The sequence below is a fragment of the Kitasatospora sp. NPDC001539 genome, from assembly GCF_040298565.1.
GTDB lineage: Bacteria > Actinomycetota > Actinomycetes > Streptomycetales > Streptomycetaceae > Kitasatospora.
The window spans coordinates 56,953-114,214 of the sequence record NZ_JBEPAK010000002.1; the positions used below are offsets into that span (position 1 = coordinate 56,953).

The following is a 57,262-nucleotide window of genomic DNA, read 5'->3' on the forward strand; positions in this document are numbered from 1 at the left end:
GGTCATCGTCGGCGACTGCCCGATGGACGAGCGGATCGCGGCACAGATGCAGGCCGCGAGGGAGGCGACCGTCAACGCGGCCAAGTACGGTGGCGGGGGACCGGTCCAGGTCTACGCCGAGGTGGAGGGGAGGACGGTGTCGGTGTTCGTGCGCGACCACGGCCCCGGCTTCGACCCCGACACGGTGCCCGAGGACCGGATGGGCGTACGGGAGTCGATCATCGGCCGGATGAAGCGCAACGGCGGCACCGCCCGGGTGCGGCCGGCGGCGGGCGGCGGCACCGAGGTCGAGCTGGAGATGGAGAGAACGAATGACTGAGGCAGCGCCGGCCGGGGTCCCCCCGACCGAAGGCGGGGGGCGCACGGCCAGGGTCGTCCTGGTGGACGACCACCGGATGTTCCGGACGGGGGTCAGGGCCGAGATCGGCCGTACCGAGGCGACCGGCATCGACGTGGTCGGCGAGGCCGACGACGTCGACTCGGCGGTCCGGGTGGTCGCCGAGACCAGGCCGGACGTGGTGCTGCTCGACGTGCACCTGCCCGGCGGCGGCGGCGTCGAGGTGCTGCGCCGCTCGGCCGGACTGATGGGCGAGCAGGGCGGGGTGAAGTTCCTGGCGCTGTCCGTCTCGGACGCGGCCGAGGACGTCATCGGCGTCATCCGGGGCGGGGCGCGCGGCTACGTCACCAAGACGATCACCGGCACCGACCTGGTCGACGCGATCTTCCGGATCGCCGACGGCGACGCCGTCTTCTCGCCCCGGCTGGCCGGCTTCGTCCTGGACGCCTTCGCCGCCACCGACACCCCGCCGGTGGACGAGGACCTCGACCGCCTCACCCAGCGCGAGCGCGAGGTGCTGCGGCTGATCGCCCGCGGCTACGCCTACAAGGAGATCGCCAAGCAGCTCTTCATCTCGGTGAAGACCGTCGAGAGCCACGTCTCCGCCGTCCTGCGCAAGCTCCAGCTCAGCAACCGCCACGAGCTCACCCGCTGGGCCACCGCGCGGCGCCTGGTCTGAGCCCGCCGCGGGCACCGGGGCGAGCCCGTCCGGCCGTTTTCCACGGACCGGGCGGGCTTGTCCGTGGGTGGCCATAGACTCGTCAGTGCCATGAGTAGCCTCTTTGACGACCTCCCGCTCCCCGGTTTCGAGGCACCCGCCGCCGGGTCGAAGCAGCCCGCCGCCCCGCTCGACGAGGAGCCCCCGCCGTACGAGGACGACGCGCCGTACGACGCGTACGAGGAGGCCATCCCGGAGGGGCTGTTCCGGTCCACCGCCTTCAAGGAGCCGGGCGGCGCCGCCGAGGCCGAGCGGGACGCCTGGTACCGCAACGGAGCCGCCCGGACGGTGGTGGACCCGGCGCAGCTGCTCGAGGGGATGAACGACCCGCAGCGCGAGGCGGTGCTGCACGCGGGCTCGCCGCTGCTGATCGTGGCCGGCGCCGGCTCCGGCAAGACCCGGGTGCTGACCCACCGGATCGCGTACCTGCTGGGCGCGCGCGGGGTGCAGCCGGGGGAGATCCTGGCGATCACCTTCACCAACAAGGCGGCCGGCGAGATGCGCGAGCGCGTCGAGGCGCTGGTCGGCCCGCGCGCCCGGGCGATGTGGGTGTCCACCTTCCACAGCGCCTGCGTGCGGATCCTGCGCCGCGAGTCCAAGCAGCTGGGCTTCACCTCCAGCTTCTCGATCTACGACTCGGCCGACTCGCAGCGGCTGATGTCGCTGGTCTGCCGCGACCTCGACCTGGACCCGAAGCAGTTCCCGCCGAAGTCCTTCATGGCGAAGATCAGCAACCTGAAGAACGAGCTGATCGACGAGGAGACCTTCGCCGACCAGGCCGCCAACCCGATGGAGAAGAAGCTCGCCGAGGCGTACGCGCTGTACCAGCGGCGGCTGCGCGAGGCGAACGCGCTGGACTTCGACGACATCATCATGACGACGGTGAACCTGCTGCAGGCCTTCCCCGACGTCGCCGAGCACTACCGCCGCCGGTTCCGGCACATCCTGGTCGACGAGTACCAGGACACCAACCACGCCCAGTACATGCTGGTGCGGGAGCTGAGCGGAGGGTCCGTCGCGGCCGCGCCCAAGCGCACCGCCGACGGCGACCTCGTGAACCCCGCCGCCGGCCGGCTCGCCGAGGTGCCCCCGGCCGAGCTGTGCGTGGTCGGTGACGCGGACCAGTCGATCTACGCCTTCCGCGGCGCGACCATCCGCAACATCCTCCAGTTCGAGGAGGACTACCCGAACGCGACCACGATCCTGCTGGAGCAGAACTACCGCTCCACCCAGACCATCCTGAGCGCCGCCAACGCCGTCATCGAGCGCAACGCCAACCGGCGCGAGAAGAAGCTCTGGACGGCCGGGGACCACGGCGAGAAGGTGATCGGCTACGTCGCCGACGACGAGCACGGCGAGGCCCAGTTCATCGCCGACGAGATCGACCGGCTCACCGACAAGGGCGAGGCCAAGCCCGGCGACGTCGCGATCTTCTACCGCACCAACGCCCAGTCCCGGGTGTTCGAGGAGGTGTTCATCCGGGTCGGCCTGCCGTACAAGGTGGTCGGCGGGGTGCGCTTCTACGAGCGCAAGGAGGTCCGGGACGTCCTGGCGTACCTGCGGGTGCTCTCCAACCCGGAGGACACCGTGCCGCTGCGCCGGATCCTCAACGTGCCCAAGCGCGGCATCGGCGAGCGGGCCGAGGCGATGATCGACGCGCTGGCCGCGCGGGAGCGGATCTCCTTCGCCCAGGCGCTGGTCCGGGTGGACGAGGCGTACGGGATGGCCGCGCGGTCGGCCAACGCGGTCAAGAAGTTCAACACCCTGATGGCCGGGCTGCGCCAGGTCGTCGAGTCGGGCGCGGGCCCGGCGGCGGTGCTGGAGGCCGTCCTGGAGGAGACCGGCTACCTGGCCGAGCTCCAGGCCTCCACCGACCCCCAGGACGAGACCCGGGTGGAGAACCTGCAGGAACTCGCCTCCGTCGCCCTGGAGTACGAGCAGGACCCGGGCGAGCGACCGGACGCCGGGGAGGAGGGCGCGCCGCCGGTCGGCTCGCTGGCCGACTTCCTGGAGCGGGTCGCGCTGGTCGCCGACTCGGACCAGATCCCCGACGAGGACGAGGAGGGGCAGGGCGTCATCACGATGATGACCCTGCACACCGCCAAGGGCCTCGAGTTCCCCGTCGTCTTCCTGACCGGCATGGAGGACGGGATCTTCCCGCACATGCGGGCGCTCAACCAGGTCAAGGAGCTGGAGGAGGAACGCCGGCTCGCCTACGTGGGGCTCACCCGGGCGCGGGAGCGGCTCTACCTGACCCGCTCGGTGCTGCGCAGCGCGTGGGGGCAGCCGGCCTACAACCCGGCCTCGCGGTTCCTGGAGGAGATCCCGGACACGCTGGTCGAGTGGAAGCGGACGGGCGCCGCGCAGGCGCCGGCCGGCCGCGGCTTCTCCTCGGGCTCGTCCTGGGGCAAGTCCTCCTCGGGCGGGTCGCGCTCCGCCGGGACCTCCTCGGCGGCCGCCTCGCCGAAGGCGGGCTGGGGCCAGTCGGCGCGGCGCGGCGGCAAGGTCGTCGAGCGCGAGGTCGTCTCGCTCGCGGTCGGGGACAGGGTCACCCACGACACCTTCGGCCTGGGCACGGTGGTGGGCGTCACCGGCGTCGGTGACCGGGCGCAGGCCACGGTCGACTTCGGCTCGGAGGGGCGCAAGCAGCTGCTGCTGCGCTACGCCCCGGTGGAGAAGCTCTAGCGGGTATGTCCTAGCGGGGGTCGAGCCCGTTCGCGAGGAACCAGGGCAGCGGGTCGACCGGCCCGCCGCCCTGCGGCCGCACCTCGAAGTGCAGGTGCGGTCCGGTGCTGTTGCCGCTGCTGCCGACAAAGGCGATCACGTCGCCCTGCTTCACCGGGCCCTTGCGCACCTTGTAGGCGCGCAGGTGGCAGTACCAGGCCTCGGTGCCGTCGCTCGTCTTCAGGATCGACATGTAGCCGTAGAACGGGTTCCACTGGGTGCGGATGGTGCCGTCGGTGACGGCGTAGACCTCGGAGCCGCCGTCCACCGGGAAGTCGATGCCGGTGTGCCGCCGGGCCCAGTGGGTGCCGGCCGCGCCGAACAACTCGCCGAGGCCGTGCTGGGCGACGGGCATGACCACCTTGGGCTTGGCCGGTTCCGGGGTCGGCTGGGCCGTCGGGGCGCCGGCCGCCGGGGCGTCGACCGGCTGGGTGCCGGCCAGCGGTTGACGGGCGTCGCCGCGCGAGGCCTGGGTCTGGTCGGTGGCGTCCACGGCCTGCCGGGCCGTCTGCCGGGCGGCCGCGGCGTCCGGGGCGTCGGCTGCCGCCGCCTGCGGGGGCACCCGGTCGGCCTGCTCCTGCACCACCGTGACGGCCGCGGCCCCGGCGACCCCGAGCGCGGCGACCGAGGGGACCGCGACCCGGAACAGTGCGGCCCGGGTGGCCGCCTTGGCGGCGCCGCGGCGCTGGGCGCGGGACTGCTCGCGGGCGGCGAGGCGCAGCTCCGCACGGGTCGGGCGGGCGGCTGCTTCGGGAGCCATCAGGGGCTGCCTCCTCGGTGGGCCTCGGGCACGTCGTCGGGCGCGGGGTGAACAGCCGTGACTGTAGTCCCAAGGCCGACGCCCCGGAAAAACCTCCGGTTGTCAAGGGGTCGCCCGGGGCACCCGGGGCCGCGGCGCGCCCGAGACCGCTCTACCCGCGGGTAGCAAGTCCTGAAGCTGTGACTTTGCCCTCCTCTTGGGAGGCGGCGCGGCCAACCGGGCCGGGTGGCGCTAATCTCCCCTCAGGTTGGTTGGTTATCGAGCGTTAACCGCGTCAACCGCGCCCGTGGGCCCACGAGGTCCGGTCGGAAAGTGGACGACGAGGTCCAGGAGGCAGTGATGAGTGTGTCGGGGCCGATCCGTGTGGTGGTCGCCAAGCCGGGGCTGGACGGTCACGACCGTGGCGCCAAGGTCATCGCACGCGCCCTGCGCGACGCCGGCATGGAGGTCATCTACACCGGGCTGCACCAGACGCCCGAGCAGGTGGTCGACACCGCGATCCAGGAGGACGCGGACGGCATCGGGCTGTCGATCCTCTCCGGCGCCCACATGACGCTGTGCGCGCGGGTGCTGGAACTGCTGAAGGAGCGCGACGCGGAGGACATCAAGGTCTTCTGCGGCGGCATCATCCCGGACGAGGACATCGCCGAGCTCAAGGCGATGGGCGTCGCCGACATCTTCACCCCGGGCACGCCCACCCGGGACGTGGTGGCCTGGGTCGAGGCCAACCTGCGCGCCGTCGGCTGACGTCCCGCGCGGCGGGCGGCTGAGCTCGGGCGCGGCGAGCGGGCCGGTCACCTGTGCGGACCGGCCCGCTCGGCCGTTCACCGCGCCGGTCGGGCCGTCAGCTCGCCCAGCATCGCCGCCCGGAAGCGCAGCGTCCAGGCCAGTTGGGCGAAGGTCTCCGACCAGGCGGTGTCGGGCGCGGCCCCGGCGGCCAGCTCCTCCACCGCGTCGGCCGTCTCGGGGGCGAGCGCGCGCTCCGTCATCCCGAGCACCCCGCTGTGGCTCCACGGGTACGCGCCGGAGGCGGCGGCGCGGGCCAGCGCCGTCACCACCGCGAGGGACAGCGGCGGTGTCCACGGGGTGGCGCAGGCGCCGAGCAGTTGGAAGGCCTCGCCCAGGCCGTGCACCTCGATGAAGGCGGCCGTCCAGGCGGCCCGCTCCTCCGGCGGGAGGACGGCCAGCAGCTTGGCCGGCGCCCCGGTGACCCGCTGGGCCCTGGCCCGCCCGGTGCCGCGGGACGCCGGCGGTGCGGGCGCGGGCCCGAGCAGGGCGCGGGCCCACTCGGCGTCCTGCTGGCGGACGGCGGCGCGGGCCCAGGCCTCGCGCAGGTCGTCGGCCCAGCTGCTGCTGGTCTCGTCCACGCTGTCGCCGACCCGCAGCGCGAGCAACTGCTCGGGCCTCAGGCCGGTGCTCCGCGCCCAGGTCGCGAGCGGGGCGGCGGCCACCACCTCGCCGAACCACCAGGCCCGTTCGCCGCGCCCGGTGGGCGAGGTCGGCGCGATCCCGTCGCGCTGCATCCGCTCGTCGCACTCGGCGGGCGGGGTGACCACCAGATGGGTGCCGCCCTCCGCCAGGCGGACGGCGGCCAGCGCCCGCTCGGCCATCCGCTGCGCGAGCGCGGACCCGGGCAGGGTGGAGAGCAGCTCGGCGGCGGTGGTCCGGACGTTCTTGCTGCGGTCGGAGAGCGCGGCCTCCAGGAACGGTTCGTCGGCGGGGGAGAGCCCGTCCTGCAGGGCGTCCAGGAAGAGCACCCGGTCCTCGGCGCGCTCGGTGGACCAGGTGCTCCGCAGCAGCTCCAGCCCGGCGGCCGGGTCGCTGCGGCGCAGCAGGGTGAGGTGGGTGACCCGCTCGGCGAACAGGCCCTCGTGCCAGATCCGGTGGTCGCCGGCCCCCTCCGGCTGCCGGGTCGGCTCGGGCGGGGCGGTGCGCAGCACGAACCGCCAGTCGGGGTTCTGCTCGGCCAGCCAGCGGCCCAGCGGACCGGCCAACGCGACGGCGTCGGGGCGCAGTTCACTGCGTGCGCGGGCGGCGTCGAGCAGACCGGGTATCAGCGCGGCGGGCGGCCGGAGTCCCTGGGCGCGGGCGGCGGTGAGCCATTGCGGCAGCAGGTTGGCCAGGGTGCCGCCGCTGCCGGAGCGTCCGGCGAGCAGCACGGCCAGCCGGTGGGCGGCGGCCTCGGGCAGTTCGGGGCGGGTGTCCGGGGGCGCGGGCGGGCCGGGCGGTTCGACGGCCGGTACGGGCAGTGCCCCGGCCCGGCGGCGGACGGTGGCCAGCGCGGCCAGCTCCAGCAGCGCGGTGGCCGGGTCGTCCGGGTCCACGGCCTCCGCGAACGGCAGGGCGGTGGCCGGGACGGGCCGGCGGTCGGTGCCGAGCAGGGCGCTGGTCCGCAAGGTCTCCCACGGGTCCTGGATGGTCGTCATGTTGCGTCGTCCTCCTACGGGTTGGTGAGGCCGACCGGGCGGTGGTCGGCGGGCCAGGCCGTGACCGGGGCGAAGCCCTGGTGGCCGTACTCGCCGAAGACGGTCAGCGGGCGGCCGGTGGAGACCGCGGCCAGCCGCCACAGCGCCGCCTCCGGGACGGCCGAGGTGCGGACCGCGACGGTGTGGTGGCCGTCGGTCAGGCACCAGCCGTCCGGGGTGCGGACCGGGACGACTCCGGCGAGGACGGTCGGCCAGCCGTCCAGCCACGGGTCGTCGGCCACCGCGGTGCCGTACCCGGCCACCGCCTCGGCGACGGTGAGCCCGGCCGGTGCGGCGGCCGGGCCGGGTTCGGGGGCGCCGTAGCGGGTGCCGAGTGCGGCGCGCAGCGGGCGGGCGCCGGGGTGGTAGGCCAGCTCGGCCTCCAGCAGGTGGCCGGTGGGCAGGGCGAGGTCGGGGGCCTGGCCGGGGCGGCCGAAGGCGAGCACCAGGGCGTGGCGGCCGGTCTTGGCGCCGCGCAGCCACACCCGGCGGGTGGTGAGCCGCTCGTCGGCCGTGTCCCGACTGCCGAGCACCTGCCAGCGGTCCCGGACGGTGGGCCCGGCCAGCACCTCGGCGGCGTCCAGGGTGTAGCCGACCCGGGCGCGGACGGTGGCGGCCAGCTCGGGCGGCAGTTCGTCGACCCGGGTGGCGGCGGTCGCGAGCAGGTGCAGCATGGCGTACTCCTCCAACATCCGTTCCTCCGGCAGGTCGTCCAACTCGCGTATGCGGGTGGCGAGTCCGGGGGCCTGGGCGTCGACCATCCGGGCGGCGACCTCCTCCCAGGGCCCGGCGGTGGACTGGTCGGCCAGGCCGTGCCGGACCCGGTCGGCCAGGCGCAGCCGCAGCTCGGCCGCGCCGGCCGCGACCCGGGCGCCGCGCCGTTCGGCCCGGCGGCGCGCCGCCTCCGGGTCCGCCGGGGCCGCCGGAGGCGCCGCGCGCTTCGCGGCGCGCTCCTGCCGGGCGGCGAGCCATTCGGCCGCCCACCCGGCGGGCTCGCCGACCGGTACGGCCTCGGCGGCGCTGCTCCACAGCAGGAGGAGCCCGAGCGCGTGCTTGCACGGGAACTTCCGGCTGGGGCAGCTGCACTGGTAGGCGGGCGTGGCGAGTTCGACCACCGTGCGGTACGGCGTCCGGCCGCTGCCCTGGCACTCGCCCCACAGTGCGGCGCCGTCGGTGCCCGTCCCGGACCACGGCGCGGGCGACGAGAGCTTGCCCGCGGCCTTCCGCGACGGGGCGTCAGGTGCCAGGGACAGGACGTGTTCGGTGCTCCAGCGTTCCTCCATGCGACCGACGGTAGGCGGCGGCACTGACAGCGGCTGACTGACCGTCCGGTGCGCGGCCCGACACCCCACCGGCCGTCCGCCGGCCGCCCCTCCGCGCTCCGCCGGCCGTCGCCTCCGCGCTCCGCCGGCCACCGCCCGGGCGTTGTCAGTGGCACGTTGCAGGGTGGTTCCCACAGGCCGGGACGCCGACCTGGCTCCCCCCGATCACCCCGTCGCCGGGCCACCCGTGTGCCCGGCGCCGACCCGAAGGAGCCCTCATGACCGACGTTCTGCGGCAACACGCCGAGGACGCCTTCGCCGGCGAACTGGCCGCACTGGCCGCGCAGGACGACCGGCCGCGCCCCGAGCGCTGGAAGCTCTCCCCGTGGGCCGTGGCGACCTACCTGCTCGGCGGCGAGCTGCCCGACGGCACCGCGATCACCCCCAAGTACATCGGCCCGCGCCGGGTGGTGGAGGTCGCCGTCACCACCCTGGCGACGGACCGCGCGCTGCTGCTGCTCGGTGTGCCCGGCACCGCCAAGACCTGGGTGTCCGAGCACCTGGCCGCGGCGATCAGCGGCGACTCCACCCTGCTGGTGCAGGGCACCGCCGGCACCCCCGAGGAGGCCGTCCGGTACGGCTGGAACTACGCCCAGCTGCTCACCCACGGCCCCAGCCGGGACGCCCTGGTGCCCTCGCCGCTGATGCGGGCGATGGCCGACGGCAGGATCGCCCGGGTCGAGGAGCTGACCCGCATCCCCGCCGACGTGCAGGACAGCCTGATCACCATCCTGTCCGAGAAGACCCTTCCGGTACCGGAACTGGGCACCGAGACCCAGGCCGTGCGCGGCTTCAACGTGATCGCCACCGCCAACGACCGGGACCGCGGCGTCAACGAGCTGTCCAGCGCGCTGCGCCGCCGCTTCAACACCGTGGTGCTGCCGCTGCCCGGCTCGCTGGAGGAGGAGGTCGACATCGTCACCCGCCGGGTCAACCAGCTCGGCCGCTCGCTCGAGCTGCCCGAACTGCCCGGCGGCGCCGAGGAGATCCGGCGGGTGGTCACCGTCTTCCGCGAGCTGCGGGCCGGGGTCACGGTGGACGGCCGGACGAAGGTGAAGACCCCGAGCAGCACCCTCTCCACCGCCGAGGCGATCTCGGTGGTCACCAACGGCCTGGCCCTGGCCGCCCACTTCGGCGACGGCGTGCTGCGCGCCGGGGACGTGACGGACGGCGTCGTCGGCGCCGTCGTCCGCGACCCGGTCGCCGACCGGGCGGTGTGGCGCGAGTACGTCGAAGGGGTGGTGCGCGAGCGCGACGGCTGGAAGGACTTCTACCGCGCCGCCCGCGAGGTGACGGCATGACCGAGGTCGCCCTGCTGGGCATCCGGCACCACGGACCGGGCTCGGCCCGGGCGGTGGCCGCCGCGCTGACGCAGTGGCAGCCGGACGCGGTGCTGATCGAAGGACCGCCGGAGGCCGACGACATCGTCCACCTCGCCGCCGGGAAGGACCTCGTCCCGCCGGTCGCCCTGCTCGCCCACGCCGTGGACGACCCGGCGCGGGCCGCCTTCTGGCCGTACGCCGAGTTCTCCCCCGAGTGGGTGGCGATCCGCCACGGCGTCGAGCACGGCCTGCCGGTCCACTTCATCGACCTGCCCGCCGGCTACGGCTTCGAGCCGCTCACCGGTGCCGACGGCACCGGCGGCGCCGGCGGACCGGCCGCCGACCCGCTGGCCCTGCTCGCCGAAGCCGCCGGGTACGACGACCCGGAGCGCTGGTGGGAGGACGTCATCGAGCACCGCGCCCCGGGCGAGGACGCGCTGGCGCCGTTCGCCGCCGTCGCCGAGGCGATGGGCGCGCTGCGCGCCGAGGGGCTCGGCGAGTCCCGCCGGGACCGGCTGCGCGAGGCGCACATGCGCCAGCGGATCCGCGCCGCCCGCCGGGCCGGCCACCGCCGGATCGCCGTGGTCTGCGGGGCCTTCCACGTCCCCGCGCTGGCGGCGATGCCCACCGTCGCCCACGACCGGGCGCTGCTCGCCGAGCTGCCGAAGAAGGTACGGGCGGACATCACCTGGATCCCGTGGACGCACCGCCGGCTCTCCCAGTCCACCGGCTACGGCGCGGGCGTCCAGTCGCCCGGCTGGTACCACCACCTGTTCACCACCACCGGCGACCCGGTGCCGCGCTGGCTCACCCGGGCCGCCGAGCTGCTGCGCGCCGAGGACCACCCGGTCTCCTCCGCGCACGTCATCGAGGCGGTCCGGCTCGCCGAGACCCTCGCGGTGCTGCGCGGCCGTCCGCTCGCCGGGCTGACCGAGACCCTGGACGCCGTCCGCGCGGTGCTCTGCGAGGGCTCGGAGGTCGCCCTGGAGCTCGTCCGGGACCGCCTGGTGGTCGGCGACGAACTCGGCGAGGTCCCCGACGCCGCACCGACGGTGCCGCTGCAGCGCGACCTCGCCCGGCTGCAGCGCTCGCTGCGCCTCAAGCCCGCGGCCGCGCCGCGGGACCTCGACCTGGACCTGCGCCAGGACACCGACGCCGCCCGGTCCCGGCTGCTGCACCGGCTGCGGCTGCTCGGCATCGAGTGGGGCGTGCCCGCCCGCTCCTCGGTCGCCTCCACCGGCACCTTCCGGGAGAGCTGGCGGCTGTGCTGGCAGCCCGAGTTCTCGGTCCGGATCGCCGAGGCCGCCCAGTGGGGCACCACGGTCGAGGAGGCCGCCGGCAACAAGGCGGTCGGCACCGCCCGCGCCGCCGGCGAACTCGCCGAGCTGACCGGGCTGGTGGAGACCTGCCTGCTGGCCGGGCTGTCCGACGCGCTGCCCGCCGTGATGCGGGTGCTCACCGACTGCGCGGCCCTGGACACCGACGTCGCTCACCTGGCCGGCGCGCTGCCCGCGCTGGTCCGCGCGCTGCGCTACGGCGACGTGCGCGGCACCGACCACGGCGCGCTCGCCGAGGCGGCGGCGGGCCTGGCCGAGCGGGTCTGCGTCGGACTGCCACCCGCCTGCGTCGGCCTGGACGCGGAGAGCGCGGCGGCGATGCGCGTGCGGATCGACGAGGTGCACGGCGCGATCGGCCTGCTGGCCTCCGCCGGGGGCGGGACCGCCGACCCGGCGGCGGACGCGGACGGTCCGGGGACGCCGGGCGGCCCGGAGGCCGCCGAGGGGGCACCGGACCGGGTCGGCCCGGCCGGCCTGGCCGACCGCTGGGCCGCCGCCCTGCGCTCGCTGGCCGCCCGCGAGCCGTCCGGCGGACCGGCCACCGGCGCCCCCGGTCTGCTGCGCGGCCGGGCCGTCCGGCTGCTGCTGGACGACGGCCGGCTCGACTCGGAGCAGGCCGGCCGCCGACTGCGGCTGGTGCTGTCCGTCGCCAGCGCCCCGGCCGACGCGGCCGGCTGGGTCGAGGGCTTCCTCACCGGCGGCGGCGCCCTGCTGCTGCACGACCCCCGGCTGCTCGCCCTGCTGGACGAGTGGCTGACGGGGGTGAGCGGCGAGGTCTTCACCGACGTCCTGCCGCTGCTGCGCCGCACCTTCGCCGGCCTCGAGGCGGGCGTGCGCACCACCATCGGCGGCCGGGTCGCGGCCGGCCCGCTGGGCGCGCCCCCGGCGGCGTCCGAGACGGCCGGCGAACTGGACCGGGAACGCGCCGAAGCCGCCGTCCCCGTGGTGGCCCTGCTGCTCGGCGTCCGCCCGAGGATCCCCCGGCAGACCACCGGCCGCGACACCTGACGCCGGTGGCACCTGATGCCGGCCGCACCGGACCCCGGCCGCACCGGACCCCGGCCGCACCGGACCGGCCGCGGCTGACCCGGACGAACGGGACCGCCGCACCACCCCGCCACCGCACCACCGCAGCACCCGGCGGCCGCACCGCTCACCCGCACCACCCGGCCACCGCACCACCCCGCCACCGCAGCACCCGGCGGCCGCACCGCCCACCCGCACCACCCCACCGCAACACCCGACCACCGCGTTACCGCTGAAGCAGGAGGCCGAGATGGCAGCGCCCACGACCGACGAACGGCTGCGCCGCTGGCGCCTGGTGCTCGGCGGCGAGGCCGACGGCACCGGCTGCACCCTGCGCGGCCGCGACGCCGCGATGGACGGCGCCCTGGCCGCGCTCTACCGGAGCGCCCCCGAGGAGGGCGGCCGGGTCCCGCGCGGCGGTCGCCGCAGCGCCGGTCTCGGCGGCTCGGCCCCGCAGGTGGCCCGCTGGCTGGGCGACATCCGCGAGTACTTCCCGTCGACCGTCGTCCAGCTGATGCAGCAGGACGCGATCAGCCGGCTCGGCCTGGACCGGCTGCTGCTGGAGCCGGAGATGCTGGAGGCCGTCGAACCGGACGTGCACCTGGTCGGCACCCTGCTCTCGCTCAAGCACGCGCTGCCCGAGACCACCCGGGAGACCGCCCGCGCCGTGGTCGGCAAGGTGGTCGCCGACCTGGAGCGCCGGCTCGCCGACCGGACCAGGGCCACCCTGGGCGGCGCCCTCGACCGCAGCGCGAAGGTGAACCGGCCGCGTCAGCGGGACATCGACTGGGACCGGACGATCCGGGCCAACCTGAAGAACTACCTGCCGGAGCACGGCACCGTCGTCCCCGAGCGGCTGGTCGGCTACGCCCGCGCCCAGCGCGCGGTGAAGAAGGAGGTCATCCTCTGCGTCGACCAGTCCGGCTCGATGGCGCCGTCGGTGGTGCACTCGGCGGTGTTCGGCGCGGTGCTCTCCTCGATGCGCACCCTGGACACCCGGCTGGTCGTCTTCGACACCTCGGTGGTCGACCTCACCGAGCAGCTCACCGACCCGGTCGACGTCCTGTTCGCCACCCAGCTCGGCGGCGGCACGGACATCAACCGCGCGCTCGCCTACTGCCAGTCGAGGATCACCCGGCCCTCCGAGACCGTCGTGGTGCTGATCAGCGACCTCTACGAGGGAGGCATCCGGGACGGCATGCTCAAGCGGGTCGCCGCGATGAAGGCGGCCGGCGTCCAGTTCATCGCCCTGCTCGCGCTGTCCGACGAGGGCGCACCGTCGTACGACCACGCCCACGCGGCCGCGCTGGCCGCCCTCGGCGCCCCGGCCTTCGCCTGCACCCCGGATGTCTTCCCCGAGATCATGGCGGCGGCGATCGAGAAGCGCCCGCTCCCGTGGCACCTGGTCAAGGGGGCGGAACGGGGGGTGTGACGGCCTCACCCGGGCGGGTGAACCCGCCCGATCGGCGGACCGGGCGTCCGGGCTGATCTGTGACGGTTCTCACCCAAGCCGGACAGGCCCCGGGCGGAACAGGCCCGTCCCACGGGGATAACCTGCCAGACGGACGTGACGCGCGTGTTGATTGACGTGTGCGCCCGTGGCTGTGTGGGCCGCAAGGCCGTACCTCTGCGTACCCGCACCGCCCCGACGACCCGCAGCGAAGATCCTGCCGTGGCACGCTCGTAGAGACACAATCCGCGACCACGAACAAGGACAAACACGTGGACCTGTTCGAGTACCAGGCGAGGGACCTCTTCGCCAAGCACGGCGTGCCCGTGCTTGACGGCGATGTCATCGAGACCGCCGCAGACGCTGCCGCCATCGCGGAGCGCTTCGGCGGCCGCGCCGTCGTCAAGGCTCAGGTGAAGGTGGGTGGCCGAGGCAAGGCCGGTGGCGTCAAGCTCGCCGCCGACCCGGCGGACGCCGTCGCCAAGGCCGAGCAGATCCTCGGCATGGACATCAAGGGCCACACCGTGCACAAGGTGATGCTGGCCCAGACCGCGGACATCCAGGAGGAGTACTACGTCTCCTACCTGCTGGACCGCGCCAACCGCACCTTCCTGGCCATGGCCAGCGTCGAGGGCGGCATGGACATCGAGGAGGTCGCGGCCACCAAGCCCGAGGCCCTCGCGAAGATCCCGGTGGACGCGAACGAGGGCGTGACCGCGGAGAAGGCCGCCGAGATCGTGGCCGCCGCGAAGTTCCCGGCCGACGTCGCCCCGCAGATCGCCGAGGTCCTGCAGACCCTGTGGACCGTCTTCGTCAAGGAGGACGCCCTCCTGGTCGAGGTCAACCCGCTGATCAAGTCGGGTGACGGCCGGATCATCGCCCTCGACGGCAAGGTCTCGCTGGACGCGAACGCCGACTTCCGCCAGCCCGAGCACGAGGCGCTGGAGGACAAGGCCGCGGCCAACCCGCTCGAGGCCGCCGCCAAGGCCAAGGGCCTGAACTACGTCAAGCTCGACGGCCAGGTCGGCATCATCGGCAACGGCGCGGGCCTCGTCATGAGCACCCTCGACGTGGTCGCCTACGCCGGTGAGAAGCACGGCGGCGTCAAGCCCGCCAACTTCCTCGACATCGGCGGCGGCGCCTCGGCCGAGGTCATGGCGAACGGCCTGGAGATCATCCTGGGCGACCCGGACGTCAAGTCGGTCTTCGTCAACGTCTTCGGTGGCATCACCGCCTGTGACGCGGTCGCCAACGGCATCGTGCAGGCCCTGGCCCTCCTCGAGGAGAAGGGCGAGGAGGTCACCAAGCCGCTGGTCGTCCGTCTGGACGGCAACAACGCCGAGCTGGGTCGCAAGATCCTGACCGACGCCAACCACCCGCTGGTCCAGCAGGTGGACACCATGGACGGCGCCGCGGACCGCGCCGCCGAGCTGGCCAACAAGTAAGGAAGGGGACTTTCACACCATGGCTATCTTCCTTACCAAGGACAGCAAGGTCATCGTCCAGGGCATGACCGGCTCCGAGGGCATGAAGCACACCCGCCGCATGCTCGCCTCCGGCACCCAGATCGTCGGCGGTGTCAACCCGCGCAAGGCCGGCACCACGGTCGACGTCGACGGCACCGAGATCCCGGTGTTCGGCTCGGTCGCCGAGGCGATGGAGAAGACCGGTGCCGACGTCACCGTCGTCTTCGTCCCGCCGGCGTTCACCAAGGCCGCCGTCGTCGAGGCCATCGACGCCGAGATCGGTCTGGCCGTCGTGATCACCGAGGGCGTCCCGGTGCACGACACCGCCGCCTTCTGGGCCCACGCCGGCGCCAAGGGCAACAAGACCCGGATCATCGGTCCGAACTGCCCCGGCCTGATCAGCCCCGGACAGTCGAACGCCGGCATCATCCCGGCCGACATCACCAGCGCCGGCAAGATCGGCCTGGTCTCGAAGTCCGGCACCCTGACCTACCAGCTCATGTACGAGCTGCGCGACATCGGCTTCTCCTCGGCCGTGGGCATCGGCGGTGACCCGGTCATCGGCACCACCCACATCGACGCCCTCAAGGCGTTCCAGGAGGACCCGGAGACCGAGATCATCGTCATGATCGGTGAGATCGGTGGCGACGCCGAGGAGCGCGCCGCGGCCTTCATCAAGGAGAACGTGACCAAGCCGGTCGTCGGCTACGTCGCGGGCTTCACCGCCCCCGAGGGCAAGACCATGGGCCACGCCGGCGCCATCGTCTCCGGTTCCTCGGGCACCGCCCAGGCGAAGAAGGAGGCCCTCGAGGCCGCCGGTGTCAAGGTCGGCAAGACGCCGTCCGAGACCGCCCGCCTGGCCCGCGAGATCATCGCCGCCCAGGCCTGATCCCGCTCCGGCGCAGTGAGCGCCCCCGCCCTCCCGGGCGGGGGCGCTCGCCGTTTCGGCGCCGGAGCTCCGGTCCTCGCGGTTCCGGTCCTCGCGGTTCCGGTGCCCGCGGTGTCAGTGCCTGGGGCCCGTCGTGCAGGGCAGCGGGGACCACAGCGGACAGGCCGCCGGGCCCTGCTGCGGCGGCGGCGCCTGGACCACCGAGGGCGGCAGCTCCCAGCGCGCCACCGCCTGCGGCTGCCGGTCCACCACCACCGCCTCCAGGCCGGCCGCCGGGCTGCACCACAGACTGGCGATGCCGTTCGGCGCCCCGCCCGGCAGCAGCGGCACTCCGGGCGGCTCGACCTCCGCGGTGGGGGCCGGCACGCACAGCGCGGGCGTCGGCTGCACCCTCGGCTGGAACAGCGCCGCCGGCCGCAGCCCGGCCAGGGTCGCCACCGTCGCCCCGCCCACCGCGACCGTCAGCAGCGCCGCCGCGCCCGTCCGGCTCGCCGTCGACAACCGGTGCCGGGCCCGCAGCACCGGCACCGGCGAGCGGTGCGGCTCCGGGCACCCCCGTACCGCCGCCCGGTGCAGCAGCCCGCTCAGCCCGTCCGCGAAGCCGGGGGCCGTCGGGTCCGGCCCGACCAGGTCCGGCACCGACTGCGCCAACGCCGCCCGGGCCGCCCAGACCCGGCCCTCGGCGGCCGCCAGGGTGGACTCCACCTCCACCGCGATCGCCGCCGCGGGCAGCCCCAGCCCGTCGTGCAGCACCAGCGCCCGCCGCTGCGGCCGGGACAGCCGGCGCAGGGCCTTCAGCAGGGCCTTGTCCCGGTCGGTCAGCCGGTCGTGGTCCGGCAGGACCGCCTGGGCTTCGTTCGCCGGCCGTACCCTGATCCGCCGGTGCGGCAGCGTCCACGCGTGTGCCCGTCGCGGCCCGCCCCGGTGCCACGGCGACAGCGCCAGCTCGGACGCCCGCACCCGGACCCAGCCCTCCGGGTCGCCGGAGCGGATCACCTCGTCCCAGCCGCGCCGCGCCTGCCCGAACGCCCGTCGCACGCAGTGCACCGCCCGGTGCCGGCACGCGGTGAGCAGGAACACCTGCTGCACCAGCCGGGTGTACGTCTGCTCGTAGAGGTCGTCGAAGCTCGGCGCGGGTTCGTCCGAGAGGTCCCGCCCGCTCCCGGCCTCGGTGAGCGCCAGCTCGATGCGCTCCCTGCGGTCGGCGGAGGGCGCCGGGGCGCCCCGGAGGGCCGGTGCCGGCGTCGCCGTCCGCGGCGCGGGCGCGTGCCGCTCCGGGGCGGCGGCCCGGCCGGGCGCGGGGTGGACGGCGGGTGCGTCCTGCCCGGCGGTCGGCTGCGGCCGCCCGTCGCGGGCGGTGGGGGCGCCGGGAGCGCCGGGGTCGGCCGAGTGCGGCGTGTGCCGTGGTACGGCCGCGTGCTGTCGCGCGGCCGTGCCGGTCCCCGCTTCCGTGACCGCGGCCGCGGCCGCGGCCGTCCCGGTGCCCAGGGGCGCCTTGACTGTCTCGGGCGTCTCGGGCGGCGCACCGGCCCGGGCGGCCGTCCGGGTGTCCTGGGTCCGTTCCTGCGTGGGCGCGCCGCCGGCCCGGCCCTCGCGGCCGGGGGAGCGGCGGTGCCGCCCCTTCCCGCCGGGCCGGGGGGCGGACGGGTCGCGGGCCGCGGCCGGGTCGGCCGTCACGCCGCCGTGTTCCCCGGTGGTCGCCGGGGACGCGTTCGGCCGGGCGGGTGCGTCCGGTGATCGTCGGCCGGGCCCGGTGGGGGGCGCGGTCCTGATGAGGGCGACGGCGGCGGACTCGGTGGGGCAGCCGAGCTTCCGCATGGCGCGGTGGAGGTAGTTGCGCGCGGTGCCGGGGGTGACCCCGAGGGCCGAGGCGGTGTGCTGGAGGTCGTGGCCGGCGGCGAGGTGGGCGATGGCCTGGGCCTCACGGGGTGTCAGCTTCCGCAGCGGGTCGGTGGCGCGGGTGGGGGGCGTGGTCATCAGACGCTCCGGGCCGGGGCTCCGGCGGCTTGGGGGCAGGGTCTGAAAAGGCGCATAAGCCAATAATCTGGGACACGGCGGCGGTTTGCCGCTTCACGGAGCATGGCGAGTCGCCTTGGCAGCATGAGCCCCATGACACAGCTGATGGGCCGTCCGATCCTGGAAGTGCCCGGCGAATTGGGCGGACGCCCTGTGCTGGCCGACCTGTTGACGGGAGTGCGGACGGCGCTGGTCGGCCTCGCGGTGGTCACCGTACCGGTGGTCGGACTCTGGATCGTGACACCGTACGCCGACTCGGGCGCGGCGGGCGCCACCCGGTTGGCGGGCGCCCTCTGGTTGCTGGGGCACGGCGCGCCGGTGCTGCGCGGTGGCGGGGACGCCCCGCTGACCGTCACCCCGCTGCTGCTCGCCGCCCTGGCGGCGGTGCGGCTGTACCGGGCGGCCGCCGGGGTGGTGTCCCGGCGTGCGCTGCGCTCCTCCCGGAGCGGTCCGCTGGCGCTGTGGTCGGGCTACTGCGCGGTGGCGGTCGCGGTGGCACTGCACTGCGCGGGCGGCGGCCCGTTCCGCAGCCGGGTGCTGCCGGACCTCCTGGCGGTCGGCCTGTTCGCCGCCCTGGCGGTGGCCGCGGGTGTCCGCTCGGCCCGACCCGGCCCGGCCGAGGGCCTGCCGCTGTCCCTGCTCGACCGGCTGCCCCCGGGCTGGCGGCCGACCGGCGGCTCGGCCGCGGTGCGGCGGGCGGCCGGAGCGGCGGGTGCGGGGCTGGTCGCGGCGGGCGGAGCGCTGGTCGCGGTGGCGGCGGTGGTGGACGCGATGACCGGCGGCGGGCGCGGGATGTCCCTGCTCAGGGGCGGTCCCGCCGCGCTGCTCGGGCTGCTGCTGCTCACCGTGCTGCTGCTGCCGAACGCGGTGCTGTGGGGTTCTGCGTACGCGCTGGGCCCCGGTTTCGTGGTCGGCGCGGGCACCCAGGTGTCGCCGGGCGGAACGGAGCTCGGGCCGGTGCCGGAGTTCCCCCTGTTCGCCCTGCTGCCCGAGGAGGGCCCGGGCGGCTGGCGGCTCGCGGCGCTGGCCCTGCCGCTGCTGGCGGGAGCGGTGCCGGCCGTCCTGCTGGGCCGTGCGGCGGCCGGTCGGCCCTCCCCGCAGGCACGCGGCGCCGGGCCCGGCGAGACGCACGGCACCGGGGACGGCGACGAGTGGGGTGACGGGTACGGCGACGGACCGGGCGGCGAGCGCGTCGACGGGCAGGGCGCGCCCTGGCCGCCCGCCGCGACCGTGGCGGCGGCGCTGGCGGCCGCGCTGCTGCTCGGCGCCGGTGCGGCGGTGCTGGGCCGGCTGTCGGGCGGCGCGCTGGCGGGCGGGCGGATGGCCTGGCTGGGGCCGGTGCCGTGGTGGACGGGCCCGGCGGCGGCCGGCTGGCTCGCCCTGGTCGCCGTTCCGGGAGCCCTGCTGGTGCGCCACCGCGCGCTCGCTCCGGGAGCCCCTCGGGCCAGGGCGGCCACCGTGGGCGCCTGCGCCCGGCTCTCGGCGCCCGCGCGCCGGAGCGCACTGCGGCTGCGCGCCCGTACGTTCGCCCTCGTGCGGCGCCTGGCGGGCGGGGACCCCACCGGCTGAGCCCGTCGCCCGCGCGGCCTGCCACCTCCCCGGCCTGATGCCCCCTCAGTCCGGCGCCGCTCAGCCGACGCCCACTCCGACCGGCGCCCGCGCCCCTGCGGCCCGACGCCCGGTCGGCGAGCCGCCTACTCGGCGTTGCCGGTGAAGTCCACGTACCACTGCGGCGCGTACCGGTCGCAGTTCTCGGTGCCGACGGTGGTCAGCGAATCCTGGACGCAGGTCACGTAGTCCTGGTAGTAGACCCCGAGCCCGATCATCAGCCCGACCATCGCGACGGTCATCGCACCGGTCAGGATCCCGGCGAGCGCGGCCGGGGTGAGGGGGTTCGGCGCCCGGGTGAGCGGGTTCGGGGCGGGGGCCCCGGAGGCCGCCGCCCCGGCCGCAGTGGCGCCGGTCGGGCCGGCGCCGGCCGTCGGCCGCTTGGTCCGCAGCGCGCTGACCCCCCAGTAGATGGCGAGCAGGGCGACCAGCAGCGCGACCCAGTGGAACTCCGCGAACAGGCAGAGCAGCGCGAACGGCCCGGCCAGCGCGGCGTTGCGGGCCCGGCGGTGGGTCGGGTCGGTCGGGTCGAGGCGCGGCGGCTGCGGCGCGGGCGGGCGCTGCCCGGGGCGGCCGTCGCCGGGGCCCTGTCCCCACGGCGGCGGCAGCTGGGGGCGGTCGTCGCCGCCCTGGCCGCCGTTGCCCCCCGGGCCCTGGCCGGGCCAGCCGCCGCGCGGCTGCCACGGCTGGTCCGGGGCGTCCGCCGGCGGCGGCGCGAAGGGGTTGTGCTCGCCGTTGTCGTCGCCGCTGCTCATCGGTTCAGCCATTCCTTCTCGGTCGGGGCCCGGGCGGAGGGTCTCGTGTCGGAGCGGTCTCCGCGTCCCCCCATGATCCCGCAGCCGTCCGGGCGCCCGGCGGGGGCCCGTGCCCCCGGGCCGGCGGGGAGTCCCGGCCCCGGCCCGGCGAGGCCCCGAACCCGGGCCGGCGGGCAGTCGCGTCCCGGCCCGGCGGCGGTCCGCGACCGGGGCGCCCCGGGCCCGAGGAGATCCCCGTCTCAACTACGCGCGTAGCGCTGCCCGGACCGTGCGGAGGCCGTCCGACCAGCCGTTATCGTGGTGACGGTCAGCAGCTCACATCGGTTCCCGGGGCTCCGCGTCGCGGCGGGTTCCCCCGGTGTTCCCCTTCGCTCGACCTGCCGTTCGTAGTGGCCCCACCGCCGGTGGACGTACCAGCGGACGGCGCCCGACCAACGGAGAATCGCGCAGTGGCCGCCGCCCCCGCCCAGCTCTTCCCGCCCCGTACGCCCGGACCGGCTCGCCTGGTGGTGCTGGTCTCCGGCTCCGGCACCAATCTGCAGGCGCTGATCGACGCCGTCGCCGACCCCGCCTACGGCGCCGAGATCGTCGCCGTGGGTGCGGACCGGGACGGCATCGCCGGTCTGGAGCGCGCCGAGAAGGCCGGTCTGCCGACCTTCGTCCACCGCGTGAAGGACTTCCCGGACCGGGCCGAGTGGGACCGCGCGCTGACCGCCTCCGTCGCCGGACACGAGCCGGACCTGGTGGTCACGGCCGGCTTCATGAAGATCCTCGGCCCCCGGTTCATCACGGCCTTCGCCGGGCGGATCGTCAACACCCACCCCGCACTGCTGCCCGCCTTCCCCGGCGCCCACGGCGTCCGCGACGCCCTCGCGTACGGGGTGAAGGTCACCGGCTGCACCGTCCACCTGGTCGACGCCGGGGTGGACACCGGGCCGATCATCGCGCAGGGCGTCGTCGAGGTCGTCGACGCCGACCACGCCGATGGCGGCGACGCGCTGCACGAGCGCATCAAGACTGTCGAGCGCAAGCTGCTCGTCGACGTCGTGGGCCGGCTGGCCCGCGAAGGTCACCGCATCGAGGACCGAAAGGTATGGATTCCGGCATGAGCTCCACCACGCCGCCCGTTTCGGAGAACATCCGTCCGATCCGTCGCGCGCTGATCAGCGTGTACGACAAGACCGGTCTGGAGGAGCTGGCCCAGGGCCTGCACGCCGCCGGGGTCGCCATCGTCTCCACCGGCTCCACCGCCGGCCGGATCGCCGCCGCCGGTGTCCCGGTGACCGAGGTCTCCGAGCTGACCGGCTTCCCGGAGTGCCTGGACGGCCGCGTGAAGACGCTGCACCCCCGGGTGCACGCCGGCGTGCTGGCCGACCTCCGGCTGGAGTCGCACCGCGCGCAGCTGGCCGAGCTGGGCGTCGAGCCCTTCGACCTGGTCGTGGTCAACCTCTACCCGTTCAAGGCCACCGTCGCCTCCGGCGCCACCCCGGACGAGTGCGTCGAGCAGATCGACATCGGCGGCCCGAGCATGGTCCGCGCCGCCGCCAAGAACCACCCCTCGGTGGCCGTCGTGGTCGACCCGGCCCGCTACGCGGACGTGCTCAAGGCCGTCCAGGACGGCGGCTTCGACCTGGCCACCCGCAAGCGCCTGGCCGGTGCCGCGTTCGCCCATACCGCCGCCTACGACGTGGCCGTCGCCTCCTGGTTCGAGGCCGGCTACGCCCCCGGCGACGAGCGCTTCCCCGGCTTCCTCGGCGGCACCTGGGAGCGGCAGGACGTGCTGCGCTACGGCGAGAACCCGCACCAGGGCGCCGCGCTGTACAGCGACGGAACGGGCGGCCTGGCCGGCGCGCGGCAGCTGCACGGCAAGGAGATGTCGTACAACAACTACGTCGACACCGACGCCGCCCGCCGCGCCGCGTACGACCACGCCGAGCCGGCCGTCGCGATCATCAAGCACGCCAACCCGTGCGGCATCGCGATCGGCGCCGACGTCGTCGAGGCGCACCGCAAGGCGCACGAGTGCGACCCGGTCTCCGCGTACGGCGGCGTGATCGCGGTCAACCGCCCGGTCACCGTCGAGCTGGCCGAGCAGATCGCCCCGATCTTCACCGAGGTTGTCGTGGCCCCCGGCTACGAGGAGGGCGCTGTCGAGGTGCTGGCCCGCAAGAAGAACCTGCGGGTGCTGCTCGCCCCGGAGCCCCCGGCCAACCGCCAGGAGATCCGTCCGATCTCCGGCGGCGTGCTGCTCCAGGACGCCGACCGGGTGCACGCCGAGGGCGACGACCCGGCGAACTGGACGCTGGCCAGCGGCGAGGCGCTCTCCGAGGCCGAGCTGGCCGAACTGGCCTTCGCCTGGCGGGCCTGCCGGGCCGTCAAGTCCAACGCGATCCTGCTGGCCAAGGACGGCGCCTCGGTCGGCGTCGGCATGGGCCAGGTCAACCGGGTCGACTCCTGCAAGCTCGCGGTCGAGCGGGCCGGCGAGCGGGCCGCGGGCTCGTACGCGGCCTCGGACGCCTTCTTCCCGTTCCCGGACGGCCCGGAGATCCTGATCGCCGCGGGCGTGAAGGCGATCGTGCAGCCGGGCGGTTCGATCCGTGACGAGCAGGTCGTCGAGGCGGCCGCCAAGGCGGGCGTGACGATGTACTTCACCGGCGCCCGGCACTTCTTCCACTGAGTGCACGAAGCGGCCCGGCCCCTCCGAGGAGGGGCCGGGCCGCTTCGCGTTGTCCTGCCGTCCGGTCAGTAGCGCGGACGGTTGAACCAGTTGACGCCGTCCCGGACGCACATGGCGGTGATCCAGATGATGCTGATCGCCAGCCACAGGAAGGCCATCACCAGGCCCACGGCGGTGCCGGCCGAGATGGCGCCCAGCAGGATGAGCAGGCCGACCAGGCCCCCGAGCGAGCCGTACACGATGGTGGTGACCCGGACGGTGTTGCCGCCCTTGCCGAACTTCGCGCCGAGCGTGATGGACAGCGCGGCGAAGAGCGCGAACAGGACGGCGACGACGATGATGACGCCGGCGGCGGCGTCGCCCATCGCGGTGAACGGGTTGTCGTCCGTCGTGTGCTTGATGGTGTTGGTGGCGTCCTTGGCGGCCGCACCGATGATCAGGTAGATGATCGCGAGGATCGTCTGCACGCCGCCCACGATGAACAGCAGCACCCGGGCGGTCATCACCAGGCCCGGCATGGACTGCGGAACGGCCGGCGCGTAGCCGTAACCCGGCGCGGCCGGCGGGTAGCCGTACCCCGGTGAGGGCGGCGGCGGGGCCTGCTGCGGGTAGCCGTAGCCCGGCGCGGGCGGCTGGCCGTACGGGTTGTTCGGGTCGGGCGGGTAAGTCATGGATGCCTCCGGGCAGTTACGGGACACGGGGACGGGACGGCGGAGGACCCGGTTGCGGCCGGCGAGTCGGGTCGACGACGGAACGGGACGGTATCGGAGCGCAGTGACAGCCCGGCGGCGGTGACGGGCGCGGGCCGGCTCAGCAGTCCGGTGAGGAACGGACGAGCACGCGCCGGGACGGGCGCGGCACGGCGAGGACGGCGCCGTGGCGGTCGGGCTGCTCGGTCTGCTGTGGTCGGATCACTGGCTCTTTCCCCCGGGTACGCCCCCGCCGTGGGATCCGTCGGCCCGTCACCGGGCCGGGTCGCGGCAGGGGATGCCCGCATATCGTCGTCCGGACGGCAGTACCGTGTCCAGCCGGTTCCGCGGGCCGGGCCGAGACTGTGGCGCAACCGCAATGTGGTGCGGACCTTCCGTACCCGTTCGGTCGCCAGGGCGGCCCCGGTACGGAGGGCGGCCGCGATCCGGGAGAATGGGGTCATGACTGCCCAGATTCTCGATGGCAAGGCCACCGCCGCCGCGATCAAGTCCGAACTCGCCGCCCGCGTGGCGGCCCTCAAGGCGAAGGGCGTCACGCCCGGCCTCGGCACCGTCCTGGTCGGCGACGACCCGGGCAGCCGCTGGTACGTCAACGGGAAGCACAAGGACTGCGCCGAGGTCGGCATCGCCTCGATCCAGCGCGAGCTTCCCGCGACCGCCACCCAGGAGGACGTCGAGAACGTCGTCCGCGAGCTCAACGCCGACCCGGCCTGCACCGGCTACATCGTGCAGCTGCCGCTGCCCAGGGGCCTGGACCAGAACCCCGTCCTGGAGCTGATGGACCCGGACAAGGACGCCGACGGGCTGCACCCGACCTCGCTGGGCCGGCTCGCCCTGGGCATCGAGGGCCCGCTGCCGTGCACCCCGCTGGGCATCGTCGAGCTGCTGCGCCGCCACGACGTCGAGATCGACGGCGCCGAGGTGGTCGTGGTCGGCCGCGGCATCACCGTCGGCCGCTCGATCGGCCTGCTGCTGACCCGCCGCAGCGAGAACGCCACCGTGACCCTGTGCCACACCGGCACCCGCGACCTCGGCGCGCACCTGCGCAAGGCCGACATCATCGTGGCCGCCGCGGGCGTGCCGCACCTGGTCAAGCCGGAGGACGTCAAGCCGGGCGCGGCGGTGCTGGACGTGGGCGTCAGCCGCAGCGAGGGCAGGATCGTCGGCGACGTGCACCCGGGCGTGGCCGAGGTGGCAGGCTGGATCTCCCCGAACCCCGGCGGCGTGGGCCCGATGACCCGCGCGATGCTGCTCAACAACATCGTCGAGGCGGCCGAGCGCCGCGTCGGCGTCTGACCCCAGAGGGACGGCGAGCATGACTGAACCGCGACCGGCGCGGTCCCGGCGCAGGCCGGTCAAGACGACCGGCACCCTGCCGCCCGAGGGCGCGGCCCCCGCCCTCGGGCGCGACCACGCCCTGCCGGTCCGGCAGTGGCCGATAACGCTGGTCCTGTCGGTGGTCGGGGCCGGCCTCGCGGTCACCTGGTTCGCCGACTTCAAGGACGGCTTCAAGTACGGGCTGCTGATCCTCGGCATCGGGGTGCTGCTCGGCGCCGTGCTGCGGCTGGTGCTGCCCGAGGTCGGGATGCTGGCGGTCCGCAGCCGCTTCACCGACGTGCTGGTGCTGGCCTTCCTGGGGGCCTCGATCGTGCTGCTGACCCTGGTGGCGCAGCCGAACCCGTGGCTGGAAATCCCGTTGCTCGACAACATCGGCCAGCTGATCGGCCGGCCCAAGCACTGAGCCCGCCCTGCGCGCGGCCGCGGCCCCCGTCCGCCCGTCCGGACGGGGGCCGCGGTGCGTCCCGTCCGGTCTGTTCTGTGACGCATCAGCCACGCCCGCACACGCGGCGTACGCTTCCCTTTGCGATAACCTGACGCCGGTCTCTCGATGTCGAGAGATCATCCTGGCTCCAGTGCCGGTGTGCCTGGGGCACCTGGCGATTTGCTGGAGAAGGTAGAAATGACCCGCACCCCCGTCAACGTCACCATCACCGGAGCCGCCGGCCAGATCGGCTACGCGCTGCTCTTCCGCATCGCCTCGGGCCACCTGCTCGGTGCCGACGTGCCGGTGAACCTGCGCCTCCTGGAGATCCCGCAGGGCCTCAAGGCCGCCGAGGGCACCGCGATGGAGCTCGTCGACTGCGCCTTCCCGCTGCTGCGGGACATCAAGATCACCGACAACCCGAACGAGGCCTTCGACGGCGCCAACGTCGCGCTGCTGGTCGGCGCCCGTCCGCGCACCGCCGGCATGGAGCGCGGCGACCTGCTGCAGGCCAACGGCGGCATCTTCGGCCCGCAGGGCAAGGCCATCAACGACCACGCCGCGGACGACATCAAGGTCCTGGTCGTCGGCAACCCGGCCAACACCAACGCCCTGATCGCCCAGCGCAACGCCCCCGACGTCCCGGCCGAGCGCTTCACCGCGATGACCCGCCTGGACCACAACCGCGCCGTCGGCCAGCTGTCGGCCAAGACCGGCGCCCTGGTCTCGGACATCAAGCGCGTCACCATCTGGGGCAACCACTCCGCGACCCAGTACCCGGACATCTTCCAGGCCGAGGTCGCCGGCAAGCCGGCCTTCGAGGCCGTCGGCAGCGACCAGGCCTGGCTGGAGAACGACTTCATCCCGACCGTCGCCAAGCGCGGCGCCGCCATCATCGACGCCCGCGGCGCCTCCTCGGCCGCCTCGGCCGCCAACGCCGCCATCGACCACGTGTACACCTGGGTCAACGGCACCGCCGAGGGCGACTGGACCTCCATGGGCGTCGTCTCCGACGGCTCCTACGGCGTCCCGCAGGGCCTGATCTCCTCCTTCCCGGTCACCACCAAGGACGGCAGGTTCGAGATCGTCCAGGGCCTGGAGATCTCCGACTTCTCGCGCGCCCGCATCGACGCCTCGGTCAAGGAGCTGGCCGAGGAACGCGACGCGGTCCAGGAGCTGGGCCTCATCTGAGCCCCGCCCGCACGGTCCGTCCCGGCGGCCCGCCCCCTTCCGCGACCGGGAGGCGGCGGGCCGCCGCCGTGTCCGGGGCTTCGACCGCACCGGCCACCTACACTGGCCCGCTGTGAACGAAACCCTCGGGGACGCCGCGCTCGTCCTCGTCTTCATCCTGCTGGGCGGGCTGTTCAACGTCGCCGAGATCTCGCTGATCTCGCTGCGCGAGGGCCAGATCCGGGCGCTGGAGGGGCACGGCACCCGGCGCTCGGCCCGTGCCGCCCACCTGGCCGCCGACCCGAACCGCTTCCTGGCCGCCGTCCAGGTCGGTGTGACCTGCATGGGCTTCCTGTCCGCCGCGTTCGGCGCCGACACTCTGTCGGGCAAGGTCGCCCCGCTGTTCGTCCGGGCCGGGCTGTCCGAGGGCGTGGCCGACGCGGTCGCCCTGGTCGGCCTCACCCTGGTGATCAGCTACGTCTCGCTGGTGCTCGGCGAGCTCACCCCCAAGCGGATCGGCCTCCAGCGCGCCGAGTCCATCGCGGTGGTCGCCGCGCCCGTGGTGGACGTGATGTCCGTGGCGCTGCGTCCGGTGATCTGGCTGCTCGGCCACTCCACCAACCTGATGGTCCGCCTGCTCGGCGGCGACCCGGCGGCCGGACGCGGCTCGATGAGCTCCGAGGAGCTCCGCGGCCTGGTCGCGGCCAACACCGAACTGGGCAGCGACGAAAGGGCGTTGATCGCGGACGTGTTCGCCGCAGGGGAGCGCCAGCTGCGCGAGGTGATGGTCCCGCGCACCGAGGTGACCTTCCTGGACGCCGAGCGCCCGCTGAACGCCGTACGGCACCAGGCCGAGACCTCGCCGCACTCGCGGTACCCGGTGGTCGAGGGCAGCGCCGACGCCGTGGTCGGCTTCGTCCACGTCCGGGACCTCTACGGCGCCCGCGGCGAGCAGGCCGTCAAGGTCCGCGACCTCGCCCGTCCCGTCAAGCTGCTCCCCGGCACCAAGCGGGTGCTGGAGGCGATGGGCGAGATGCGCCGGGAGGGCCACCACCTGGCCATCGTGGTCGACGAGTACGGCGGCACCGCCGGGATCGTCACCCTGGAGGACCTGGTCGAGGAGGTGGTCGGCGAGATCCGGGACGAGTACGACCGGCCGGAGACCGCCACCACCCGCCGGCTGGCCGGCGGCGGCATCGAACTGGACGGCCTGCTCAACCTCGGCGACTTCGAGGAGGAGACCGGCGTCACCCTGCCCGAGGGCCCGTACGAGACGGTGGCCGGCTGCCTGGTCGCCTCGCTGGGCCGGCTGCCCCGGGACGGCGACCAGGCCCGCGTCCCGCTGCACGGCGGCGGGGCGGTGCTGCTGACGGTGGCCAAGGTGGAGGGCAGGCGGATCGCCCGGGTGAGGGTGAGTGCCGTCACACCCGCCGAGCCTGCGGGGGCGGAGGTTTCCTGAGCGCCCGGTGGAACTGGAAGAATGGCCCGCATGGTCAACGCAGCGGTCACTGGTCCGGTCAAGGACCGTCCCCGGGTGCTCTCCGGCATCCAGCCCACCTCCGGCTCGTTCCACCTCGGCAACTACCTGGGCGCGGTGCGCCAGTGGGTCGACCTGCAGAAGGAGAACGACGCCTTCTACATGGTGGTCGACCTGCACGCGATCACCGTTCCGCAGGACCCGGTGACCCTGCGCCAGAACACCCGGATCTCCGCCGCCCAGCTGCTCGGCGCCGGCCTGGACCCGGAGCACTGCACCCTGTTCGTCCAGTCGCACGTGCCCGAGCACGCGCAGCTGGCCTGGGTGATGAACTGCCTCACCGGCTTCGGCGAGGCGTCCCGGATGACCCAGTTCAAGGACAAGTCCTCCCGGTACGGCGCCGACAGCACCACCGTCGGCCTGTTCACCTACCCGATCCTGCAGATCGCGGACATCCTGCTCTACCAGGCCGACGCCGTCCCGGTCGGCGAGGACCAGCGCCAGCACGTGGAGATCACCCGCGACATCGCGGAGCGCTTCAACTCGCGCTACGCCCCGACGTTCACGATCCCGAAGCCGTACATCCTCAAGGAGACGGCGAAGATCCAGGACCTCCAGGACCCGGGCGTCAAGATGAGCAAGTCGGCGTCCTCGCCCAAGGGCCTGGTCAGTCTGCTGGACGACCCGAAGGCCAGCGCCAAGAAGTTCAAGAGCGCCGTGACCGACACCGGCACCGTCGTCTCCTACGACGAGGAGCAGAAGCCGGGCGTCTCCAACCTGCTGCGCATCCACTCCGCGCTCAGCGGCCAGTCCGTCGAGCAGCTGGTCGCGCACTTCGAGGGCAAGATGTACGGCGCCCTCAAGACCGAGCTGGCCGAGCTGTTCACCGAGTGGGTGACCCCCTTCCAGGAGCGCACCCGCAGCTTCCTGGACGACCCGGCCGAGCTGGACCGGGTGCTCGCGATCGGCGCCGAGAAGGCCCGCGCGGTCGCCTCCGAGACGCTGGCGACGGTCTACGACCGGATCGGCTTCCTCCCGGCCGCCAAGCGGTGACTCCCCTCACACGCCTGCCCGGTGGTGACGACCTCCCGGAGGTCGTCACCATCGGCGTGTCCGTCAGCGTGCCCGACCCGTACGGGACGCTGATCCAGGACGCCCGGGCCGGGCACGGCGACCCGCAGGCCCGTTCGATACCGACGCACGTCACCCTGCTGCCGCCGACCGAGGTGCCCGCCGAGGCGCTGCCGAAGATCGAGGAGCACCTCGCGGCGGTGGCGGCCGCGCACCGGCCGTTCCGGATGCTGCTGCGCGGCGGCGGCACCTTCCGCCCGGTCTCCCCGGTGGTGTTCGTCCGGGTCGAGGAGGGCGCGCAGGAGTGCCGGCTGCTGGAGGCGGACGTCCGCTCCGGCCCGCTGGCCCGTGAGCTGGCCTTCCCGTACCACCCGCACGTGACGGTCGCGCACGGCCTGCCGGACGACGTCCTGGACCAGGCGTACGAGCAGGCGCGCGGCTTCCGGGCGTCCTTCACCGTCCCGGGCTTCTCCCTCTCCCGCTTCGACGCGGACGAGGTCTGGCGGCCCTGGCGGAGCTACGCCTTCTCCTGAGAGCCGGCCCCCGCCGCCCGGCCCCGGCACCGCTGAGCGCGGTGGTGCCCGACGGGGCCCTTCCCCCGTCGTCCTCCGACGCGCCACCGGCCGGCCGGCGGCACGCGTGACCTGCTCCCCCCGCCCTCCGCACGGCGTGCCTCCCCCTCCCTCGGCCCTCCCTCCCTCGGCCTTCGACTCCCTCGGCCTCCGACTCCCCTCCTCCGGCGAGCAGGGACGCGGAGCCGGACGCCGCGAGGCGCCCGGCGCGGTTCTCGCCGGGCGCCTCGCGGGTGCCTCAGTGCCTCGGTGGCGTGTTCACCGGTGGCGGGTGACTACTCCTTGCGGAGCATCGCGTCGACCACCCGGGCGGAGGCCTTGCCGTCGTCCAGATCGCAGTACGCCTCGCGGAACGCGGCCGCCTTGTCGGCGTACTCGGCCGCGACCTCGTCCACCCGGCCGAGCGCGGCGACCAGTTCCTCCGAGGTGGCCAGCAGCGGACCGGGCGCCTCGGCCTCGAAGTTCAGGCTGAAGCCGCGCAGGTTGTCCCGGTAGTGCTCCAGGTCGTGGGTGAAGAAGAGCATCGGCTTGCCGGTGGAGGCGAAGTCGAACACGCTCGCCGAGTAGTCGGTGACCAGCACGTCCGCGATCAGCAGCAGCTCCGCCATGTCGGGGTAGCTGCCCACGTCCCAGATGTAACCGTTGCCGGCGCCCGGGATCTGACCGCACATCACGGTGTGCCGGCGCACCAGCAGCACCTGGTCCTCGCCGAGCGCGGCCTTGGCCGCCTCCAGGTCGATCCGCAGGTCGATCTGGTAGCCGCCGTTCGGCCGCCGCCGGTCCTCGCGCCAGGTCGGCGCGTACAGCACGACCTTCTTGCCCTCGGGCAGGCCGAGCCGCTCCCGGACCTGCTCGGCGGTCTTCTCCCGGTCGGCCGCGAACAGCAGGTCGTTCCGGGGCGAGCCGCTCTCCAGGATCTCGCCCTTGAAGTCGAAGGCGCGCCTGAGGACCGGGGCCGACCAGGTGTTCCCGGCCACCAGCAGGCTCCAGTTCGGGACCTCGCGGGCCAGGCTCTTGAGGTAGTTGGAGTCGGTGAACCAGACCTTCTCGAAGTCGAGGCCGATCTGCTTCAGCGGGGTGCCGAGCCAGGTCTGCACGACCACCTGGCCGGGCCGGCGGACGAAGAAGTCGGGCAGGTGGGTGCTGGTCACGATGTACTTCGCGGTCGCCAGCGCCTCGAACCACTCCGGGCTCCAGAGCCGGACCGAGGTCGCCGACTGCGGCAGGTCGGCCTGCAGGTCGTCGTTGCCCCACAGGTGCTCCAGCGGCAGGCCGCGGCGGACCAGCTCCTCGTGGATGGCCCTCGGCGAGTCGGCGTACACGCTGCCGTGCCCGGCGTTGTACAGCACCGTGTCGCGCACCGGCAGGCGCCGGGCGGCCGGGTAGTGCTCGGTGCGCAGCAGCCGCTGGCGGTAGCCGGCCCGCTCCTCGGGCAGCAGCGCCGAGTGCGACTCCAGCGACAGCCCGTCGTGGTAGCGGCGCTCCAGCACTATCCGCTTGCCGCGGGACTCCACCTCCAGGGGCAGCGCACCGAAGCAGGCCGGGTCGATCAGCGCCGACGCGTTCGGCAGCTCGGCCGCCGACACGCCGACCGGGCGGAAGGAGACGGCCCAGGTGCCGGTGGCGAGCGGCACCCGGCCGGCGAAGGAGGCGGTCGGCACGGCGGGCAGCGCGGTGCGGAACCGGCCGTCCGAGATCTCCACCGGGTAGACGTGCTCCTCCTCGCGCCAGTGGTGCCGGACCACCAGCTCCCAGCGGTGGGCACCGGGCAGCGGGAACGAGCCGGCCAGCAGGAAGCCGTCGGCGCCGCGCGCGGACACCTCGTCCACCAGCGGCTGCAGCAACTGGTCGCAGAACTGCAGGTGGCCGCCCGGGGAGGGCTTGGAGTAGAGGGCCCGCCGCGGCTCGGCCGAGGACCGCGGCTCCAGCGGCAGGTGCAGCGGCTCGGGGGCGTTGCGGTCGTCCCAGGCCAGCCGGACGACGCTGCCGTCGGCCAGCAGCAGCGCGCTGTCCCAGCGGTCACGGCTGCGCTCGGCGGCCAGCGGGTCCAGCTCGGCCCAGGCCTCGCGGACGGCGGTCAGCTCGGCCACCGGGAAGGAGGCCGTGAACGGCTGGAGCGTGCCGACCGGAGCACCCAGCTCCAGCGGGAAGGACAGCTCGCGGTCCGACTCGACGTGGGTGAGCCGCAGGCGGGCCCCGGCGAAGTTCGCCCCGGAGCGGGCGGCGCCGGAGACCTCCACCCGGCCGTCCTGCGCGGCCAGGCCGGTCACCCGCGCCTTGACCGTCTCCACGTGCAGGTAGAGGAAGTTGTCCCGGACCCACGGCACGATCCGCACGTCCGGCTCGACCCAGTGCGTCGGGACGTACTGCGCGGTGTCGCTCCAACCGGCCGAGATGCGGCCCTTGTAGACCCCGCCCTTGCCGGCGCCGGCCACCAGGACGCGCCAGTGGCCGTCCTTCCACTGGCCGCGGTGCTTGAGCTTCTTCGGGTCCAGGGCGACGGTGAAGCCGGACCAGTCGCAGCTGTACAGGTCGTGGTTGCAGCTCGCGGTCGCCTCGGGGCTGTACTGGGTCTTCATCGGCACGGCGACGACCCGGCGGCCCTTGGCCTCGCGCAGCACCAGGGTGCGGACCATGTCGTGCTTGGCCGCCGCGCCCAGCTGCTCCGGGTACGCGTGCCCGGTGAGCTGGAGCTTCCCGCCGACCCAGGCGCTCTCGTACAGCCGGCTGCGCATGACCAGCGAGTTGTCCAGCTTGAGCACGCCGGCCGGCACGCTCTTGCGCCCGCCGCGCAGGAACGGGTAGTCCGCGTACGGGCGCAGCAGACCGCGGGCCTGCACGCCGCCGCCGCTCTCGCCCTCGTACTTGATCTGCTCGACCAGCTCGTCCACCCGGCCCGCCAGGGTCAGGTGGTACTTCAGCCGCAGCGGGGCGCGCAGCTTGCGGACCTGCTCGGGGCCGATCGCCCGGAGCAGCCGGCTGACGTGCTGGACGTAGGCGTCCCGGTACTCCTTGTCGCCGTCGACGACGGACCAGAAGAACATCGGGATCTCCTCGACGAGGGTGTTCTCGTCGTAGGAGCGCAGGTACTGGGCGAAGCGCGGCTCGGTCTGCTTCTTCAGCCAGCCGCGGACCAGCTCGACGGAGGTGACCCGGTCGATCAGGCCCTTGGGGTTGGTGCGCATCTGCGTGATCGACATCTCGCCGACCTCGCGCTCGCGCCAGTGGTAGATCGGCTCGGAGAGCACGTCGACGCTCTTGGCCAGGTAGTGGTGCGGCACGCTGACCGGCGCGTCCTCGTACAGGATGCCCTCGGGGTACAGCAGGCCGGCCGCGTCGAAGAACGACCGCCGGTACACCTTGTTCCACGCGGTGCGGTCGGTGACCAGCGCCGGGATCTCGGTGATGTGGGTCTTGAGCTTGGTCGTCTTGAACGGCTTCACGTGGCCGCCGGACTGGTAGTAGCCCACCGCGCGGAACCGCAGCACGTTGCCGGTGCAGAAGTCCGAGCCGGTCTCGTCCAGCGTGTTGATCATCAACTCGTACGCGCTCGGCGGCATCGAGTCGTCGCTGTCCACGAAGCACAGGAACTCGGAGTCCGGGTCGATGTGCCGGATGCCGGTGTTGCGGGCCGCGCCGAGGCCCTTGTTCACCTGGCGGACCAGCCGGAACCGCGAGTCCTTGGCCGCGTACGCCTCGGCGAGGGCCGCGCTGTCGTCCTTCGAACCGTCGTCGACCATGACGCACTCGAAGTCCGTGAAGGTCTGGGCGGCGATCGAGTCGAGGCATTCGACGAGGTAACGCTCGACGTTGTAGATGGGGACGACGATGGAGAGGCGGGGAGCCATCGGCTACGCAGGCCTTTCTCGGGAGGAGCGTGGCAGCCCGGTGAGGGCCTGGCCGCACATCGGAATCGGTGCGTACGTGCGCCCCGATCCTACCTCCGGGCTCCGGGCCCCCTTCGGGCCACTACGCTTGGGCCCCGTGCCCCGCTTCAGCGTCATCGTCCCCGTGTACCAGGTCCAGGACTACCTCGCCGAGTGCCTCGAGTCGGTCCTCGGCCAGGGCGGCCCCGACTTCGAGCTGATCGCGGTGGACGACCGCTCCCCGGACGGCTGCGGCGCCCTACTGGACGAGGCGGCCGCCGCCGACCCCCGGATACGGGTGCTGCACCTTCCGGAGAACGTCGGCCTCGGCCGGGCCCGCAACGCCGGCCTGGAGGTCGCCACCGGCGACTACGTGCTCTTCCTCGACAGCGACGACACCCTCACCCCCGGCCTGCTGAAGGCCGTCGACGACCGGCTCGCCGCCACCGGTGACCCGGACGTCCTGGTCTACGACTACGCCCGCACCTACGCCGACGGCCGGATCACCCGGGCCGCCTCGGCCCACGTCTTCGGCGCCGCCTCCCCGGACGTCTTCGACCTCGCCGCCCGCCCCGACCTGCTCGACCTGCTCCAGGTCGTCTGGAACAAGGCCTACCGCCGCGCCTTCGTCGCCGAGCAGCGGCTGGTCTTCCCGGCCGGCTACTACGAGGACACCCCCTGGACGTACCCGGCGCTGCTCGCCGCCGCCAGCATCACCCTGCTCGACCAGGTCGGCGTGCACTACCGCCAGCGCCAGGAGGGCGGCAACATCCTGGCCACCGCCAGCCGCAAGCACTTCGACGTGTTCGCCCAGTACGACCTGGTCTTCGCCTTCCTCGACCGCCGCCCCGACCTGGACCGCTGGCGCCCGGTCGTCTACGGGAAGATGCTGCACCACCTGAACACCGTGGTCGCCAAGCCCGGCCGCGTCCCACCCGGCGACCGCCGCGAGTACTTCCGCCGCGCCGCCGCGCACTGCGCCCGGCTGCGCCCGGCCGGCTACCGGCCCCCGGCCGGCGTGGAGGGCGTGCGCACCGAACTGCTCAGCCACGGCCGCTACGGCGCCTACCAGGCCGTCCGGGCCCTCGCCCGGGCCCGCCGACTGGTCAAGCGCTAGGCCCGGCCCCCCGCGGCGGAGACGGCCCGGAGGCCGTGCCTGACGGCCGTTCGGGGGACGGACCGGTATAACCGGTCGGGTGGACTTCCTGACCCGCCTTCCGGTCGTCGGCCCGCTGGTGGCCCGGGTGCTGCGCAGCCGCCCGTACCGGGTGTACGAGTACTTCACCGCCGCCCGCGGCAACCGGCTGGCCGGCGCCGTCACCTTCTTCGGCTTCCTGGCGCTCTTCCCGCTGCTGACGGTGGGCCTGGCGGTCGCCGTGGCGACGCTCAGCGGCAGCCAGGTGAACGACCTGCAGAAGCGCATCTCCGACCAGCTGCCGGGCATCTCGGACGCGCTCGACCTGCCGTCGCTGGTCGCCAACGCGGGCACGGTCGGGCTGGTCGGCGGGGCGCTGCTGCTGATCTCCGGCCTCGGCTGGGTGGACACCATGCGCACCTCGATCCGGGACCTCTGGCAGCTGCCCGAGGAGGAGGCCAACCCGGTGCTGCGCAAGGCCTGGGACGTCGCGGTGCTCGCCGGCCTCGGCCTGGTGTCGCTGTTCTCTATGGCCGCCTCCGCCGCGGGGACGACGCTCGCCGGGCGGATCGCCGGCGAGATCGGCCTCGGCAGCGGCTACCTGCTCACCGGGGTGGGCGTGCTGATCGCCATAGGGTGCGACACCCTGCTCTTCGCCTACCTGCTGGCGCCCTTCCCCGGGATCACCGGCCAGCGACGCCGGGACCTGCTGGTCGGTGCGCTGATCGGCGCGGTCGGCTTCGAGCTGCTGAAGCTGCTGCTCGCCTCCTACCTCGGCTCGGTGGCCGGGCGGAGCCTGTACGGGGCCTTCGCCACGCCGGTGGCCCTGCTGCTGTGGATCAACTTCGTCTGCCGGCTGTTGATGTACTGCGTGGCCTGGACGGCGACGGCCGACCCGGAGGCCGCCCGGGAGCGGACCAGGGCGCACGGCCGGGCGCTGCTGGCGGCGGCCGACGCGTCGGCGGCGGCGGAGGCGTCGGAAGCGGCGGAGACGGCGAAGGCGGCCCGGCCCCGCGGATGAGGCCGGGCCGCCGCGGCTCAGGCCCCGCCGCGGCCCGCTCGGCGCCGCAGGACCACGACGGCCCCCGCCGTGACCACGGCCACGGCGGCCGCGACGCCCAGGGCGGCCGGCATCGCCCAGCCGCGCCCGCCGTCCCCGGCCGGAGCCGCCGCGGTGGGCCGGTCCGCGGTGGGGGAGGGGTGCGGCGGCGGGGCCGGGGTGCCGGCGGCGCCGTCGGCCGGGTCGGTGGGCTGGGCACCGCCGGCCGGTCGCTCGTCGACCAGCCTGCCGACCGGCTTGACCTTGGCGGCGGCGGCGAAGCCCCAGTCCAGCAGCTCGGCCGTCTCGTCGTAGACCTTCTGGTAGCTGGCCGGGTGCATGACGGTCACCAGGAGCGTGCGTCCGTCGCGCTCGGCGGCGCCGACGAAGGTCGAACCGGCGTTGGTGGTGGTGCCGTTCTTGACCCCGATCAGGCCGGGGTACTTGCCCAGCAGCCGGTCGGTGTTGGCGATCCCGAAGCTGCCCCGCCGGCCGGTGTTCTTGTCCACGGCGCCGGGGAACATCGCGTCCCGGGTCGCGCAGTACGCCCGGAAGTCCGCGTTGCGCAGCCCGGCCCGGGCGAACAGGGACAGGTCGTACGCCGAGGAGACCTGGCCGTCCATGTCGTAGCCGTCCGGGGAGATCACCTTGGTGTCCTTCGCCTGGAGCGCGTCGGCGCGGGCCTGCATCTCGGCGACGGTCCGCTGGATGCCGCCGTTCATGTGCGACAGGACGTGCACGGCGTCGTTGCCGGAGCTCAGGAACACGCCGCGCCACAGGTCCTCGACCCGGTACTCCAGGTCCTCCTTGATGCCGACCAGGCTGCTGCCGGGTCCGATGTTCTGGATCTCCTCGTCCGCCACCTTGTGCACCGCGTTGCGGTCGAACTTGGGCAGCACGGTGTCGGCGAAGAGGATCTTCAGGGTGCTGGCCGGCGGCAGCTTGAGGTGCGGGTTGTAGGCCGCGAGCACCTCCCCCGACGAGGCGTCGGAGACTATCCAGGACTGGCCGGTGAGGTCCGTCGGCAGTGCCGGGGCGCCCGGCAGCGGATTGACCTGGACCCCGGGGAGCCCCAGCCGCTCGCCGCCGACCGCGGTCGACGGCGGCGGCGCCTGCGGGGTCGCGACCGCCGCCGGGGCGGCGAGCAGGACCGGGAGGGCCGCGGTGGCCGCGGCGCACAGCCGAGTGATCGTGTGACGGGGAGTTGGCACCAGCTGACCGTACCCACTACGGGCGCCGGCCGCTCGCCACTCCGGGCGGGTCGTCCCCGGGAGGGGCCCGCCGTACGCCGATCGGCGGCCGCGCATACTGGGGAGGCACACCGCCTTCACACCCCCGCCGAGGACCACCCCATGAAGCTCAGCCGCCGTACCTCCTGGTTCCTGACCGCCTTCGGCGTCTGGTCGGTCATCATCTGGACCACCTTCGTCAAGAACCTCTGGAAGGACTCCGGGGGCCAGGCCTTCGTGAACGGCGACCACTCCCGGCCCACCGCCTTCTTCTGGGTGCACCTGCTGCTCGCCGTCACCTCCTTCGCCCTCGGCATCGCCGTCGGCACCATCGGCGTGCGCGGCCTCCGCGCCACCCGCCGCACCCCGGCCACCGACTGAGAGCCCCGCCGCCGCGGCGGGCCCCCTGGCGGGGCCCGGCAGCACGAAGGCCCCGCCCGGGTGACCGGGGCGGGGCCTTCGTGCTGTCAGGCGGGGGTCAGAAGCGGCGGGTGACCAGCGCCCGCTTGACTTCCTGGATCGCCTTGGTGACCTCGATGCCGCGCGGGCAGGCCTCGGAGCAGTTGAAGGTGGTGCGGCAACGCCACACGCCCTCACGGTCGTTGAGGATCTCCAGGCGCTGCTCGGCGCCCTCGTCGCGCGAGTCGAAGATGAAGCGGTGCGCGTTGACGATGGCGGCCGGGCCGAAGTACTGGCCGTCGTTCCAGAACACCGGGCAGGACGACGTGCACGCGGCGCACAGGATGCACTTGGTGGTGTCGTCGAAGCGCTCGCGGTCCTCGGCGGACTGCAGGCGCTCGCGGGTCGGCTCGTTCCCCTTGGTGATGAGGAACGGCATGACGTCCTTGTACGCCTGGAAGAACGGGTCCATGTCCACGACCAGGTCCTTGAGGACCGTCAGGCCCTTGATGGCCTCGATCGTGATCGGCTTCTCCGGGTTGACGTCCTTGATCAGGGTCTTGCACGCCAGCCGGTTGCGGCCGTTGATCCGCATGGCGTCGGAGCCGCAGATGCCGTGCGCGCAGGAACGGCGGTAGGTGAGGGTGCCGTCCTGCTCCCACTTGATCTTGTTGAGCGCGTCCAGGACGCGCTCCTTCGGGTCCATCGTCAGCTGGTAGTCGACCCACACCGGCTCCGGGTGCTCCTCCGGGTTGAACCGGCGGATCCGGAAGGTGACGGTGATCAGCTGGACGCCACCGGCCTCGGCCGCGTCCAGAGCGGCCGAGTGCTTCTCCACGGTCGGAGTGCTCATCAGTACTTACGCTCCATCGGCTGGTAGCGGGTCGTGACGACCGGCTTGTAGTCGAGGCGGATGGAGGTGGTGCCGTCGGCGGCGACCTCCTGGTACGCCATGGTGTGCTGCATGAACTTCACGTCGTCACGGGTCGGGAAGTCCTCGCGGTAGTGACCGCCGCGGGACTCCTCGCGGGCGAGCGCGGAGACGGCCAGCACCTCGGCCAGGTCGAGCAGGTTGCCCAGCTCGATGGCCTCCAGGAGGTCCGTGTTGTAGCGGTAGCCCTTGTCCTGGATCGAGACGTTCTTGAAGCGCTCCTTGAGGGCGGCGATGTCCTCGACCGCCTGCTTCAGGGTGGCGCCGGTGCGGTACACCATCGCGTTGGCGTCCATGGTCTCCTGCAGCTCCTTGCGGATCTGCCCCACGGACTCGGTGCCGGTGGACTCGCGCAGCTTCTCGACCATGTCCTGGACGAGCGCCTCCGGGTTCTCCGGCAGCGGCACGAAGTCGTTCGCGTTGGCGTAGTCGGCGGCGGCGATGCCCGCGCGACGGCCGAACACGTTGATGTCCAGCAGCGAGTTGGTGCCCAGGCGGTTGGCGCCGTGGACGGACACGCAGGCGACCTCGCCGGCCGCGTACAGGCCCGGGACGACCTCCGTGTTGTTGCGCAGGACCTCACCCTCGACGTTGGTCGGGATGCCGCCCATGGCGTAGTGCGCGGTGGGCTGGATCGGGATCGGGTCCGTGTAGGGCTCGATGCCGAGGTAGGTGCGCGCGAACTCGGTGATGTCCGGGAGCTTGGCGTCCAGCTGCTCCGGCGGCAGGTGGGTCAGGTCCAGGTAGACGTGGTCGCCGTCCGGACCGCAGCCGCGGCCCTCGCGGATCTCGGTGTAGATCGCGCGGGAGCAGACGTCACGGGACGCGAGGTCCTTCATGACCGGGGCGTAGCGCTCCATGAAGCGCTCGCCGTCCTTGTTGCGCAGGATGCCGCCCTCGCCGCGGGCGCCCTCGGTGAGCAGGATGCCCATGCGCCAGATGCCCGTCGGGTGGAACTGGAAGAACTCCATGTCCTCCAGCGGCAGGCCGCGGCGGTAGGCCACCGCCTGGCCGTCACCGGTGAGGGTGTGGGCGTTCGAGGAGACCTTGAACATCTTGCCGGTGCCGCCGGAGGCGAACACGACCGACTTGGCCTGGAAGACGTGGATCTCGCCGGTGGCCAGCTCGTAGGCGACGACGCCGGCCGTCTTGCCCTCGTTGAGCAGCAGGTCGAGGACGTAGTACTCGTTGAAGAACTCGACGCCGTGCTTGACGCAGTTCTGGAACAGCGTCTGGAGGATCATGTGGCCGGTGCGGTCGGCCGCGTAGCACGAGCGGCGGACCGGGGCCTCGCCGTGGTTGCGGGAGTGACCGCCGAAGCGGCGCTGGTCGATCCGGCCCTGCTCGGTGCGGGAGAAGGGCAGACCCATCTTCTCCAGGTCGAGGACGGCGTCGATGGCCTCCTTGCACATGATCTCGGCGGCGTCCTGGTCGACCAGGTAGTCACCACCCTTGACCGTGTCGAAGGTGTGCCACTCCCAGTTGTCCTCCTCGACGTTGGCGAGGGCGGCGCACATGCCGCCCTGGGCCGCGCCGGTGTGGGACCGGGTGGGGTAGAGCTTGGTCAGGACGGCGGTGCGGCTGCGCTGCGTGGCCTCGATGGCCGCGCGCATGCCGGCGCCGCCGGCGCCGACGATGACGGTGTCGTACTGGTGAATCTGCATGGGGGGTTAACTCGCCTCTGGCCTCTGCCGATGGTCGATGGTGCTCGCGGCTCAGATGTTGGGGTCGAAGGTGAAGATCACCAGGGTGCCGAGCAGCACGGTGAAGACCGTGGCGGTACCCATGAGCCCCTTGAGCCAGAGCCGGGTCGAGTCCTTCTCGGCGTAGTCGTTGATGACCTGACGCATGCCGTTGGCGCCGTGCAGCATGGCGAGCCAGAGCATCAGGAGGTCCCAGCCCTGCCAGAACGGCGAGGCCCAGCGGCCGGCCACGAAGGCGAAGCCGATCTTGGAGACGCCTCCGTCGAGGACCAGCATGATCAGCAGGTGGCCGAGGATCAGCACGACCAGGACGACACCGGACAGGCGCATGAAGAGCCAGGCCAGCATCTCGAAGTTGGTGCGGGTGCGGCGCGGCGTCCGCGCGGTCCGCTTGCGCGGCGGCTCGATGACGAAGGCGTCGGCCGGGTTGCCGGTGCCGAGGCCCTTGCCGGTGTGCGCGTGCTTGGACGGGACGACGACGGCGTCCGAGATTTCCGTGGACATGTCTCAGCTCACTTCCCGAACCAGGAGATCAGCGTGTGCTGCAGGATCCCGTAGAACGAGCCGGCCATCAGGACGACCCAGACTCCGACCACGGTCCAGAGCATCTGCTTCTGGTACTTCGGGCCCTTGGACCAGAAGTCCACGGCCACGACGCGCAGGCCGTTGAGGGCGTGGAACAGGATGGCGGCCACCAGGCCGTACTCCATCAGGTTCACGAGGGGAGTCTTGTACGTCTGGATGACGGTGTCGTAGGACTCCGGCGACACTCGCACCAGGGCGGTGTCCAGGACGTGGGCGAACAGGAAGAAGAAGATGAGGACGCCGGTGACTCGATGAGCCACCCAGCTCCACATGCCTTCCCGGCCGCGGTACAGCGTTCCAGCCGGCACGGAAAAACCCTCCGGAAGCGATTGGGGGCTCGGCCGGCTTCGGTGTCGGTCAGCCCGGCCGGGTCGGTCCACCGGCCGCGAGCATCCTATCGACGCGTTCTCGGTAACCGCCTCCGGGGCCCCCAGGTGTGATCAATCAGGCACTTCTGGCCTAGCCGCGCGGGAACCGGACGCCGTTCGGTGGCTCTGGGTGACCGTACGGCTGCGCTGCGGTGGCGAACTCCCGTCCGCCGACACCCCGCCGAGGCGCCCGTGCCGCTCCGCCCCGCCCGTCCGCGCGCCGTCCTGGTCGGTCTGCTGCTGTTCGCCGCGGGCTGCACCACGGTCGGCGGCCCCGGGGACCGCGCGGGCGGCCGGCCGGGAGCTGTCCGCGGCCGAGCTGCGGGCCGCCGCGGTGGTCGGCACCGACCTCGGGCCGGGGTACACGGTGACGCTGATCGCCCCCGGTCGCGGCGGCGCCGGGGCGGCCGCCGGCTTGGAGACCGCGGACGTCGCCGCCTGCCAGCCGCTGCTGGACGCGGTCGGCCCGGCCGTTCCGACGGGCGCGGAACCTGGCCAGGCGGGCGCGCCGGGAGCGGGGACGGCGGCCTCGCCCTCGCCGGGATCCGGTCACCCGTACGCGGAGACCGAGCTGAGCGTGGCCTGGTCCGCCGATCCGAAGGCCGAGGTGCACGGCGGGCTGCTCGGCTACCCGGCCGGCGGGGCGGCCGCACTGCAGGCGGAACTGGAGCAGCTGTTCGGCCGCTGCGCCGCCTTCACCTCCGCCGTCCCGGCGCCGCCGGCCGAGCGGGCGGGGGAGAGGGTGCCGGTCCGTACCAGGCACCGGCTGAACAGGGAGGACACGCCCACGCCCGAGGGAGCCGGCTCGGCGATCGGATTCACCCTCACGAATGAATCGGGTACGGCGGTGCCGGCCCGGCGGGCCGTGCTCGTCCGGGTCGGGCCGGCGCTCGCGGTGTTCACCACCCTCGGGGTCGCCGCCGAACCGGCCGGCCCGCCGGACGAGCGGGTCGTCCGGCGGCAGGTGGCCAAGCTGCGCGCCGCGCAGGCGGGCCCGGAGTAGCCGGGGCTCAGCGGGCCCCGGCCTCCGAGTGGGTGGCGACCAGGTGCTCCAGCCGGGTCAGGGCGATCCGGCGGAGTTCGTCCGCCGCGATCAGCCGCTCCTCGTCCGGGTCGTTGGCCAGCCGGGTGCGGATCGAGGAGAGCACGGTGTCGAGCATCTCCTCCGGTTCGACGCCGTCCAGGCAGACCACGAACACGTGGCCGAACCGGGCCTCGTACGCGGCGTGCGCGGCGCGCAGCGCGGTATGCGCCGCCTGGCTGCCGGGCGCCCGCATGCCGAGCAGCGGCTGCGGCATCCAGCTCTCGTCCGCCAGCGCCTCGGTCAGGTCGGCCGGGCGCAGGTCGTAGGAGGCCTCACTGGCGGCGGCCAGCAGGGACTCTATGTCGGGGTACGGCCGGTGCGCGGTGAGCCGCAGTGCCCAGCGGTGGCTGCCGCAGCACGCGAGCAGGGCCTCCTCGGCGGCGCCGGCGTCGGCCTCGTTGAAGCGGTGCAGGCCGAGGAGGGTCGGCTCGGCGCTGACGTCGGGCCGCTGTGGCGGGATGTCGCTGGCCAGCGGGTCCTCCTCGTGAGGGCGGGAAGGTGCCGGTGGAGTGGGTGGTGCGGCGGGTGGAGTGCGGGGCCTGCGGGGGCGCGCGGCGTCGGCAGGCTGCGTCTCAAAGGTAGTTGAGCCGTCATCAGTTGGGGAGGGCGCGCGCGGAATTCACTCGGACGAGCTATCAAGTTGTGACGTTGACACTTTCCGGTCATCGCCCTCCCCTTCCGCCTCCGCCGGTCGGCGGCCGCGGGGTCAGGAGCAGCGGGTGCCCTCGGCGGGCATCGTGCCCTCGGTCAGGTAGGCCTCCAGTGCCCGGTCCACGCAGGTGTTGCCCTTGCCGAAGGCACCGTGGCCCTCGCCCACCCGGGTCAGCAGGGTGGCCTTGGCGAAGCCCTTGGCCAGGGACTCGGCCGCGGCGTACGGGGTGGCCGGGTCGTTGGTGGTGCCGATCACCAGGATCGGCGCGGCCCCCTCGGCCCGGACGGTGTGCGGCTTCTCGGGGGACCGGTACGGCCAGCCCTGGCAGGCCGCGTCGGTGAAGTCCTCGGTGCTGACGCCCCTGGTCAGCAGCGGGGCCTTCTCCTGGAGCTCCTGCACGGCCGCCCGGGCGCGTTCGGGCGAGGGCGCCGGGGCGGAGCCGTCGGCGCAGCCGATCGCGGTGTGGGCCGACTCCATCGGGGAGTAGTGGCCGTTCTCGTCGCGCTCCAGGTAGCTGTCGGAGAAGGCGAGCAGGATGTCGCCGCGCTTCATGGTCATCGCCATCCCGAGGCCCACCCGCAGGTACTTCCAGTCCTGGTTCTGGTCGCCGTAGAGCGCGGCGGTGACGCCGTTCCAGGCGAGGTCGCGGCCGACCTTGCGGCCGTCCTTGGTGGGCAGCGGGTGGTCGATCAGGCCGTCCAGGAAGTCGGCGGCCCGCTTGGCCGCCTGGTCCTTGTCCTTGCCGAGCGGGCACTCGTCGGCGTGGTTCTCGACGCAGTCGGCGGCGAAGTGCTCGAAGGAGGTCTCGAAGCCGATCCGCTGCCGGACGACGGAGTCCAGGTCGTCGGCGGCCGGGTCGACGGCGCCGTCCAGGACCAGCCGGCCGGTGTTCTGCGGGAACTCCTCGGCGTACAGCGAGCCCAGGTACGTGCCGTACGAGACGCCCAGGTAGTGGAGCTTCGCGTCCCCCACGGCCGCGCGCAGCACGTCCAGGTCGCGGGCGGTGTTGCGGGTGCCGACGAAGGGCAGCAGCTTGCCGGACCTGACCTGGCAGGCGGCGATGTACTCGGCGTTCTGCTTCTCCTCGGCGGCCCGGCGGGCGTCCGGGTCGAGCGGGGCGTCCACCTGGTTCTGGGCGTCGCGCTGCTTGTCGTCCAGGCAGCGCACGGGCGAGCTGTCACCGGTGCCGCGCGGGTCGAAGCCGATCGCGTCGAAGCGGTCGTGCAGGGCGCCGGCGAAGTCCTTGGCGCCGTACTCGACCATCTCGACGCCGGAGGCGCCGGGGCCGCCGGGGTTGACCATCAGCGAGCCGATGCGCTGGTCCTGCTTGCCGGCCGGGTACTTGATCAGCGCGAGGTCGATCGCGTCGGCGCCGGGGGCGGTGTAGTCGAGCGGGACGTGCAACTTGCCGCACCTCATCCCGGCGAGGTCGACCCCGGCCTCCGCGGCCTTGGGGTCGGCCGGGCACGCGGTCCAGTCGATCTTCTGGCCGTAGAAGGGCTTCAGCGCCGGGTCGGCCTCGCCGCGCGGCCCGGAGCTCGCCTCTGCCGGCCGGCCGCTGCCGGCAGCCGCGCCGGCAGTGGCAGCCGCGCCGGCGGTGCTGCCGGCGGCCCGGTCCTGGGCCGGCTTGGCGGAGTCGTCGCAGGCGGAGGCGAGCAGCAGGGTGCCTGCCGCCAGCGCGGTCAGCAGGACGCGTGGCCGGGCGGCCCGGAAGGTCTTCATCGCACGTGTGTACCACCCCGGGACGACGTGTTCGATCTTGACCCCCGCCGGGCCGCCGGGCCACCGGGTTGCCTGGTGCCCGGCTGCCGGTGCGTCCCGGTCAGCCGCGGTGGACCTTGTGGTTGGCGGCCTGCGCCCGGGGGCGGACCACCAGCAGGTCGACGTTCACGTGCGAGGGCCGGGTGACCGTCCACGCCACGGTGTCCGCGATGTCCTCGGAGGTCAGCGGTTCGGCCACGCCCGCGTACACGGCGGCGGCCTTCTCCTCGTCGCCGCGGAAGCGGGTGACGGCGAAGCCCTCGGACTTCACCATCCCGGGGGCGATCTCGATCACCCGGATCGGCTCCCCGCACAGCTCCAGCCGCAGCGTGGCCGCGATGGTGTGCGCGGCGTGCTTGGCGGCGACGTACCCGCCGCCGCCCTCGTACGCGGCCAGCGCGGCGGTCGAGGAGAGCACCAGCACCGTGCCGTCGCCGGTGGCGCGCAGGGCGGGCAGCAGCGCCTGGGTCATGTGCAGCACGCCCAGCACGTTCACCTCGTACATCGCCCGCCAGTCGGCCGGGTCGCCGTGCTCGACGCTCTCGGCGCCGAGCGCCCCGCCGGCGTTGTTCACCAGGACGTCCACCCGGCCGACCCCGGCCGCGAAGGCGTCCACGGCGGCCCGGTCGGTGACGTCCAGCGTGACCGCCCGCGCCGCGCCGCCGCGGTCGCCGATCTCCTTGGCGAGCGCCTCGATCCGCTCCGTCCGGCGGGCGGTCAGCACCACCTCGAAGCCCTCGGCGGCCAGCCGGCGGGCGGTCGCCGCGCCGATTCCGCTGCTGGCACCGGTGACCACGGCCACCTTCTGCTCGGTCATTGCCACTCCCTGGGGGCTCATCGGTCGTTCACCCGATCATCTCAACCGCGTCTGCGCCTCCGCCGCCCGGTCACGCTCTAGATTTCGAGGACCGACCAGTGCCCCGCCGATCCCGTGGAGGGACCATGGCGTCCGAGCCGCGTTCCGCCGAACCAGCCCGCTCTCCGGCTCCAGCCCGCCGGTCGGAATCGGGCTTCCCGATCGAACCGCTGTACGGCCCGGAGGCGCTGGCCGACTGGGACCCGGACACCCGGCTGGGGCGCCCGGGGGAGTACCCGTACACCCGGGGCGTGTACCCGACGATGTACACCGGCCGGCCGTGGACGATGCGCCAGTACGCGGGCTTCGGCACCGCCGCCGAGTCCAACGCCCGCTACCGGCAGCTGATCGCGGGCGGCGGCACCGGCCTCTCGGTCGCCTTCGACCTGCCGACCCAGATGGGCTACGACTCGGACGCTCCGCTCGCCGCCGGCGAGGTCGGCAAGGTGGGCGTGGCGGTGGACAGCGTCGAGGACATGGCGGTGCTCCTCGACGGCATCCCGCTGGACGCCGTGTCCACCTCGATGACCATCAACGCGCCCGCCGCCCTGCTCCTGCTGCTCTACCAGCTGGTCGGCGAGGCCCAGGGGGTGGCGCCGTCCGCGCTCACCGGCACCGTGCAGAACGACGTGCTGAAGGAGTACATCGCCCGCGGCACCTACATCTTCCCGCCGCAGCCCTCACTGCGGCTGGTCGCGGACGTGTTCCGCTACTGCCGGGCCGAGATCCCGCGCTGGAACACCATCTCCATCTCCGGCTACCACATGGCCGAGGCCGGGGCCGACCCGGCGCAGGAGATCGCCTTCACCCTGGCCAACGGCATCGCCTACGTGCGCACCGCGCTCGCCGCCGGGATGGCCGTGGACGACTTCGCCCCCCGGCTCTCCTTCTTCTTCGTGGCCCGCACCACGCTGCTGGAGGAGGTGGCCAAGTTCCGCGCCGCCCGTCGGATCTGGGCCCGGATCATGCGCGAGGAGTTCGGCGCGCAGGATCCGCGCTCGCAGATGCTGCGCTTCCACACCCAGACCGCGGGGGTGCAGCTCACCGCCCAGCAGCCGGAGGTGAACCTGGTCCGGGTCTCGGTGCAGGCGCTCGCGGCGGTGCTCGGCGGCACCCAGTCCCTGCACACCAACAGCTTCGACGAGGCGATCGCCCTGCCCACCGAGAAGGCCGCCAGGCTGGCCCTGCGCACCCAGCAGGTGCTCGCCCACGAGACCGACGTCACCGCCACCGTCGACCCCTTCGCCGGCTCCTACGCGGTCGAGTCGCTGACCGACCGGGTGGAGGCCGCCGCGCTGGCCCTGATGGCCCGGGTCGAGGAGCGGGGCGGGGCGGTGGCGGCCATCGAGCAGGGCTTCCAGAAGGACGAGATCGAGCGCACCGCCTACCGCCTCCAGCAGGAGACCGACTCCGGCGAGCGGACGGTGGTCGGCGTCAACCGCTTCCGGCTGGACGAGGAGGAGCCGTACCAGCCGCTGCGGGTGGACCCGGCGATCGAGCGGCAGCAGGCCGAGCGGCTGGCACGGCTGCGGGCGGACCGCTCCGCGACCGCCGTGACCCGGGCGCTGGACGCGCTGCGCCGCACGGCGGAGGGACCGGAGAACGTGCTGTACCCGATGAAGGAGGCGCTGGCCGCCCGGGCCACCGTCGGCGAGGTCTGCGACGCGCTGCGCGGGGTGTGGGGGACGTACGCACCGGTGGAGCGGTTCTGAACGGACGTCTGAACGGGCGTCAACCACCGGGTGAACCGTCAACCCGACGGTGGGCGTGACCACCGGCCGGGGTGATCGTTGCACAGGGCAAGCAACCCGGAGAAGGCGGCTGAAACGAGATGTCATACCCACCTGTCCGACCGGTATGCACCCATCCGGGGACTAATTTTCCGGAAGCCGGGCCAAATCCCCCCAACGGGCCTACGCTTGGGGAGATGAACCGTCCTGATCCCGCCCAGCCGGGCGCCACCCTCGCCGCTGCACGCCCCGCCGCCGACCTGCGGGGCCGGGTCAGGGGCCTGGAGCCCGAGCTGGTCGCCTTCCGTCGTGATCTGCACCGGCACCCGGAGCTGGGCCGCCAGGAGTTCCGCACCACCAACCTGCTGCGCGACCGGCTGACGGCCGCGGGCCTGGAGCCCCGGGTGCTGCCCGGGGGCACCGGCCTGCTGGTGGACATCGTCCCGGCCGGCACGGCCCCGGGCACCGAGTTCCTGGCCTTCCGCGCGGACATCGACGCGCTGCCGATCGACGACGCCAAGACCGACGTCCCCTACCGCTCGACCGTCCCCGGCCGGGCCCACGCCTGCGGGCACGACGTGCACACCGCGGTGGTGCTCGGCACCGGGCTGGTGCTGGCCGAGGCCGCCCGCACCGGCGAGCTGCGCCGCCCGGTCCGGCTGGTGTTCCAGCCCGCCGAGGAGGTCATGCCGGGCGGAGCGCTGGACGTCGTCAAGGCCGGCGGGATGGACGGTGTCGGCCGGATCTTCGCGGTGCACTGCGATCCCAAGGTGGAGGTCGGACGGATCGCCCTGCGCACCGGGGCGATCACCTCGGCCTGCGACCGCCTGGTGCTGCACCTGGACGGGCCCGGCGGGCACACCGCCCGCCCGCACCTGACCACCGACCTGGTGACCGCGATCGCCCGGATGGCCGCCGACCTGCCGGGCGCCCTGGCCCGCCGGATGGACCCGCGCTGGGGCGTCAGCCTGGTCTGGGGCCGGATCGCCTCCGGTTCCGCGCCCAACGTCATCCCGCAGCACGCCGAACTGGAGGGCACCGTCCGCTGCCTGGAGCTGGACGGCTGGCGCGAGGCGCCGGACCTGCTGCACGAGCTGATCGCCAAGCTCGCCGAGACCTACCGGGCCAAGTGGACGCTGGACTACCACCGCGGGGTCCCGCCGGTGGTCAACGAGGCCTTGTCGGTCGCCCGGCTGGACGCGATGATGACCGCCCGCTTCGGGCAGGGCGGCGCCCAGGTGGTGGAGGGCACCGAGCAGAGCCTCGGCGGTGAGGACTTCTCCTGGTACCTGGAGCACGCCCCGGGCGCGCTGGCCCGGCTGGGCGTCCGCGCCCCCGGCGACCCCACCGTCCGCGACCTGCACCAGGGCCGCTTCGACGTGGACGAGCGGGCGATCGGCATCGGCGTGGAACTGTTCGCCGCGCTGGCCCTGGAGGACGAGCCGAACTGACCCCGTCCGCAGGGAGTACGCGGTCGGCGCGCGACCGGGTCGTCGGCGGCCGGGGTTCCGGGGCGGTTCCGTAAACTGGGCCGAACCAGTCTCGGACGCCGCCCGTTCGACGGGAAGGGAGCCTCGGGAGGACCTTCAGACCACGGTTTGATAACAACCCGAATGCTCCGGCACCCCGTAACACAACCGTGTTCTACGCGCGTTACGGTGGCGTCCGACCACGCTAAACGGGTGCGTGTGAGAAGGAGATACTCCCTTGCGCCGTTCAATGAAGCTCGCCGCGGTTGTGCTCTCGGGTTCCCTGGGCATGGCCTCGCTCGCCGCTTGCGGCGCAAAGAGCACTGACACCAACGCCTCCTCCGGCTCCTCCGACGGTCTGAAGGTCGGCATGGCCTACGACATCGGCGGCCGTGGCGACCAGTCCTTCAACGACTCCGCCGCCCGCGGTCTGGACAAGGCCAAGGCCGACCTGGGCGTCTCCGTCACCGAGGCCGAGGCCAAGACCGGTGAGGCCGAGGCCGACAAGGAGACCCGCCTCAAGAACCTGATCGACGGTGGCTACAAGACCATCGTCGCGGTCGGTTTCGTCTACCAGCAGGCGGTCAACAAGGTCGCCAAGGACAACCCGAACGTCAAGTTCGCGATCATCGACTCGAACGACAAGGACCAGCCGGCGAACGTCACCTCGCTGCTCTTCGCCGAGCAGGAGGGTTCGTACCTGGCCGGTGTCGCCGCCGCGAACAAGTCGAAGGCCCACCACATCGGCTTCATCGGCGGTGTGCAGTCCGAGCTGATCAAGAAGTTCGAGGCCGGTTACAAGGCGGGTGCCAAGTCCGTCGACCCGAACATCCAGATCGAGACGACCTACCTCACCACGCCCCCGGACTTCTCCGGCTTCAACTCGCCCGACAAGGGCAAGGAGGCCGCGCAGGGCCAGCTCGACAAGGGCGCGGACATCATCTACTCCGCCGCCGGCTCCTCCGGCAACGGTGCCATCGAGGCCGTCGCCAACGCGGGCAAGCTCGCCATCGGCGTCGACTCCGACCAGGCCAGCCAGCCGGCCCTGGCGAAGTTCAAGAACAGCATCATGACCTCGATGGTCAAGAACGTCGACAACGCGGTCTACGCGTACATCGACTCGGTCAAGAAGGGCTCGCCGTTCACCGGCATCAAGCTCTTCGACCTGAAGGCCGACGGTGTCTCGCTCGCCACCACCGGCGGCAAGATCGACGACATCCAGGACAAGCTGAAGGCCGCCGCCGACGCCATCAAGAGCGGCGCCACCACGATCCCGACCGCGCCGGCCCAGTAAGGTCCGCGCGTCTCGGACGCGACCAGCGCCTGCCGCCTGCCCGGTGGCGCGATGATCGACACAGTTCACGGGAGGGGCCCGGCAGGGTGCGCTCAACGCGTACCCCCGGGCCCCGTCTCGTCCCCCCGTATCCCCCCTTGGCCCTCCGAGCGCAACGACGCGCCTCCAGACCACCAGGAGACCGCCATCACCGCATCCGACCCCGTCCCCCTGCGCAAGGACGGCACCCCCAGCGCGGGGACGGCGACACCGGCCGTCGAACTGCGCGGCATCACCAAGCGCTTCCCCGGTGTCGTGGCCAACCACGACATCAACCTCACCGTCCGCACCGGCACCGTGCACGCCCTGATGGGCGAGAACGGCGCCGGCAAGTCGACGCTGATGAAGATCCTCTACGGCATGCAGAAGCCGGACGAGGGCACCATCGCGATCAACGGCGAGCAGTGCGAGTTCCACACCCCGGGCGACGCCATCGCCCGCGGCATCGGCATGGTGCACCAGCACTTCATGCTGGCCGACAACCTCACGGTGCTGGAGAACGTCGTCCTCGGCGGCGAGAAGCTCCACGGCATCGGCGCCAAGGCGAAGGCGAAGATCAAGGAGATCTCCGACCAGTACGGGCTGGGCGTGCGCCCGGACGCCCTGGTCGAGGACCTCGGCGTCGCCGACCGCCAGCGCGTCGAGATCCTCAAGGTGCTGTACCGCGGCGCCAAGATCCTCATCCTCGACGAGCCCACGGCCGTGCTGGTCCCGCAGGAGGTCGACGCGCTGTTCGACAACCTGCGCGAACTCAAGTCCGAGGGCGTCACCGTCATCTTCATCTCGCACAAGCTGCACGAGGTGCTCGCCGTGGCCGACGCGATCAGCGTCATCCGGCGCGGCACCACGGTCGGCGACGCCGACCCCAAGGCCGTCACCGCCCGGCAGCTCGCCGAGATGATGGTCGGCGCCGAGCTGCCCTCCCCGGAGAGCCGCGAGTCGACCGTCACCACGACCGAGATGCTCAAGGTCGAGAACCTGCGGATCGCCAAGACCGACGCCGAGGGCATCGAGCGCGTCGTCCTGGACGACATCTCGCTGCGCATCCACAAGGGCGAGATCCTCGGCATCGCCGGTGTCGAGGGCAACGGCCAGGCCGAGCTGGTCGAGGCCATCATGGGCATGCTGCCGCTGGACGGCGGCAGCGTCACCCTGGACGGCAAGGACCTCTCCGGCACGCTGACCCGCGCCCGCCGCGAGGCCGGCATCGGCTACATCCCCGAGGACCGCCACAGGCACGGCCTGCTGCTGGAGGCCCCGCTCTGGGAGAACCGCATCCTCGGCCACGTGACCGAGGCGCCCAACTCCAGCGGTGCGCTGCTCAAGCCCACCGCCGCGCGCGAGGACACCTGGCGGATCGTCAAGGAGTACGACGTCCGCACCCCCGGCATCGAGGTCACCGCGGCCTCGCTCTCCGGCGGCAACCAGCAGAAGCTGATCATCGGCCGCGAGATGAGCCACCAGCCCAAGCTGCTGATCGCCGCCCACCCGACCCGCGGTGTGGACGTCGGCGCGCAGGCGCAGATCTGGGAGCACATCCGGTCCGCGCAGCGCGAGGGCCTGGCCGTCCTGCTGATCTCCGCCGACCTGGACGAGCTGATCGGCCTCTCCGACACCATCCGGGTCATCTACCGCGGCCGTCTGGTCGCCGACGCCGACCCGGCCACCGTCACCGCCGAGGACCTCGGCACCGCGATGACCGGTGCCGCCGCCGGCCACATCGAGTCCGACCCGGAGGCCGTCGAGGAGTTCCACGCGACCCTCGCCGAGGGCACCGGGGCCGAGGACGCCGACGCCGAGGGCACCGACGCCGAGGGCACCGACCCGTCCGACACCGCCGACGACCCGCAGGCGGGGGAGTAACCAATGACCAGTCCCAACCCCGCCGCGAAGCCCAGCCTGGCGCAGCGGATCAGCGGTGAGCGGATCGTGCTCGCACTGGCCGCGCCGGTGCTCGCGGTCGTGCTGTCCGTCGCGATCTGCTCCGTCCTGCTGGCGACCTCGGGCAAGAACCCGTTCGACGCGTGGAACGTGATGATCACGTACGCCACCAAGTCGGACGGCCAGGTGCTGATCCTCAATCGGGCCACCACCTACTACCTCGCCGCCGCGGCCGCCGCGTTCGGGTTCCGGATGAACCTGTTCAACATCGGCGTCGAGGGCCAGTACAAGGTCGCGGCGCTGTTCGCGGCGTACATCGGCGCCCAGGTCGACCTGCCGGCGATCATCCAGATCCCGCTGCTGCTGGTCACCGCCATGCTGGCCGGCGGCCTCTACGCGAGCATCGCCGGTCTGCTGAAGGTCTACCGCGGTGTCAGCGAGGTCATCTCGACCATCATGCTGAACGCGATCGCGGTCTCCATCGTCGGTCTGCTGCTCGTCCCCGGCGTCTTCGCGCCGAAGGTGAGCGGCACCAGCAACTCGATCCAGACCGAGCCGGTCTCCGAGTCCAGCCACTTCTTCACCATCCCCACCGCGGGTGGCGACCTCTGGGGCTTCCTCTTCATCGCCGTCCTGGTGGGTGTGCTGTTCCAGTTCACCCTGACCCGCACCCGCTTCGGCTTCGACCTGCGGGCCACCGGCCGCTCGGAGTCCGCCGCGACCGCGTCCGGCGTGAACGTCAAGCGCATGGTCGTCATCTCGATGGTGGTCTCCGGCGCGATCGCCGGTCTGATCGGCCTGCCCGAGCTGCTGCAGAACTCGTACTACTACGGGCAGAGCTTCCAGCCGGGCCTGGGCTTCCTGGGCATCTCGATCGCCCTGCTCGGTCGCAACAGCCCGATCGGCATGGCCTTCGCGGCGCTGCTGTTCGCGTTCCTGGACGCCACCGGCTCCCAGCTGCCGCTGAAGGGCGGGTTCCCGTTCGAGATCGTCGCGGTCATGCAGGGCACCATCGTCATCTGCGTCGTCGTCGCGTACGAGCTCGTGCGCCGCTACGGCCTGAAGCGCCAGCAGCAGAAGGTCGGCGCCCAGCTCGCCGCCCAGCTCGCGGCCACTGAGAAGAAGGAGGTGTCGGCATGAGCACGGCGACTGCCGCTCGTCCGAAGGCGCCGGGCGCGCCCGCGAAGAAGCGCAAGCTGTCCTGGCCGGTCGTCCTGCTCCTGATCGCGGGCGCCCTGGTGCTGTTCGCCGCCGTGGGCATGGTGACCGGCAACCACTCGCTGACCTCCTCCGGGCAGGTCACCGCGGCGCTCGGCTCCGCCGTGCCGATCGGCATGGCCGGTCTGGGCGGTCTCTGGTCCGAGCGGGCCGGTGTGGTCAACATCGGCCTCGAAGGCATGATGGTCGCCGGCACCTTCTGCGGCGCCTGGGCCGGCTACCTGGTCAACCCGTGGGTCGGCCTGCTGGCCGGCATGCTCGGCGGCGCGCTCGGCGGTCTGCTGCACGCGATCATCACGGTGACCTTCGGCGTCGACCACATCGTCTCCGGCGTCGGCATCAACCTGCTGATCCCCGGGATCTGCGCGTACGTCAACCGGATCTACTACAAGGACTACATCTCGGCCGGTGCCGGTGCGAACCAGTCCCCGCCGGCGGATCCGCTGCCGTACATCACCGTTCCGGGGCTGTCCTCGGGCCTGAAGACCATCGAGAACCACCACTGGTTCCTGATCTCGGACATCGCCGGCGTGCTCGGCGGTCTGGTCACCAACCTCTCGGTGGTCGTGGTCCTGGCGGCGGTGCTGATCGTGGGCAGCTACTTCCTGCTCTGGCGGACGGTGTTCGGCCTGCGGCTGCGCTCCTGCGGTGAGAACCCGACGGCGGCCGAGTCGCTCGGCGTCAACGTCTACAAGTACAAGTACCTGGCGGTCATCGCCTCCGGCGCCTTCGCGGGCCTCGGCGGTGCGTACCTCTCGCTGGTCGCCGCGCACTTCTACAAGGACGGCCAGACCTTGGGCCGCGGCTTCATCGGCCTCGCGGCGATGATCTTCGGTAACTGGATGCCCGGCGGTCTCGCCATGGGCGCCGGTCTGTTCGGCTTCACCGACAGCCTCCAGCTGCGCGACCCGGAGTCGGTCCACGTGCTGATCCTGACGGTCTCGATCGCCATGGCGCTGCTCGCCCTGTGGCAGCTGTACCGCCGCAAGTACACCGCGACGGTGATCTCCTTCGTGGTGGCCGGCGGTCTGGGTGCCTGGTACGCGCTGACCGACGAGGTCCAGCGTCCGCTGATCGTCGCCACGCCGTACCTGATCACCCTGGTGGTGCTCTCGCTGGCCTCGCAACGCCTGCGGATGCCCAAGGCGGACGGCCAGATCTACCGCAAGGGCCAGGGCAAGTGACCGCCCCCGCGCCCGACGGGATCGACTGGGAGCGGCTGCGCGAGGCGGCGCGCGAGGCCATGGGCCACGCGTACGCCCCGTACAGCAGGTTCCCGGTCGGCGCTGCCGCGCTGGTCGACGACGGCCGGGTGGTCAGCGGCTGCAACGTGGAGAACGCCTCGTACGGGCTCGGCCTGTGCGCCGAGTGCGGGCTGGTGTCCGCGCTGCACGCCTCGGGCGGCGGCCGGCTGGTCGCCTTCACCTGCGTCGACGGCGCGGGCGAGCTGCTGATGCCGTGCGGGCGCTGCCGGCAGCTGCTGTACGAGCACGGCGGCCCCGATCTGCTGATCGAGCTGGCCTCGGGCGTGAAGCCGATGAGCGAGGTCCTGCCCGACGCGTTCGGGCCGGAGCGGCTCTAGCCTCGATTCTTGTTACGCGCGTAGAGTGTCGCGAGTGGGCCGGAATCCGGTCATCTCGCGGCACTCTTCGCTTTTGACGCTTTTCGCTTTTAGAAACCCCACTGGGAGCACGCATGGACGCCATCTCCGTCATCAGGACCAAGCGCGACCGCGGAGAGCTGAGCGACGCTCAGATCGACTGGGTCATCGACGCCTACACCCGCGGCGAGGTCGCCGACGAGCAGATGTCCGCGCTGGCCATGGCGATCCTGCTGAACGGCATGAAGCCGCGGGAGATCAGCCGCTGGACCGAGGCGATGATCCGCTCGGGCGTCCGGATGGACTTCTCCTCGCTGCCGCTGCCCACCAGCGACAAGCACTCCACCGGCGGCGTCGGCGACAAGATCACGCTCCCGCTCGCCCCGCTGGTCGCCGCCTGCGGTGCGGCCGTCCCGCAGCTGTCCGGCCGCGGCCTCGGCCACACCGGCGGCACCCTGGACAAGCTGGAGTCCATCCCGGGCTGGCGGGCCCTGCTCTCCAACGACGAGATGATGGACGTGCTGCGCGACGCGGGCGCCGTCATCTGCGCGGCCGGCGACGGCCTCGCGCCCGCGGACAAGAAGCTCTACGCGCTGCGCGACGTCACCGGCACCGTCGAGGCGATCCCGCTGATCGCCTCCTCGATCATGTCCAAGAAGATCGCCGAGGGCACCGGCGCACTCGTCCTGGACGTCAAGGTCGGCTCGGGCGCCTTCATGAAGAACCTGGACGACGCCCGCGAGCTCGCCCGCACCATGGTCGGCCTCGGCACCACCGCCGGCGTCAACACCGTCGCCCTGCTGACCGACATGTCCACCCCGCTCGGCCTCACCGCGGGCAACGCGCTGGAGGTCCGGGAGTCCGTCGAGGTGCTCGCGGGCGGTGGCCCGGCGGACGTCGTCGAGCTGACCCTCGCGCTCGCCCGCGAGATGCTCGCCGCGGCCGGCGTGCACGGCAAGGACCCGGCCGACGCCCTGCGGGACGGCTCCGCGATGGACCACTGGCGCCGCATGATCACCGCCCAGGGCGGCGACGTCGACGCACCGCTCCCGGTCGCCCGCGAGCAGCACGTCATCCCGGCCCCCGCCTCCGGCGTCCTCACCGAGCTGGACGCCTACGCCGTCGGTGTCTGCGCCTGGCGCCTGGGCGCCGGTCGCGCCCGCAAGGAGGACCCGGTGCAGGCCGGCGCCGGCGTCGAGATGCACGCCAAGCCGGGCGACACCGTGGTGGCCGGCCAGCCGCTGCTGACCCTCCACACGGACACCCCGGAGCGCTACGACTACGCCATCGAGGCGCTCAAGGACGGCATCCGGGTCTCCCCGGCTGGCACGGAGTTCACCCCGAACCCGATCGTGCTGGACCGCATCGCCTGAGTGCCCCGAGGTCTGCTCGCGTACGCCGGGTCAGGCGTACGTGAGCAGACCGCTGGTGTCGATGGTCCAGGGGCCGACGGCGATCCTGTCGCCGAAGACGAACTTCTCCCGGGACTCGTAGCCCGGTTCGGAATGCACGACGCCGGTGCCGGTGCGGGGATCGACGATCAGGTAGAACGGGATGCCCATGGCCGAGTAGTCGCGGACCTTGTTGCGGTAGTCGTTCTCGGGATTGGAGGCGGACACGACCTCCACCACGAGCACCACCTCGTGCGGGAGAACGGCTCGCTGCTCGCCCTCCAGGGTCGCCTCGGGGAAGACCATCAGATCCGGGTTGCGCAGCTGACCGAGTCCGGCGTCCTGCAGGTCCGCGCCGTGGTAGGCGATGTGACCCGGGTGAGTGGACGGCAGCTGGGCGTTGAGCTGTCGGGCGATGCGCAGGACGGCGAGCTCGTGGCGCTTCACCGGCGACATCATCATGACGATCTGACCGTCGGCGATCTCGATCTTCCCTATCCCCGGCACCCTCGGCAGCTGATCCGCGATCTCGAGCAGCCTGGTGTACACAGCAGGATCGATGCTCATATCCGGAGTGTATCGGCGTCCGTTGTCAAGCGTCCGCGACCGCACGCCTCGTGACGTGCGCCCGGTGGGTGGCGTAGAGCGTCACCGCGGCGGCCAGGGCCATGGCGGCGAGGCCGACGGTGGCGGCGCCGGGCCAGCCGGTGGCGTGGTAGGCGTCCGCGCCGACGGTGCCGCCGAGGCTGTTGCCGAGGTAGTAGGCGATCAGGTAGAGCGCGGAGGCCTGGGCGCGCCCCTCGGTGGCGGTGCGGCCGACGGCGGAGGAGGCGGTGGCGTGGCCGGCGAAGAAGCCGGCGGTGATCAGGACCAGGCCGAGCAGCGCGCAGACCAGGGAGTCCGCGAGGGACAGCAGCAGGCCGGCCGCGGTGACGCCGATCGAGACGTACAGGGCGCCGCGCCGTCCGAGGCGGCCGGAGAGGCGGCCGGCCGCGGCGGAGGTGCCGGTGCCGACCAGGTAGACCGTGAAGATCGAGGCGGCGACCGACTCCGGCAGGTGGAACGGCGCGGAGATCAGCCGGTAGCCCACGGTGTTGTAGACCGCGCCGAACACGGCCATGAACAGCATGCCGAGCGCGTACAGCCGAACCAGCAGCGGATTGCTGAGGTGCCGTCCCACCGTACGGGCGAGCGCACGGGCGTCCACCGGAGCCGGGGCGAAGTGCCGGGCGGCGGGGATCAGCAGCCGGAAGGCGAGCACCGCGAGCAGCGCGAGGGCGGCGGAGGCGGCCAGGCCCCAGCGCCAGCCGAGGGCGGCGGCGGTCCAGCCGGAGAGCAGGCGCCCGCCCATGCCGCCGATGCTGTTGCCGGCCACGTACAGGCCCATCGCGGAGGCCA

The 57,262-nt window shown here is 73.2% G+C and carries 47 protein-coding genes (2 of these 47 running past the window's edge); 30 read left to right on the top strand and 17 right to left on the bottom strand.

Annotated features, from left to right (window positions below):
- The 3 genes from ABT247_RS00900 to pcrA all read left to right on the top strand — a co-directional run.
- Positions 1-319, top strand: partial view of an ATP-binding protein gene (locus ABT247_RS00900; RefSeq protein WP_502892356.1) — the end only. Its footprint begins 1,241 nt before the window's first position; the window shows 319 of its 1,560 coding nt (coding positions 1,242-1,560); its start codon lies off the left edge, out of view; the stop codon is at positions 317-319.
- Positions 312-1,016 carry a LuxR C-terminal-related transcriptional regulator gene (locus ABT247_RS00905; RefSeq protein WP_350735815.1) on the top strand — a complete coding sequence of 235 codons (705 nt, stop codon included), beginning with the start codon at positions 312-314 and terminating at the stop codon, positions 1,014-1,016. Before ABT247_RS00900 ends, ABT247_RS00905 begins: the two co-directional genes overlap by 8 nt.
- A 90-nt stretch (positions 1,017-1,106) precedes the next feature.
- A complete protein-coding gene (gene pcrA / locus ABT247_RS00910) occupies positions 1,107-3,740 on the top strand; it encodes a DNA helicase PcrA (RefSeq protein ID WP_350735819.1) in 2,634 nt (877 codons plus the stop codon).
- A 10-nt stretch (positions 3,741-3,750) separates the two neighbouring features.
- Here pcrA and ABT247_RS00915 read toward each other — a convergent pair whose 3' ends face one another.
- The gene (locus ABT247_RS00915) at positions 3,751-4,539 is read right to left on the bottom strand and encodes a M23 family metallopeptidase (RefSeq protein ID WP_350735821.1); all 789 of its coding nucleotides are present in this window, start codon (positions 4,537-4,539) and stop codon (positions 3,751-3,753) included.
- Positions 4,540-4,878: 339 nt separating this feature from the next.
- Here ABT247_RS00915 and icmB point away from each other — a divergent pair, with 339 nt between their 5' ends.
- A complete protein-coding gene (gene icmB / locus ABT247_RS00920; protein ID WP_350735824.1) occupies positions 4,879-5,286 on the top strand; it encodes a coenzyme B12-dependent isobutyryl CoA mutase small subunit in 408 nt (135 codons plus the stop codon).
- 77 nt (positions 5,287-5,363) lie between these two features.
- Here the strand turns inward: icmB and ABT247_RS00925 are convergent, their stop codons facing one another.
- Positions 5,364-6,965, bottom strand: a complete 1,602-nt coding sequence (locus ABT247_RS00925) for a DUF5691 domain-containing protein (RefSeq protein ID WP_350735827.1) — start codon at positions 6,963-6,965, stop codon at positions 5,364-5,366.
- 14 nt (positions 6,966-6,979) lie between these two features.
- Positions 6,980-8,287 (bottom strand): SWIM zinc finger family protein, encoded by a 1,308-nt coding sequence (locus ABT247_RS00930; RefSeq protein ID WP_350735830.1) that lies wholly within the window; start codon positions 8,285-8,287, stop codon positions 6,980-6,982.
- A gap of 257 nt (positions 8,288-8,544) precedes the next feature.
- On the opposite strand from ABT247_RS00930, the gene ABT247_RS00935 reads away from it, so the two are divergent.
- The 5 genes from ABT247_RS00935 to sucD all read left to right on the top strand — a co-directional run bounded on the left by ABT247_RS00935 (position 8,545) and on the right by sucD (position 15,816).
- Positions 8,545-9,627, top strand: coding sequence for an ATP-binding protein (locus ABT247_RS00935; RefSeq protein WP_350735833.1), 1,083 nt, complete (start codon positions 8,545-8,547; stop codon positions 9,625-9,627).
- Positions 9,624-11,993: a DUF5682 family protein gene (locus ABT247_RS00940; protein ID WP_350735836.1), complete on the top strand. Its 2,370-nt coding sequence runs from the start codon at positions 9,624-9,626 to the stop codon at positions 11,991-11,993. Before ABT247_RS00935 ends, ABT247_RS00940 begins: the two co-directional genes overlap by 4 nt.
- A gap of 268 nt (positions 11,994-12,261) precedes the next feature.
- Entirely contained in the window at positions 12,262-13,443 is a 1,182-nt protein-coding gene (locus ABT247_RS00945; RefSeq protein WP_350735839.1) for a VWA domain-containing protein, read from the top strand.
- A gap of 290 nt (positions 13,444-13,733) precedes the next feature.
- A complete protein-coding gene (gene sucC / locus ABT247_RS00950; protein ID WP_350735842.1) occupies positions 13,734-14,906 on the top strand; it encodes an ADP-forming succinate--CoA ligase subunit beta in 1,173 nt (390 codons plus the stop codon).
- 19 nt (positions 14,907-14,925) lie between these two features.
- Complete coding sequence (gene sucD / locus ABT247_RS00955; RefSeq protein WP_350735845.1) at positions 14,926-15,816, top strand: succinate--CoA ligase subunit alpha; 891 nt, start codon at positions 14,926-14,928, stop codon at positions 15,814-15,816.
- Between the two features lie 114 nt (positions 15,817-15,930).
- Here the strand turns inward: sucD and ABT247_RS00960 are convergent, their stop codons facing one another.
- Positions 15,931-17,793: a sigma factor-like helix-turn-helix DNA-binding protein gene (locus ABT247_RS00960; RefSeq protein WP_350735848.1), complete on the bottom strand. Its 1,863-nt coding sequence runs from the start codon at positions 17,791-17,793 to the stop codon at positions 15,931-15,933.
- Positions 17,794-17,925: 132 nt separating this feature from the next.
- Between ABT247_RS00960 and ABT247_RS00965 the strand changes: the two genes are divergently transcribed.
- Complete coding sequence (locus ABT247_RS00965) at positions 17,926-19,401, top strand: cell division protein PerM (RefSeq protein ID WP_350735850.1); 1,476 nt, start codon at positions 17,926-17,928, stop codon at positions 19,399-19,401.
- Between the two features lie 125 nt (positions 19,402-19,526).
- On the opposite strand, the gene ABT247_RS00970 is transcribed toward ABT247_RS00965, so the two are convergent.
- Positions 19,527-20,195 (bottom strand): hypothetical protein, encoded by a 669-nt coding sequence (locus tag ABT247_RS00970; protein WP_350735852.1) that lies wholly within the window; start codon positions 20,193-20,195, stop codon positions 19,527-19,529.
- A 449-nt stretch (positions 20,196-20,644) separates the two neighbouring features.
- On the opposite strand from ABT247_RS00970, the gene purN reads away from it, so the two are divergent.
- Positions 20,645-21,304 (top strand): phosphoribosylglycinamide formyltransferase, encoded by a 660-nt coding sequence (gene purN / locus ABT247_RS00975; protein WP_350735855.1) that lies wholly within the window; start codon positions 20,645-20,647, stop codon positions 21,302-21,304.
- Positions 21,301-22,872 (top strand): bifunctional phosphoribosylaminoimidazolecarboxamide formyltransferase/IMP cyclohydrolase, encoded by a 1,572-nt coding sequence (purH, locus tag ABT247_RS00980; RefSeq protein WP_350735857.1) that lies wholly within the window; start codon positions 21,301-21,303, stop codon positions 22,870-22,872. The genes purN and purH overlap by 4 nt, the downstream gene beginning before the upstream one ends.
- A 65-nt stretch (positions 22,873-22,937) precedes the next feature.
- Here the strand turns inward: purH and ABT247_RS00985 are convergent, their stop codons facing one another.
- Positions 22,938-23,543, bottom strand: a complete 606-nt coding sequence (locus ABT247_RS00985) for a hypothetical protein (RefSeq protein ID WP_350735861.1) — start codon at positions 23,541-23,543, stop codon at positions 22,938-22,940.
- 480 nt (positions 23,544-24,023) lie between these two features.
- Here ABT247_RS00985 and ABT247_RS00990 point away from each other — a divergent pair, with 480 nt between their 5' ends.
- From ABT247_RS00990 to ABT247_RS01015, 6 genes are all read left to right on the top strand, one after another.
- The gene (locus ABT247_RS00990; RefSeq protein ID WP_350735864.1) at positions 24,024-24,878 is read left to right on the top strand and encodes a bifunctional methylenetetrahydrofolate dehydrogenase/methenyltetrahydrofolate cyclohydrolase; all 855 of its coding nucleotides are present in this window, start codon (positions 24,024-24,026) and stop codon (positions 24,876-24,878) included.
- Positions 24,879-24,897: 19 nt separating this feature from the next.
- On the top strand, positions 24,898-25,323 hold the full coding sequence (locus ABT247_RS00995) for a DUF3017 domain-containing protein (protein WP_350735867.1): 426 nt from the start codon (positions 24,898-24,900) through the stop codon (positions 25,321-25,323).
- Between the two features lie 219 nt (positions 25,324-25,542).
- A complete protein-coding gene (locus tag ABT247_RS01000) occupies positions 25,543-26,535 on the top strand; it encodes a malate dehydrogenase (protein ID WP_350735870.1) in 993 nt (330 codons plus the stop codon).
- A 112-nt stretch (positions 26,536-26,647) separates the two neighbouring features.
- Positions 26,648-27,973: a hemolysin family protein gene (locus ABT247_RS01005; RefSeq protein WP_350735873.1), complete on the top strand. Its 1,326-nt coding sequence runs from the start codon at positions 26,648-26,650 to the stop codon at positions 27,971-27,973.
- A 30-nt stretch (positions 27,974-28,003) separates the two neighbouring features.
- Entirely contained in the window at positions 28,004-29,044 is a 1,041-nt protein-coding gene (trpS, locus tag ABT247_RS01010; RefSeq protein WP_350735876.1) for a tryptophan--tRNA ligase, read from the top strand.
- A complete protein-coding gene (locus ABT247_RS01015) occupies positions 29,041-29,595 on the top strand; it encodes a 2'-5' RNA ligase family protein (protein WP_350735879.1) in 555 nt (184 codons plus the stop codon). Before trpS ends, ABT247_RS01015 begins: the two co-directional genes overlap by 4 nt.
- A gap of 314 nt (positions 29,596-29,909) precedes the next feature.
- On the opposite strand, the gene ABT247_RS01020 is transcribed toward ABT247_RS01015, so the two are convergent.
- Entirely contained in the window at positions 29,910-33,482 is a 3,573-nt protein-coding gene (locus ABT247_RS01020) for a bifunctional glycosyltransferase/CDP-glycerol:glycerophosphate glycerophosphotransferase (protein ID WP_350735882.1), read from the bottom strand.
- Between the two features lie 136 nt (positions 33,483-33,618).
- On the opposite strand from ABT247_RS01020, the gene ABT247_RS01025 reads away from it, so the two are divergent.
- Together ABT247_RS01025 and ABT247_RS01030 are read left to right on the top strand one after the other, a co-directional pair.
- The gene (locus ABT247_RS01025) at positions 33,619-34,617 is read left to right on the top strand and encodes a glycosyltransferase family 2 protein (protein WP_350735885.1); all 999 of its coding nucleotides are present in this window, start codon (positions 33,619-33,621) and stop codon (positions 34,615-34,617) included.
- 79 nt (positions 34,618-34,696) lie between these two features.
- Positions 34,697-35,656, top strand: coding sequence for a YihY/virulence factor BrkB family protein (locus ABT247_RS01030; protein ID WP_350735887.1), 960 nt, complete (start codon positions 34,697-34,699; stop codon positions 35,654-35,656).
- 17 nt (positions 35,657-35,673) lie between these two features.
- Here the strand turns inward: ABT247_RS01030 and ABT247_RS01035 are convergent, their stop codons facing one another.
- Complete coding sequence (locus ABT247_RS01035; protein ID WP_350735890.1) at positions 35,674-36,885, bottom strand: D-alanyl-D-alanine carboxypeptidase family protein; 1,212 nt, start codon at positions 36,883-36,885, stop codon at positions 35,674-35,676.
- 141 nt (positions 36,886-37,026) lie between these two features.
- Between ABT247_RS01035 and ABT247_RS01040 the strand changes: the two genes are divergently transcribed.
- On the top strand, positions 37,027-37,284 hold the full coding sequence (locus ABT247_RS01040; protein WP_350735894.1) for an SCO4848 family membrane protein: 258 nt from the start codon (positions 37,027-37,029) through the stop codon (positions 37,282-37,284).
- A gap of 97 nt (positions 37,285-37,381) precedes the next feature.
- Here ABT247_RS01040 and ABT247_RS01045 read toward each other — a convergent pair whose 3' ends face one another.
- From ABT247_RS01045 to sdhC, 4 genes are read right to left on the bottom strand one after another with little or no spacing between them, the layout of a single operon-like run.
- Complete coding sequence (locus tag ABT247_RS01045) at positions 37,382-38,155, bottom strand: succinate dehydrogenase iron-sulfur subunit (protein WP_350735897.1); 774 nt, start codon at positions 38,153-38,155, stop codon at positions 37,382-37,384.
- Complete coding sequence (sdhA, locus tag ABT247_RS01050; protein WP_350735900.1) at positions 38,155-39,897, bottom strand: succinate dehydrogenase flavoprotein subunit; 1,743 nt, start codon at positions 39,895-39,897, stop codon at positions 38,155-38,157. The genes ABT247_RS01045 and sdhA overlap by 1 nt, the downstream gene beginning before the upstream one ends.
- Before the next feature lie 51 nt (positions 39,898-39,948).
- Positions 39,949-40,440 carry a succinate dehydrogenase, hydrophobic membrane anchor protein gene (sdhD, locus tag ABT247_RS01055; RefSeq protein WP_350735903.1) on the bottom strand — a complete coding sequence of 164 codons (492 nt, stop codon included), beginning with the start codon at positions 40,438-40,440 and terminating at the stop codon, positions 39,949-39,951.
- Between the two features lie 8 nt (positions 40,441-40,448).
- The gene (gene sdhC, locus ABT247_RS01060; RefSeq protein ID WP_033332398.1) at positions 40,449-40,829 is read right to left on the bottom strand and encodes a succinate dehydrogenase, cytochrome b556 subunit; all 381 of its coding nucleotides are present in this window, start codon (positions 40,827-40,829) and stop codon (positions 40,449-40,451) included.
- 190 nt (positions 40,830-41,019) lie between these two features.
- On the opposite strand from sdhC, the gene ABT247_RS01065 reads away from it, so the two are divergent.
- A complete protein-coding gene (locus tag ABT247_RS01065; RefSeq protein ID WP_350735906.1) occupies positions 41,020-41,892 on the top strand; it encodes a hypothetical protein in 873 nt (290 codons plus the stop codon).
- Between the two features lie 7 nt (positions 41,893-41,899).
- Here ABT247_RS01065 and ABT247_RS01070 read toward each other — a convergent pair whose 3' ends face one another.
- From ABT247_RS01070 to ABT247_RS01080, 3 genes are all read right to left on the bottom strand, one after another.
- Positions 41,900-42,433 carry a 2-oxo-4-hydroxy-4-carboxy-5-ureidoimidazoline decarboxylase gene (locus ABT247_RS01070; RefSeq protein WP_502892359.1) on the bottom strand — a complete coding sequence of 178 codons (534 nt, stop codon included), beginning with the start codon at positions 42,431-42,433 and terminating at the stop codon, positions 41,900-41,902.
- Positions 42,434-42,679: 246 nt separating this feature from the next.
- A complete protein-coding gene (locus ABT247_RS01075) occupies positions 42,680-44,347 on the bottom strand; it encodes an alpha/beta hydrolase (protein ID WP_350735910.1) in 1,668 nt (555 codons plus the stop codon).
- A gap of 100 nt (positions 44,348-44,447) precedes the next feature.
- Positions 44,448-45,203, bottom strand: coding sequence for an SDR family oxidoreductase (locus tag ABT247_RS01080; protein ID WP_350735913.1), 756 nt, complete (start codon positions 45,201-45,203; stop codon positions 44,448-44,450).
- A gap of 125 nt (positions 45,204-45,328) precedes the next feature.
- Here ABT247_RS01080 and ABT247_RS01085 point away from each other — a divergent pair, with 125 nt between their 5' ends.
- The 8 genes from ABT247_RS01085 (at position 45,329) to ABT247_RS01120 (ending at position 55,846) form a co-directional block, all read left to right on the top strand.
- Complete coding sequence (locus ABT247_RS01085; protein WP_350735916.1) at positions 45,329-46,954, top strand: acyl-CoA mutase large subunit family protein; 1,626 nt, start codon at positions 45,329-45,331, stop codon at positions 46,952-46,954.
- Positions 46,955-47,169: 215 nt separating this feature from the next.
- Positions 47,170-48,423, top strand: a complete 1,254-nt coding sequence (locus ABT247_RS01090) for an amidohydrolase (RefSeq protein WP_350735918.1) — start codon at positions 47,170-47,172, stop codon at positions 48,421-48,423.
- 256 nt (positions 48,424-48,679) lie between these two features.
- Entirely contained in the window at positions 48,680-49,735 is a 1,056-nt protein-coding gene (locus ABT247_RS01095) for a BMP family lipoprotein (protein WP_350735923.1), read from the top strand.
- Between the two features lie 294 nt (positions 49,736-50,029).
- Positions 50,030-51,637 carry an ABC transporter ATP-binding protein gene (locus ABT247_RS01100; protein WP_502892357.1) on the top strand — a complete coding sequence of 536 codons (1,608 nt, stop codon included), beginning with the start codon at positions 50,030-50,032 and terminating at the stop codon, positions 51,635-51,637.
- Positions 51,638-51,640: 3 nt separating this feature from the next.
- Positions 51,641-52,795 carry an ABC transporter permease gene (locus ABT247_RS01105; protein WP_350735926.1) on the top strand — a complete coding sequence of 385 codons (1,155 nt, stop codon included), beginning with the start codon at positions 51,641-51,643 and terminating at the stop codon, positions 52,793-52,795.
- Positions 52,792-54,057, top strand: a complete 1,266-nt coding sequence (locus ABT247_RS01110; protein WP_350735929.1) for an ABC transporter permease — start codon at positions 52,792-52,794, stop codon at positions 54,055-54,057. Before ABT247_RS01105 ends, ABT247_RS01110 begins: the two co-directional genes overlap by 4 nt.
- Positions 54,054-54,455, top strand: a complete 402-nt coding sequence (locus ABT247_RS01115) for a cytidine deaminase (protein ID WP_350735932.1) — start codon at positions 54,054-54,056, stop codon at positions 54,453-54,455. The genes ABT247_RS01110 and ABT247_RS01115 overlap by 4 nt, the downstream gene beginning before the upstream one ends.
- A gap of 113 nt (positions 54,456-54,568) precedes the next feature.
- A complete protein-coding gene (locus ABT247_RS01120) occupies positions 54,569-55,846 on the top strand; it encodes a thymidine phosphorylase (RefSeq protein ID WP_350735935.1) in 1,278 nt (425 codons plus the stop codon).
- A gap of 30 nt (positions 55,847-55,876) precedes the next feature.
- Here the strand turns inward: ABT247_RS01120 and ABT247_RS01125 are convergent, their stop codons facing one another.
- The gene (locus tag ABT247_RS01125; RefSeq protein ID WP_350735938.1) at positions 55,877-56,431 is read right to left on the bottom strand and encodes a Uma2 family endonuclease; all 555 of its coding nucleotides are present in this window, start codon (positions 56,429-56,431) and stop codon (positions 55,877-55,879) included.
- Positions 56,432-56,456: 25 nt separating this feature from the next.
- Positions 56,457-57,262, bottom strand: the 3' portion of a protein-coding gene (locus tag ABT247_RS01130; RefSeq protein ID WP_350735941.1) for an MFS transporter. The gene runs 454 nt beyond the window's last position; only the last 806 of its 1,260 coding nucleotides appear in the window; the start codon falls outside the window, past its right edge — the gene reads right to left on this strand; it ends in the stop codon at positions 56,457-56,459.

Coding starts and splice junctions, on each gene's coding strand:
- ABT247_RS00960 (WP_350735848.1), bottom strand. CDS start 17,793: ATGACCACGCCCCCCACCCGCGCCACCGACCCGCTGCGGAAGCTGACA.
- ABT247_RS00925 (WP_350735827.1), bottom strand. CDS start 6,965: ATGACGACCATCCAGGACCCGTGGGAGACCTTGCGGACCAGCGCCCTG.
- ABT247_RS01075 (WP_350735910.1), bottom strand. CDS start 44,347: ATGAAGACCTTCCGGGCCGCCCGGCCACGCGTCCTGCTGACCGCGCTG.
- ABT247_RS00965 (WP_350735850.1), top strand. CDS start 17,926: ATGACACAGCTGATGGGCCGTCCGATCCTGGAAGTGCCCGGCGAATTG.
- ABT247_RS01090 (WP_350735918.1), top strand. CDS start 47,170: ATGAACCGTCCTGATCCCGCCCAGCCGGGCGCCACCCTCGCCGCTGCA.
- ABT247_RS01110 (WP_350735929.1), top strand. CDS start 52,792: ATGAGCACGGCGACTGCCGCTCGTCCGAAGGCGCCGGGCGCGCCCGCG.
- ABT247_RS00970 (WP_350735852.1), bottom strand. CDS start 20,195: ATGAGCAGCGGCGACGACAACGGCGAGCACAACCCCTTCGCGCCGCCG.
- ABT247_RS00930 (WP_350735830.1), bottom strand. CDS start 8,287: ATGGAGGAACGCTGGAGCACCGAACACGTCCTGTCCCTGGCACCTGAC.
- ABT247_RS00915 (WP_350735821.1), bottom strand. CDS start 4,539: ATGGCTCCCGAAGCAGCCGCCCGCCCGACCCGTGCGGAGCTGCGCCTC.
- trpS (WP_350735876.1), top strand. CDS start 28,004: ATGGTCAACGCAGCGGTCACTGGTCCGGTCAAGGACCGTCCCCGGGTG.
- ABT247_RS00990 (WP_350735864.1), top strand. CDS start 24,024: ATGACTGCCCAGATTCTCGATGGCAAGGCCACCGCCGCCGCGATCAAG.
- ABT247_RS00940 (WP_350735836.1), top strand. CDS start 9,624: ATGACCGAGGTCGCCCTGCTGGGCATCCGGCACCACGGACCGGGCTCG.
- ABT247_RS00995 (WP_350735867.1), top strand. CDS start 24,898: ATGACTGAACCGCGACCGGCGCGGTCCCGGCGCAGGCCGGTCAAGACG.
- ABT247_RS00985 (WP_350735861.1), bottom strand. CDS start 23,543: ATGACTTACCCGCCCGACCCGAACAACCCGTACGGCCAGCCGCCCGCG.
- ABT247_RS01125 (WP_350735938.1), bottom strand. CDS start 56,431: ATGAGCATCGATCCTGCTGTGTACACCAGGCTGCTCGAGATCGCGGAT.
- ABT247_RS01105 (WP_350735926.1), top strand. CDS start 51,641: ATGACCAGTCCCAACCCCGCCGCGAAGCCCAGCCTGGCGCAGCGGATC.
- sdhA (WP_350735900.1), bottom strand. CDS start 39,897: ATGCAGATTCACCAGTACGACACCGTCATCGTCGGCGCCGGCGGCGCC.
- ABT247_RS01040 (WP_350735894.1), top strand. CDS start 37,027: ATGAAGCTCAGCCGCCGTACCTCCTGGTTCCTGACCGCCTTCGGCGTC.
- ABT247_RS01080 (WP_350735913.1), bottom strand. CDS start 45,203: ATGACCGAGCAGAAGGTGGCCGTGGTCACCGGTGCCAGCAGCGGAATC.
- sucD (WP_350735845.1), top strand. CDS start 14,926: ATGGCTATCTTCCTTACCAAGGACAGCAAGGTCATCGTCCAGGGCATG.
- sdhD (WP_350735903.1), bottom strand. CDS start 40,440: ATGTCCACGGAAATCTCGGACGCCGTCGTCGTCCCGTCCAAGCACGCG.
- ABT247_RS01000 (WP_350735870.1), top strand. CDS start 25,543: ATGACCCGCACCCCCGTCAACGTCACCATCACCGGAGCCGCCGGCCAG.
- ABT247_RS01120 (WP_350735935.1), top strand. CDS start 54,569: ATGGACGCCATCTCCGTCATCAGGACCAAGCGCGACCGCGGAGAGCTG.
- purH (WP_350735857.1), top strand. CDS start 21,301: ATGAGCTCCACCACGCCGCCCGTTTCGGAGAACATCCGTCCGATCCGT.
- ABT247_RS01020 (WP_350735882.1), bottom strand. CDS start 33,482: ATGGCTCCCCGCCTCTCCATCGTCGTCCCCATCTACAACGTCGAGCGT.
- icmB (WP_350735824.1), top strand. CDS start 4,879: ATGAGTGTGTCGGGGCCGATCCGTGTGGTGGTCGCCAAGCCGGGGCTG.
- ABT247_RS00935 (WP_350735833.1), top strand. CDS start 8,545: ATGACCGACGTTCTGCGGCAACACGCCGAGGACGCCTTCGCCGGCGAA.
- ABT247_RS01045 (WP_350735897.1), bottom strand. CDS start 38,155: ATGAGCACTCCGACCGTGGAGAAGCACTCGGCCGCTCTGGACGCGGCC.
- ABT247_RS00905 (WP_350735815.1), top strand. CDS start 312: ATGACTGAGGCAGCGCCGGCCGGGGTCCCCCCGACCGAAGGCGGGGGG.
- ABT247_RS00945 (WP_350735839.1), top strand. CDS start 12,262: ATGGCAGCGCCCACGACCGACGAACGGCTGCGCCGCTGGCGCCTGGTG.
- ABT247_RS01085 (WP_350735916.1), top strand. CDS start 45,329: ATGGCGTCCGAGCCGCGTTCCGCCGAACCAGCCCGCTCTCCGGCTCCA.
- pcrA (WP_350735819.1), top strand. CDS start 1,107: ATGAGTAGCCTCTTTGACGACCTCCCGCTCCCCGGTTTCGAGGCACCC.